Origin of the sequence: Pedobacter sp. ASV12 (genome assembly GCF_016429155.1) — a bacterium.
In the GTDB taxonomy this organism is placed as follows: domain Bacteria; phylum Bacteroidota; class Bacteroidia; order Sphingobacteriales; family Sphingobacteriaceae; genus Pedobacter.
Genome location: NZ_JAELUC010000003.1, coordinates 1 through 55,498 on the forward strand (window position 1 = coordinate 1; position 55,498 = coordinate 55,498).

Sequence of the window (55,498 nt, forward strand, 5' to 3'; positions counted from 1 at the left end):
CCCCCCCCCCCCCCCCCCCCCCCCCCCCCCCCCCCCCCCCCCCCCCCCCCCCCCCCCCCCCCCCCCCCCCCCCCCCCCCCCCCCCCCCCCCCCCCCCCCCCCCCCCCCCCCCCCCCCCCCCCTTTTAGATGTGTATAAGAGACAGGCCGAATTCCTAAAATCTTTCGAACGTAGTTTGTCAATTGACAGGTTGCGGGCAACATTCATCATCCAGGTGAACAAACGTCCTTTTGAGGGATCGTAGCCTTCTGCTGAGTTCCATATTTTAACGAAAGTTTCCTGTAATAAATCTTCGGCCAGTTCAATAGGTTGAACAATGCGCGAAATTACACCAAGCAAGGCTCCAGAATACATGCTGTACAAGGCCTTAATAGCAATTGTATCACGCCTTTTAAGGGCGCTTACCAATTCTTCTTCAGAAAGTGTTATTTTTTTAGTGGTTGCCAATGGTGCTAATATACAGAATACTATAAACAAGATGCTAAGAAAAATGTTTGCACTTGGATATTTTTTTAAAAATCAAACAAGTGCTTTTCTGCATGATAGGAGGAACGTACCAAAGGGCCGCTCTCCACATATTTTAAGCCTTTGGCCAAACCAATTTCCTTGTACTTGGCAAATTGGTCGGGATGGATCCAATCTACTACCGGATGATGTGCTCGGGTTGGCTGCAGGTATTGGCCCAAAGTAAGAATGTGTACGCCGTTTGCTACCAGATCGTCCATGGCTTCTAAAATATCCTCTTCGGTTTCGCCAAGGCCAAGCATGATTCCGGTTTTGGTTCGAAGACCAAATTCAGAAATACGTTTCAGGGCCTCTAAGCTTCTGTCGTACTTGGCTTGGATGCGTACCTGTCTGGTTAGGCGCCTTACGGTTTCCATGTTGTGCGATACAACTTCGGGTCTTTCTTCCAATACCCGGTAAAGGTTATCCCATTGGCCCTTAAAATCGGGAATCAAGGTTTCTAAAGTGGTTTCCGGACTTTCACGTCTGATGGCCTGTAGCGTTTCGGCCCAAATGATCGAACCGCCATCTTTAAGATCATCTCGGTCAACAGAGGTAATTACGCAATGTTTTACCTGCATCAGCTTTACCGAATTGGCTACACGGGCTGGTTCGTCGGTATCAACTGCTAAAGGACGGCCTGTGGCCACCGCACAAAAAGAACAAGAGCGTGTACAAATGTTGCCCAGGATCATAAAAGTTGCCGTGCCGGCACCCCAGCATTCGCCCATGTTGGGGCAATTGCCACTCTCGCAAATGGTATGCAGCTTATGCGTATCGACTAAACTGCGCACTTGTGCATATTCTTTGCCAACGGGTAATTTTACCCTTAACCAGTCGGGTTTGCGGGGGGCTTGGGTTACAGCCGGAACTACAGGAAGTTCAATCATAGTACAAAGTTAAGCAATAGGATTGACAAGTTGGAAAACCGAAATGTTTGAATGTTGTAAATATATAAGGATTGCTGAGAATGGCTATCTTGTTTTAATTGTTGGCCATAGCCTGGTATGCCGAATGGTAGTATTGATGAATTGTTAAGCCGCAAGCTTCAGCCCATGGGCTACAGGCTGTCAACCATCGGCTTCCAATCGAATACCACCTGCCGTTTGTTTTCCTCAAAGCCTAACCGTTTATAAAATTCATGGCTTGCTAATCGTACTACGTTGCACCTTACCCTCATTTTCTCTACTTCAAATGCCTGGCTCCAAATTTTGACTGCCTTGATCAGTTTTTTGCCTATTTGCTGTCCCCTGAAGCCTGCTTCTACCACCAAGCCTAAGATTTCAACAAAAGCCGGGCTTTCTAAGGTAAGTTGGTAAGTGCCATGGATCCAGCCTACGATTTGGTCGTCGGCAATTGCTATAAAAATGCTGTCGGTTTTGCTGCTGATTAAATTTTGCAGGCGCTGGGCAAAGGCCACTGGTTCGTTGGCGTAGCCCAATTGGGCAGTTAATCGGCAAAGCTGTTGGGCTTGGATTTCGTTTATTGCGACTAGCTGTTGGATGCTGATTTTCACTGTATTGGTGTTTTTGGGGTAAAAGATTGAAAAATCGTGATGGTTGCCTCAAAATCTGCTCATTATCGTTCAAATTTAAATTTATAAAGCTTAAATTTGTGCACTAACCAAAGAAAATGTCTGTTTGGCCTTTGTGGCTGATGGAAATCTGTCTATGTTCTAGCGTAGTCATCCTGTTGTTGAACGCAAATTGATTTAATTAGACTAACATGACTGTTAAGTGATTGTTTGGCATCGATTGTGCTAAGTAACTTACAGATTTTATTTGGTTGTAAAATGAGCAGAAAAAGAAAGACGGTTGCTGAAACCGACACAGATGTGATTCTGATTGGTGCTGGCATTATGAGCGCCACACTGGGGATGTTGTTAAAAGAACTGGAACCAAGCCTAAGCATTGAAATTTATGAACGCTTGGATATTGCGGCCGCCGAAAGTTCGGATGCTTGGAACAATGCAGGTACGGGGCACTCGGCGTTTTGCGAGCTGAATTATACACCCCAAAAGCCTGATGGTTCGGTGGATACCAAAAAAGCGGTTCAGATTGCCGAATCTTTTGAGGTTTCCAAACAGTTTTGGACCTACCTGGTTGAGCAGAACATTCTTTCTGATCCGCATACCTTTATTAGAAATATTCCGCACCTGAGCTTTGTTTGGGGCGAAGAAAATATCAAATTCCTGAAAACCCGTTACGAGGAACTGCGCAAATGCAACCTGTTCGAGGAGATGGAATACACCGAAAACCCAGCTACCTTAAAAGAATGGGTACCATTGATTATGGAGGGCCGCGACAGCAACGAAAAAGTAGCGGCTACCAAAATGGATCTGGGTACCGATGTGAACTTTGGGTCATTAACGCGCGAAATGTTCAGCTACTTGGGCAAACAAGAAAAAGTAAGCTTGTTTTTCGATCATGAAATCCGCGAATTGGACAAAACGGCCAGTGGTGCCTGGGAGGTGAAGGTTAAAGACCTTGACAATGGCAAAAAACGTAAACGTCTAGCCAAATTTGTATTTATTGGCGCTGGTGGAGGCTCGTTGCCATTGCTTGAAAAATCCGATATCCCCGAAGGAAAAGGTTTTGGCGGTTTTCCGGTAAGCGGACAATGGCTAAAATGCACCAACGAAGAGGTGATTGCGCGCCATCATGCCAAAGTTTATGGCAAGGCTGCGGTTGGTGCGCCGCCAATGTCGGTGCCGCATTTGGATACCCGCATGATTAATGGCAAACAAGCCCTCCTTTTTGGACCTTATGCAGGTTTCTCGACCAAATTTTTAAAGCATGGGTCGTTTTTGGACTTGCCTTTATCGATCAAGTTCAACAATATCCGCCCGATGATCGCTGCGGGACTGCACAACCTAGACCTGACCAAATACCTCATCGAGCAAGTGCGCCAATCGCCTGAAGACAGGATGGTGGCTTTAAGAGAATATTTGCCCAATGCCGATATGAAGGATTGGGAGCTGGAAACAGCCGGACAGCGTGTACAGGTCATCAAAAAAGATGAAAAAGAAGGCGGTATTTTAGAGTTTGGTACCGAAGTGGTAAGTGCTGCCGATGGTTCGATCGCTGCTTTGCTGGGCGCTTCTCCTGGTGCTTCAACCGCGGTTTCTATCATGCTCGATTTATTGGGGCGCTGTTTCAAAAAAGAAATGCAGAGTGCCAAATGGTTGTCTAAAATCAAACAGATTATTCCGACCTACGGACAGAAACTGGCCGAAAATGAAGCGCTTTGCCACGAAACAAGGCAACATACTGCCGCAACACTGAAGCTTAACAGCTTGGTTGAAGGCTAATAGGGTAGAGGCTTGGAAGGCAAAAGCGTCTTTAAATGGATTTAGCTTGTGAAGTTTTGAAAACTTCGCAAGTGTTAAATCATCGTTTCTACAATTTCTGCAACAGAAATGTCGCTATGCGAAGAATCCAAGATACATTCGCCGTCTTTGATCAGTAAAGCCTGTGGCGATTCGTGGTGAACCTGGAAAGTTTCGGCAATAAGGGCAGAAATATCCCTGTGGCTAATCAGGTCTAAAAAATAAAGCGGGGTGTTTTCGGGTATGGCGTTCCAATCGAATTCAAAATTCCTTTTGGCCATCAAACTGATTGAACAACGGGTACTGTGCTTAAAAATTACACTGTAGCCTTTTGCGAGTTTAATGTCGTTGATTTGTGCTGGATCACTCAGGTTTATCCATTGCATTTTGCTATTATCTCCTTCTTTTTCCTTCTGGATAAGAGCTGTAGGCAGGGCAAAGACGAGAAGAGCAGGATTCTAATATGGCAATTGCGCAGAACAAGAATAATAGAAGAATAGCTACTTTTTTCATCGACTTTTTATTTAAAGAATTTCCTGATTAAAGCTCTAAATTACAAATTTTTGTGAATAACAAGCAAGCGAATTAAATTGTTGCCGCAAAGTGCGCCATTTTTAATGCGGTGATGGCCGCTTCATCGCCTTTATTGCCATGTTTGCCTCCAGCCCTGTCTAGGGCCTGTTGCTCGTCGTTGGTGGTTAATACACCAAAAATAACCGGTTTGCTGTGCTTAATGCCTACATTGGTAATGCCATTGGCAACGGCTTCGCAAATGAAGTCGAAATGTTTCGTGTCGCCCTGAATTACGCAACCCAAACAGATTACCGCGTGAAGTCCAACTTGTTGGGTCAACAGAATTTCTGCTGCTGCGGTGAGTTCAAAACTGCCCGGTACAGGTGCCGAGATAATGTTTTCTTCTTTTACGCCATGTTTAAGCAGCGTATCGTAAGCGCCTTGGTAAAGCGCACCGGTAATTTTAGCATTCCATTCTGCGACTACGATTGCAATTTTAAAACCAGATCCATCTGGGATGGTAGTATGCGAAAAATCCGATAGGTTTTTGAGGTGTGTTGCCATGCTACAAAGATAGGATTATGCTTGCAATGTTGTAAGACCGAAAAGTTGTAATGTTGTAAAGTTTTGCTTTAGCTGCTGCAACTAGCTCTTCAAGCTATTGAGATCCAAATCGGCAAATTGCAACTCAGGCGTCTTAGGCGGCGAAACAACCAAGCCTTTCCTTGCGGTTGTTTTTTTAACCATTAAGATACAATAAGGAGAACAGAAGCTCAGGTGTCTTAGGTGGTGAAAATACCAAAACATATTAGTAATACACATAAAAAAAGAGAATGTCTTTTGAACATTCTCTTTTAAGCCGAATTAACGGAAATTATTTTGCTTGAGCTTCAGCACGAGCGATATATTCATCGATCATGGCTGCTTCTTGGCTGTCGGGGAATTGAGACTTGATTTTGTTGTAAGCTTCTGCAGCGCCTTTAAAGTCTTTCAGCTGCTCGTTTACCAATCCTAATTTTTTAAGGAACATCGGCGAAGTGAATTTGTTTGCCGATTTATCAGCCGCTTTTTTGTAGTAAGTAGCTGCTTGTTTAAAATCCTTCAGTTCGCTGTACGCATCGCCCAAAAGGCCTAATGCCAATGGGTCGGCAACCGGACTTCCAGTAGCTGTGTATTTGCCCAATGCCTCAGTCGCTTTTTTGTATTCGCCTTTACGCAGATAAATACCGCCTAGATAAAGATTAGCCAAATTAGCCGATTTGGTGTTTTCGTATTCTGCAGCGATTTTTTCCAAACCTGGATAACCACCTTCGCCATTAATGGCAATGTTAGCCAACGAATCAACGCCTACATATTGCTCAGCTTTGAACATCTCGCCAGCTGCTTTTTCTGCCCTGTTTTTAAGGTAAACACCTTGATACCAAAAATAAATACCAATTAAAACTACGATAGCTCCGGCAATAAAGGCCAAGCTTTTGGTGTTTTCTTGTATAAAAGAACCCTTTTTCACAGGCTGGTTAGTTTCTTTCTCTGTTGTAGACATTTTATTTTAAAAAATTAAGGATTGCAAAAATACATTTTTCAATGGAAGTATCAACCCCTTTTTTAACTATTTAGTAAAGAGCCTGTTTAAAACTTAGCTGCCAATTTGTTCAGGCTTCCTTTTGGCTGTGGCTTCGTTGCGTTTTTCTGGGTTGGTAACGTTGCTTTCTCCTCAAAAACAAGCTTCATTATGCCCAAAAATAAATGCTGGACATTTTCGTGCCATAAATTTTAAACAGACCCTCAACTTTAGTCAATTAGCACCGCTAAAAAAAGTAACTTTGGCGTTATCATATGTGGCTTAAAAATATTACACTGCTCAATTTTAAAAACTATGCGGCTGCCGAGCTTAGTTTTTCTAAAACCGTAAATGCCTTTGTGGGCAACAACGGGGCCGGAAAAACCAATCTGCTCGATGCGGTGCATTACCTCTGCCTGTGCAAAAGCTATTTTAATCCCATAGACAGCCAGCAGATCAAAACTGATGAAGAACTTTTTTTGGTGCAGGGCGATTTTGACCGCAAAGACAAGAACGAAAAGATTACCTGTGGCCTTAAACGCAACCAGAAAAAGCAGTTTAAGCGCAACAAGAAAGAATACGACAAACTGGCCAACCATATCGGGCTTTTTCCCTTGGTCATGATTTCGCCTTACGATATCAACCTGGTGATGGATGGCAGCGAAGAGCGGAGAAGGTTTATAGACAATGTAATTTCGCAAACCGATGCCGATTACCTCGATGAGCTGATCGTTTACAACAAACACCTGCTCAACCGCAATGCCTTGCTAAAGCAGGTGGCGGCCACCCGCAAGCTCGATATTGCCCTGCTCGAAATATTGAACGAGCAACTGGTGCAGTCGGGTACCAAGATCTTCGAAAAGCGCAAGCAGTTTCTCGCCGATTTTATCCCACTGTTTAACCAGCACTACAGCTACCTTAGCGGCGATGCCGAACAGGTGTCGCTAATTTATCAGTCGCAACTGAACGAGCAGGATTTTGAACAGCTATTGGCTCAGTCAATAGAAAAGGATCGTTTACTTGAGCGAACCACTACCGGTATCCATAAAGACGAGCTTTTGTTTGCCATCAGGGATATGCCGCTGAAGAAATTTGGATCACAAGGACAGCAGAAATCCTTCCTCATTGCCTTAAAACTGGCGCAGTACAGCTACCTGCAAAAATCGAAAGGCTTTAAGCCCTTGTTGCTGCTGGATGATATTTTCGACAAGCTCGACGATTTAAGGGTGCATAAGCTCATGGAAATGGTTTCGCACCACGATTTTGGCCAGCTCTTTATTACCGACACCAGCAAAGAAAGAGTAAATTCTATTTTTAATGCTATTCATGTTAACGTAACTTTGTTCGAAGTAGCCAACGGAACAATCAGCCATGCGTAAACCCAACGATATTACCCTCAAGGAAGCCCTCACCAAGATGCTTTCGGTTTACCGTTTGCGTGGCAAATACGACGAAACCGGCGTGGTGGCGCATTGGCCCGAGCTGATGGGCACTGCGGTAGCCAATAGAACGACCCAGATTTATGTGAGTCAAAGAAAGCTGTTTGTTCGCATCGAATCGTCGGTAATTAAAAACGAACTGCTCCTGGTACGCACCGGAATTATCCAAAAACTGAACGAACGCGCCGGAGCGGAGGTCATTACCGAAATCGTTTTTTTATAGCACAAAAAAATCCCGAAGTCTCCAACGGGATTTAAGGCTTAGTCTTTATTGCCGAATATCTTGGAAATTAACCAGATGATCAAGGCTAATACAACGACGACTACAATGATGCCGGTCCAAACGCCGGCTTTGAATATGCCTTCTACAAGTTCGCAGCTGCTCAATGTTGTGCAGGCGAGTGCAATAAAGGCCAATGGAATGTATTTGTTCATGGTGAGCTGATTTTTTTATACAACAGCACAAGCCAAAAATAGTTTCCTATTGTTCGATTTTAATCAGTTCCACTTCAAAAATCAAGGCACTGAAAGGAGGGATGCCACCCGTTGCCCTTGAGCCATAAGCCAGGTTTTGCGGAATAAAGAAACGGAATTTCGAACCTTCGGGCATCAGTTGCAAGCCTTCGGTCCAGCCAGAAATGACTTGGTTAAGGCCAAATGTAGCAGGCTCTCCACGGTCGTAAGAACTGTCGAATTGTGTTCCGTTGAGCAAGGTGCCTTTGTAGTGAACGGTAACCCGGTCGGTAGCTTTAGGCTTGTTGCCGGTTCCCTGCGTAATTACTTCGTACTGCAGGCCGCTGGCAGTGGTGTGAACACCGGATTTGGCTTTGTTGTTGGCAAAAAAAGCTTTGCCTTCGTTAATGTTAGCGCCGTATTTTTCTTTTCCGGCTTCTTCAAAAAACCTCACTACGGCCTGTTGGCATTGCTCTTGGGTAAGCGATGGATTGGCACTGGCAAAAACATCTTTAAGCCCTTTGCTAAACAACTCATAGTTGAGGCTGCTTACGCCCCCCGACTTGAAGTTGTTGGCTACATTGAGGCCCAGGGCATAACTGGCCGAATCGGTATTGGTTTTAAAAACGGGTTTGGCAATGGGCTTGACAGCAGCCGAAGGCTTTTTGGCCGGTGCAGCTTTCCCTTTGGTTTGGGCATTGGCGCTCAATCCAACTGTTGCGACTAGAGCGGCTATAAATATTTTCTTCATTAATTAGTTTTAAAAGCCGAAAGATACAAAATAAAAATACCTACAAAAAAAATACGTCACCCAGAACTTATGTCCAGGTGACGTATCCCTAAAATTTCCTTTTGCTTAGAAACGCTCTGCAGCGGTGAAGAAGAAATCGCCTTCGATTTGTGCGTTCTCGTCCGAATCAGAACCGTGAACAGCATTAGCATCGATAGATTTGGCATATTTCTGACGGATGGTTCCTTCGGCAGCTTCGGCAGGGTTGGTAGCGCCAATCAGGTTTCTGAAATCTTCAATCGCATTGTCTTTTTCCAGGATCGCCGCAACAATAGGGCCCGACGACATGAAGCTTACCAAGTCGTTGTAGAAAGGACGCGCTTTGTGCACGGCATAAAACTCGCCAGCTGATTCTGGAGTCAATTGGGTGTATTTCAAGGCAATGATCTTAAATCCTGCATTGGTAATATCGTTAATGATTGCGCCGATATGCCCGTTTGCAACTGCATCAGGCTTAATCATTGTAAATGTTCTATTTGTAGCCATTTTTATATTTGTTTCAAATTTTTGCAAAAATACACTTTCTTCGCTTAATATTAAAGGCCGAAAGAATAAAAGCTGTCAATTAAACCTAAAATCATTAGCTTTGCTGGCGAAAAAATTATGATATCCATTTCCGAATTAAAAACGTTGTTGGCTACGCCACAGAAGATTGTCATCACCACGCATCACAAACCCGATGGCGATGCAATGGGCTCGTCTTTGGGGCTGTATGCCTTTTTAATTCAGAAAGGCCATCATGTACAGGTGATTACGCCAACCGATTATCCTGATTTCCTGCACTGGATGCCGAACAATTCTAATGTCATTATCTATACCGAGGCAGTGGAAAAATCGATACAGCTGGTTAACGAGGCCGCCTTGATTTTTTGCCTGGACTTTAATACGCTGAGCAGGATCAACGAGCTGGGCGAACATATCCGTAAGGCGCCGGGGTTAAAGCTGATGATAGACCATCACTTAGATCCAGAAGATTTTGACGATTACCGCCACTGGAATATCAATGCCTGTGCCGCGGCCCAATTGGTTTACGATTTCATCAAGAACGAGCTAGGCGAAGGCGAACTGATCAATAAAGACGTGGCGGCTTGTTTATATACAGGCATCATGACGGATTCTGGTTCTTTCCGTTTTCCTTCGGCTACTTCAACGGTGTATCGCATTGCGGCCGACCTGATCGACCTTGGTGCCGAACATTGGCGCATCCACCAGCTGGTATACGATAATGCCTCAGAAAACCGTTTACGTTTTCTAGGCCATTGCCTGTCTAACAAATTGGAGATTTTAAGAGAGTTCAATACCGCCATCATTACAGTCAATGCCGAAGAGCTGAAAACCTATCAGATTGCTACTGGCGATACCGAGGGCATCGTAAATTATGCGCTTTCTATCAATGGTATTAAACTGGCGGCTTTTATTATTGAAAGAACTGATAAAGTTAAGCTATCTTTACGCTCGACCGGCGATTTTCCGGCGAACGAAATTTGTAAGAAATACTTTGATGGCGGTGGACACCGGAATGCGGCAGGTGGGGCATCAGAACTAAGTTTGCAGCAAACCGTTGAGAAGTTTAAATCCATCCTGCCAGAATATAAAACACAACTATTACAATAATTGAGGAACAAAAAAAACAATAAATAAAAAATGAAAAAAAGTTTAGTAATTCTTTTAGCAGCTACCGTAGGCCTAGCCGCTTGTAACAGAGAGAAAAAAGGTCCGGGAGGTTTGCTATACACCATCCACCATTCTGATAGCAAAGACAAAATCAAAGAAGGCGATATCGTTAAAATGGATTTCGTTCAGAAAAACGATAAAGACTCAGTTTTCTTCAGCACTTATGAAAACGGAATTCCTCAGGTTTTCCCTGTAGGCAAGAAAAGCTATGCCGGCGATATGAACGATGTGCTTTATCTTTTTGGCGAAGGCGATAGCGCTACATTCAAATTGAATTTGGATACCATGGCTTTCTACCAAAAACAACCTAAGCCGGAACCGTTCAAAAACGATAAATACATGACTTTTACTGTTAAAATTCATAAAGTATTCAAGAAAAACGCAAACGAGCCTGATTCGGTATTCCATAAAAGAGCAAATGAGTATTTCCAAAAGGATTACCAAACCACTATGGACAACATGAAAAAAGCCGAGCCAGCAAAAATCAAAGCTTACATTGCTGATAAAGGCCTTAAGACCAAAACTACCCCTAGCGGCATCGAGTATGTTGTGGTAAAAGAGGGTAGCGCAGAAAAAGCAACAACCGGCGATACCTTGATGGTAAACTACACCGGCAACCTGATTAAAAAAGACGCCAAAGGCAAATACAAAATATTCGACACAAGCGATGAGAAAATAGCCAAAGAAGCCAAGCTTCAGGCATCTGGCAGAACTTATGGCCCTACCAAAATGGTTGTAGGCGGTTCTATTCCAGGCTTTAGCGAAGCTTTGACCCTGGTGGGTAAAGGCGGTAAGGTTACCGTTATCCTTCCTTCGAGATTGGCTTATGGCGAGCAACCTATCCCGCAAGCGGGTATCGGTGTAAACTCTCCATTGGCTTTCGATATCGAAATTGTAGATATCATTAAAGGAAAAGCACCTGTTGCGGCACCGCCAGTACCGGTAGCTTCTACACCAAAACAATAAGATTACCCAGGAAATTGAAAGCCCCATCTGATGCAGATGGGGCTTTTTTGTAAAATCAGTTTTTTGTGGTGATAGAAAGCTCAATAAATGCCCTTAACTTTGTATATGTTGTTAACCGATACCCATACCCATCTTTACTACGAAGCCGATCTGGCCAAAAGAACGCAGCTGATGCAACGCTGTTTAGATAACCAAGTGAAGCGCCTTTTTTTGCCGAACGTTGATGTAGCCTCTATTGCTATGATAGACGACCTGGTGCGGCAATATCCCGAAAACTGTTTTGCCATGGCCGGCTTGCACCCCTGCGATGTAAAAGAAGGCTATGAAAGCCAGCTGGAAACCATTTTTAAAAGTATAAACGGTCGACAGATTTATGCCATTGGCGAAATTGGCATTGATTTGTACTGGGACAAAACCACTTTGGCCCTACAACAAGATGCTTTTAGGCAGCAGATCAATTGGGCCAAAGAACTAGGCTTACCTATCGTGATCCATTGCAGAGAGGCTTTCGACGAAGTTTTTGAAGTGCTCGAAGACCTGAAAGACGAGAAGCTCCGTGGTATTTTCCACTGCTTTACGGGTAGTCTGGCACAGGCCGAGCAAGCCATTGCACTGGGTTTTTACCTGGGCATTGGCGGGGTAGTTACCTATAAAAAAGCGGGTTTGGATTTGGTATTGGCTCAAGTTCCGCTTCAACATGTGGTATTAGAGACCGACTCTCCCTATTTGGCCCCTGTTCCATTTAGAGGCAAGCCCAACGAAAGCAGCTACTTGGTGCATATTGCCCAAAAAGTGGCCGATATTTATGGTTTGAGTATAGGGGAAGTAGCCGAAGCAACCACGGCAAATTCGCGAGAAATTTTTGGAGTTTAGGCAGGATCTGCTGGGATTAGCTTTGGTTTTGTAAACAATTGCTTTCTGATAATTTGGCAAATAATCAATGTGATTTCGTTTGCATTTTTTGAAATTTTAAATAGAAGCTATTTTTTATTATAAATTTGTTATTCTTTGTGGCAAAGAAAGGGTTTTGTTGCAAATCGTTAAAAAGGCTTTGGAAAATGAAATAACATTCCAAATTTGCACAAGTAAAATAGTTAATCTGGCCAATGACCAAAATTCTCATCATCTACACCGGCGGTACCATCGGTATGGTAAACGATGCCAAAACAGGTACGCTTATTCCTTTCGATTTTCAGCAAATTCAAGAGAATGTGCCCGAGTTGGCCCGCTTAAATTACCAGCTGTCGGTACACTCTTTCGATCCGATTTTGGATTCATCGAACATGAATCCGGAAATTTGGGCTTCCCTGGCCAAATTGATCCGCGATGAGTATGAGCGCTTCGATGGTTTTGTGATTTTGCATGGTTCAGACACCATGTCTTTTACCGCGTCGGCACTAAGCTTTATGCTGCAGCACTTGGCCAAGCCTGTTGTTTTAACGGGTTCGCAGTTGCCTATTGGCGAAATCAGGACAGATGCCAAAGAAAACCTGATTACGGCCTTAGAAATTGCAGCCACCAAAAAAGATGGCAAGCCCATGGTGCCAGAGGTTTGTATTTATTTTGATTATCAGTTGTTTAGGGGCAATCGTTCCATCAAATATAATTCGGAAAAATTTGAGGCCTTTTTGTCGCCCAATTATCCAATCTTGGCAGAAGCAGGAGTAAACCTGACTTTCTTTCCCAACTACATCCTGCCCGAACCTACTGAGCCTTTTCAGATCCATACAACCTTCAATGCCAATATCGGCGTATTGAAAATGTATCCCGGCATTACCGAAAGAGCGGTCAAAGCCATTACCGAATCGGCGGTTGACGCCATTGTGCTCGAAGCATTCGGTTCGGGCAATACCACTACCGCACCTTGGTTTATCGATTGCCTGCAACAAGCCATTGCCAATGATAAGATTATTGTAGACATCTCGCAATGCAAAGGCGGTTCGGTACAGTTGGGCTTGTACGAAACCAGTCGCAAGTTGCAACAAATGGGCATTGTAAGCGGTTACGATATGACTTTTGAAGCCACGGTAACCAAATTGATGTACCTGATGGGGCAGGGACTTGATAGGGCGGCCATCAAACAACTGCTGGAGATTTCTATTGCCGGCGAGTTGACGGTAGGCAATTAGCTTGCGGTGTCGCTATTCAAAGTATAGCTGAGTGCGCCAGAAGGGCAGTTTTTTACCTGCGCAATGATTTCTTCGGTAGTGGCACCCAAAGGTTCTATCCAAGGTCTTATTGTTGGATTGAAGACCTGGGGCAAGCCCCTAAAACAAATGCCCGAATGTATGCACTTGGCAGGTTGCCAAATAATGGTTACTGCTCCGTTGGTATATTTTTTGGTAATGTCTCTCATGGTAAAGAATGATAATTAAATATAAGATTTTAATTTAAGCAATCAAAGAATTGAAAGTTACTGATAAAATCTATTGGGAAAATCGCTATGCCGAACACCAAACGGGTTGGGATTTGGGCCAGTGCTCACCACCTTTGCAAGCCTATATCGATCAGCTCGAAAACAAAGAACTGTCAATTTTAATACCCGGTTGTGGCCGGGCGTACGAAGCAGGTTATTTGTTGGCCAATGGCTTTACCCAGGTTACGCTCATTGATATTGCCGAAAACCTGGTTGCCCAGTTGCAACAACAATTTAAACATACGCCTGTCAAGATCCTGAAAGCCGATTTCTTTAGTTTGGAAGGCCAATTCGATTTGATTTTGGAGCAGACTTTTTTCTGTGCCATCCGTCCCGAACAGCGTAAAACTTATGTAAACAAAGTGGCCGAATTATTGAAACCTCATGGAAAATTGGTTGGTTTGCTGTTCGATAAGCAGTTCGAAACCGATGGGCCGCCTTTTGGAGGTTCTGTTGCCGAATATGAGGAATTGTTTAGGGAGCAATTTAGGCTTCGAAAACTGGAAAAGGCGTATAATTCTATAAAGCCAAGGCAAAACGCCGAGGTTTTTATTAATTTTATAAAAAAATAGAGATGAAGATTGAGCAAATTTATACGGGATGTTTAGCCGAAGCGGCTTATTATATTGAAAGCAAAGGCGAAGCCGCCATCATTGACCCCCTGCGCGAGGTAGAGCCTTATCTTAAAAAGGCCGCTCAGCATGGCGCTACCATCAAATATATTTTTGAAACTCATTTTCATGCCGATTTTGTTTCTGGTCACGTCGATTTGGCCGAGAAGTCAGGGGCTCAGATCATTTACGGTCCAACAGCAAAAACCGAATTCGAATCGCACATCGCAACCGATGGCGAGCAGTTTAAAATTGGCGATTTGACCATTACCGCATTGCACACCCCAGGACATACGCCAGAATCGACCACTTACTTGCTTACCGATGCCAATGGCAAGGACTATTGCATTTTCACCGGCGATACATTGTTTATCGGTGATGTTGGTCGGCCAGATTTAGCCCAAAAAGGCACATTAACCATGGAAGATATGGCCGCTACGCTCTATGATTCCTTGCACGACAAGATCATGGTGCTGGCCGACGATGTGATCGTTTACCCGGCTCATGGCGCAGGTTCTGCCTGTGGCAAAAACATGAGCAAGGAAACTTTTGATACCCTTGGCCATCAAAAAGAAGTGAACTACGCTCTAAAAGCCGGTTCGAAAGCCCAATTTATCCAAGAAGTAACGGCAGGCATTTTGCCTCCGCCCCAATATTTTGCCAAAAACGCGGCCATGAACAAAGGTGGCTACGAAAGCATTGACGAAGTATTTGAAAAAGGACTGATTGCCTTGGCGCCAGCCGAGTTCGAAGAAATGGCCAACCAAACAGGAGCCCTGATTTTAGATACCAGAGATCCACAGGTTTTTGCACAAGACTTTATACCCAATTCGGTAAACATTGGCTTAAATGGCCAGTTTGCTCCATGGGTTGGCGCATTGATTACGGATTTGAAACAAGAACTGTTGCTGGTTACCGACGAGGGTAAGGCTGAAGAAGCCATTACCCGCTTGGCCAGGGTAGGCTATGACAATACAATTGGTTACTTAGAAGGAGGTATCGAAGCCTGGAAGGCCGCCGGCAAGGAAACCGACCAGATCCAATCGATCAGTGCGGCTGAATTTGAAAGCATCGTTAACGGCAACCCTCATGTAAATGCCCTTGACGTGCGCAAACCTGGCGAGTACGAAGCCGAACACTTGGAAGCCACGTTAACCCGTCCGCTGGATTACATCAACGACTGGACGGCAGAAATCAGTCCCAACGAAACTTATTACATCCATTGTGCTGGTGGTTATCGTTCGATGATTGCCGCATCTATTCTAAAGGCACGCGGGGTAGACAAAGTAATCGATGTGGCTGGAGGCTATGGCGCCATTAAAAACACCAGCCTTAAGCGTACGGATTTTGCCTGCCCAAGCAAGGCCATGAAAGCCTAGTAGAAAACAGTTAATTCGTGTAAGGATTATCGCAAAAGCTCACCCAGTTTCTGGATGAGTTCGGAGCCACGCAGGTTTTTGGCAATAATGGTACCTTGTTTATCGATCAGGAAATTGGTGGGAAAGGAAAAGATATTATAAATCATTATGGCAGCGTTATTTTTGCCATTACTTACATCGGTTACATTCTCCCAAAGTAATCCATCTGCTTTGATGGCTTGTAGCCATTCCTTTTTATCTGTTTCGACGGCTACGCCCAATATGTTGAAACCCTTATCCTTAAAAAGCTGGTAGGCTTTTAGCAGATTTACGTTTTCATGTCTGCAGGGGCCACACCAAGAACCCCAAAAATCCAATAAAATATATTTGCCCTTGATGTTGGAGAGCTTTACCTTTTTATCGTTGACATTTGACAGCTCAAAATCTACATATTTATCACCTACCTTAATCTCTTTGCTTAGTCCAATAAACTGCCTAATTTGTTGTCCGGGTTTGCTCTGTTTCACGGTTGCGCTAAAGCGCTGATAAAGTTCTTCGGCATTTTGCCTGCCCCAGTTGGTGCTGAAAATATTTAAAATAAAAGCCGATACCACAGAGTTGGGGTGCGATTTTACAAAGTTTTTTCCGGCTTCGGTTTCGGCAAGCTGAAGTTTCTCGTATTGGTCCCATTTTTCTTTATCCTTGATGGAATCCTGTTTGGTATCGATTTTTTGCAGGCTGTCTTGCTGTGCACGGATTCTGTTCATGATAGAAGAGAATTCTTGAAATTCTTGGGATGCTACCGATCCTTTTATGGCCAAATTATTGAAGTCTCCCTTTTTAACGGTCACGCTTAGCGCTGCGGGTTCAAGCCAAATCATCGCCTGGTCCTTACTGTCGGCAGTACGAAGAACAGCCATATAGTGTTTTTCTTTTAAGGGGCCTGCAAAAGAAAATTGACCATTTTTGACGACTGCAGAGTCAATCCTTTCAGGTTTTTGATCAGTATGGAAGATTTGTAGGAATAGTCGGCTTCCATCTGGAAGGCCAAAACTTGTGCCTTTTAGGTTAAAATTTTGCGCATCGCTGCTTAGGGCTGTTGTCAACAGCAGGAATAAAAGGCATGTTCTTTGAGCAAACTTCATAGGTTAGATAGGGTAGTTGAAGCGCAATATACAGAAATTTTAAAACAGCGATAAGTGTCAAAATTTTTAAGGCCGGCTAAGCAATTTTAAAATCTCCTTTTCAACTTGTTTTTCGTCCATGCCTTCGCTCACATAGGTGATTTTACCATTTTTATCGGTTAAAACAACTACCGGATAGGCATAAATGCCAAGCGAGTTGGCCAATTTTTCGCCATCGTAAAGCATGGTATAAGCGGGTTGTTCTCTTTTGTAAAAGAAACCAACTTCTTCTTTTTTTTCGTAAGCATTAATGCTCAGGATTTCTACCCGTTTGCCATATTTCTTTTGCAGTTCCTTCATTTTGGGAAAGGCCAGCATGCAGTAGCCACAGTTTTTGATCCAGAACTCCAGCAGCACGGGTTTGCCTTTCAGCTTTGCCGATTGCAGGGTATGGGAGGCGTTGAGGCTATAAACCGGGAGCGACCAATTTAACAACGGACTGCCCGGTTTTACCAATGGGTTCCTGGTTTCTTTCTTTTGAGGCGCATAGCCGGTATAACTCGAAGAATACCATGAATTTTCTGATGGGATTTTAGGGTTGATCTTGATGTCGGTGAAAACGGTTTTGGTGTAATATTGATCTTTCGAAATGCTGTTGCCGTCAAAAATCATATAAGGCAGGAAAGTTTTTTTGTCGATAATCAGCTTGTAGTACTTGGTTACCTCGCTATCAAAGCTCGAAAAACCATTGGGGAATTCCATCGATTTTTTGTGGAGCTCGAATTTAACCAGGTCATAGCTTTTACCGTCTACTACGGTATCGGCCAATGATTTTGGAATGCTGGTATCTTGCAACAGTTGGGGCAAAACCAAACGAATGGCCGTGATAGAATTGTAAAGCAGGGATAAACCATTAAGCTGTTTAACGGTTTTTTTTTCCAAGTCAATGGTTTTGTTTTGCTGATCCAGGTAAAAATATTCTGTTCCGTTGTAAACTTGTAGTGCGCCTGGCGAACTAAGCTGGAAGCGGGCCGTTTTTCCATCTACGGCATTATTGTACTCAAAATAGCTGTCGCCACTGTTCTTGGCAAAATAATCGTCCTTAAAATTGTTGATTTCGCGGTAGCTGTGATACGAAATGGATTTCAACTTGTTCAAGGTTTCATGCGTTTGGCTCAGTACAGCCTCTGCTGTTTGGGGTTTTGGGGCTGAAACACCGTTGCTTAATGCCAAGGCAGTGATGATGAAAGGAATGGAAGTTTTCATGTGTATTGGGTTTTGTTCGTCAAACTTAGACCGAAATGGGTTAAGAATTTTTGAATTTAGACCGGAACCCAAGGTAATTCGACGAATATGTCGTTTTAGGCGTTAGTCTAAAAAAACGGGCAATTAGTCGAAAGGCTGAGCAGGCAAGTTGGGCACTAGAAAATATTATCTACCTTGGCCATATGTTTAAACTGAAGAGCAGAACCGATATCAAATATTTTAAGATAGAGCTGTTCTTTTTCATTTTTATCTGCTATCTCGGTTCTATTATCAGTGATATCGAATATAGCTTCTACGAAGAAAACAACGTTTGGAAATTTACAGAGGCCCTCGAATACAGACTGGTTATAGGCACATATTCTTTTGTATTTTATGGGATTTATTATTGGGCCTTTTTAAAGAGCTATGTCTTCAGAAAAAAAACGTTGCCAATCTTGCTGAGCATTGTTTGCTTTATTCTGCTGAGCCATCTTTATAACAAATACCTGATGAACTGGTCAATCGTGCAGCTGCCTTTTGTTTCCGAAAAACTGAAGCTGGACGCATTAAAGGAGCTCAATCGGCCAACTTTGTATTTCATCGTGAGCTATACGCTCAACCGCATCTTGTTTACCATTATTGGCTTTACTTTTCTGATCAGGTCTTTGCAACAAGACGAGCAACTCAAAGCGATGAAAGAACAACAATTGCTGTCTGAACTTACCTATTTAAAGGCCCAGCTGCAACCCCATTTCTTTTTCAATACGCTTAACAACATTTATGCGCTGGCTCTTAAGCAATCAAAAGATACTGCGCCATTAGTAGCCAAATTATCGGAAATGATGCGTTATATGCTGTATCAGGCCGATCAGGAGCAAGTGCTTTTAAAAGATGAAATCGCTTTCGTGAAGAATTATGTGGAAGTGGAGCAAATCCGTTATCGCGATTCTATTGCTATCCAATTGGTTGTACAAGGCATCCGGGCCCACACCACAATTAGCCCTTTGTTGCTGTTGCCTTTTGTAGAAAACGCCTTTAAACATGGGGTTGCGGAAGAACGGGGCGAAGGGTTTGTGCATCTTGTAATTTGCCAAACCGAAGCCGAGCTGTTAATGGAAATCAGCAACAGTATAGCCACGGGCCATATAAAAACTGGAGGAATAGGACTGGCCAACGTACAAAAAAGATTGGAGCTGCTTTACCCTCATGGCTATAAGTTGGAGCAACAGGCCGACGAAAAAACTTATCAGGTACGCTTAACTTTGCAAATGAAATGATCAATTGCCTCATTGTAGACGACGAACCTTTGGCCCAAGATATTTTGGCTACCTATGTGCAAGATACGAGCTCGCTGTGCCTCGTGAAAACCTGCAATACGGCATTAGAAGCTTTTGAGGTTTTGCATCAGGAAAAAATAGACTTGTTGTTTTTAGACATCAAAATGCCTGGCCTCAGCGGAATAGACCTGGTCAAATCGCTTAAAAACCCGCCAGCGGTTATATTTACAACGGCCTATTCGGAATATGCGGCGGCCAGCTACGATTTGGAAGCAGTAGATTATCTGCTAAAACCCATTACCCAAGCGCGTTTTGACAAGGCGCTGGCCAAATTCTTGAAGCTGCAGCCTGTGGCAGAAGCCACCCCTAATTTTACTTATTTCAAGGTATCTGGCAAATTGGTGAAGGTATTGCACGACGATATTTTATATGCCCAGTCGATAAAGGATTATATTTTGTTGCACACCTTGCTTGGCAACCACATTGTACACATGACCATGAAATACCTTGGCGAGTTGTTGCCCGAAAAGGAATTTGTAAGGGTACACCGGTCTTATTTGGTGAACAGGAATGCCGTACAGGTTATCGGTAAAGCCCATTTGCGCATCAACGAGAAAGAAATCCCTATCGGGGAGAGTTATAAAAGAGCGCTGGTTCAATAGTTCGTCAGCCCATTGGCATATTGATCTCTGGATTGAGCTTGGGCTTTCATCTGAACGAATTATTTTTGCTCTCTTTCAAAATAACTGCCAGTGTATTGGTAGGTAATAAATTTTGGCGTTACTTCACCGTTTGCTTTAACCAGCGGGATCTTGATTTCTTTTTTCGCCTCATCAAAATAGATCAGCTTTACAGGTCTTTCCTTCCGATCTGCCACAGAGAAGAAATCGAACTCGAAACCCAATGAATTGTGAAGGCCGCTTTTGGTTTTAATGAGGTCGATATCTGTTATTTGCCGGTTTTCGATTTTGAATAAACTGACGTTTTGGTAAGCCAGCTTCGTTGATAAAATAGCGTGGAGATAGCCGAGATAAATAGGTCCAGCGTTTGTTCTCATCGTAAATATTTCAGAAAAGAAGCCCTTGGCATCATCCGAAGAACCCATTGCTTTAGCTGATACGGTATTTCCAGTTTGATATTGGTAAACGTTTTCAAAAAAATGCATGGTTCCACCGGTATACGTATCCCATGAGTAAATTCTAAATTTTTTATCGGCCGATGTAGCGATGGTCAAGCCTTCTTTTTGTAGTGCTTTAAAGTCATTACGCAGCGTTAAGGGCTGATTTTTGGTGTATTTAAGTAGTTTTTTCTTTAATAAACTGTTTTCTTTGTTTAGCGAATCTCCAACACTTAGTTTATCTCGATATCCGATCTCCGACCAGTAATGGATTCTCTTTAAGTTTTTTAACAGGTCTTTTTCAATCATGGATAAGCTTTGACCGTACGCTGTTGCCGATATGGCAATTAAAATGATTGTAAACAATTTTTTCATTGGTTTGGCGGATTGTTAAGGCGTTAACAATAAATTAGATACTTCCTGAGCAATTTTCGTCCGATTCTCGAATCACAATGTCTGCAAACGGCCAACTGATTAAGGTATGCGCACCTGTTTGGCCTTTTGCTGAAGCTGTACAATTACTTTGTCGATGTTGTTCTGCATGGTTTCGGCGGTTTTGAGGTAATAGAGGTATTTGAGAATATCCTTTTTTCTGGTGGCGCTAAGCTGGTCGAATTCTTTTTCGAGTTGGTTTGTTTTGAGCGAAGCAGCCAGCATCTCTGGCATGTCGTACATTTTTTCTACCAGTTCGTCGTTTTGCTCGATGGCAAAAACAGCGGTCTCGCCTACAGCTGTTTGACCGCCTTTCATCATGATCAGGTTTACAAATAATCGGTGGGGCGAGTTTTTTACCGGCACCAAGGTCTGCTTAAAATCGAAGCCATTAATTTGGCCTTTGATGCGGATATAGCCCTTCTCTTTGGTAAGCTTTTGCGTAATCTCTAAAGGTGCATCAACTGCCCAATTGATGCCTGTTTTGTAAATCACAGCTTTGAAATGATGTTTCATAATAATGTTAAACTTTCCGATCTTCAATCCATCTCATCCTCAACCCTCTACCGCTCAAGCCTCGCTTTAATAAACCCATCCATGGCTTTTTCAACTCCCGGTATGTCTTTAGAGGTAATCGAAGAGCCGATTACGTGATTGCCGGCATTAGGAATGGCTATTTGCTCTTTTTGCTTGGCTGGTGTGCCCAATTCGTTAAACATTTTGAGCATAGCATCTACGCGCACCACCGGGTCTTGTTCCGTTTCGTTTTTATAATAGTACAGCAGCAATACCGGCTGTTTTACCTTGGCAAATAATTCGGGCACCATGGCGGTTTCGAGCATTTCCTGAAGTGCTACAGTAGACTCTAAACGGTAATGCGTGTACCAGTATTTCCGATAATCAAGCTCTTTGTCGTCCACTTTTCGTTCGTCGCCACCAATTACCTGCCGGGCAATTTGCAAGCCCCAAGGATTGTTCAGCATCCATGCCTTGGAGTCGTTAATGGCAATATTGGGCGATAGCAGTACCAGGCTGTTTACTTCCGGATAAGTAGCCGCCAGTTGCAAAGCCAAGCTTCCGCCAGTAGAAGTACCCATCAAGATTACTTTTTTGCCCAGTTTTTTGCCAATGGCATAAGCCAGTTTACCGCTTTCCCAAAGTTTGTCGGCAGTAAAGTATTGCATGGGCGCTAGGGTGTCGAGCCCATGATCGGCCAAGCGCGAAAGGTAAAGATTGGCGTGCAGGGCCTTGGCTAAATAATAATAAGCGGGATCTCCTTCTTTTTTAGAGGCCGAAAAACCATGAAGGTAAACTACGGCGTATTCGGTTTGCTGATGAGTGCTGTCGGCCCAAACAATTTCGGCTTCGTTACCAGGTTTTATCTGGTATTTGGCTTCTTGCTGCGCTATAAAATCGGGTAATTGGTCGAGTGTCGGCACAGCAGGCAAGTGTTCGCTGTAGACTGGTTTTTTAGGGTGCGGACCAAGCAAATAAACAATGGTAAGTACTACAACCAACACGAGGAGTATGCCGAGAAATATTTTCATGACTTTGGGTTATTTGTTTTAATGGACGATTACTGGATCAGGAACCATGTTTTTCACAATTTTATACAACGTTTTGCACGAATAGTCTGATTAAAAATACGCTTTTAATGGAATTTAACTAAGTTTGCAAACACATTTTTAGCCCGAATGCCCGGAATAGACCAGATACAACAGCCCATTGCTGCAGAGATTAATGCATTTGAAGCAAAATTCAAGGATTCGATGCACAGCGATGCGCCGTTATTGAACCGAATTACCCACTACATTGTGAAAAGGAAGGGCAAGCAGATGCGTCCGATGTTTGTGTTTTTTGCCGCCAAGCTTTGTGGCGAGATTCAGGAATCGACCCACCGTGGCGCCGCCTTGGTAGAGCTTTTGCATACCGCTACGCTGGTACACGACGATGTGGTTGACAATGCCTACGAGCGTCGAGGCTTTTTCTCGATCAATGCCTTATGGAAAAATAAAATCGCAGTTTTGGTGGGCGATTATCTTTTGGCCAAAGGTTTGCTGCTTTCGGTAAACAATAACGAACATGCTTTGTTAAAAATAGTATCGGAAGCGGTACAGCAGATGAGCGAAGGCGAGCTGCTGCAGATTGAAAAAGTGAGGCGCATGGATATCAGCGAGGAACTGTATTTTGAGGTTATCCGCCAGAAAACGGCTTCCCTCATTGCTTCTTGCTGTGCCTGTGGAGCAGCTTCGGTAGGCGCTAGCGCCGAAACTATTGAAAAAATGCGCCTTTTTGGCGAGAAAGTAGGTATTGCCTTTCAAATTAAAGACGATACTTTTGATTTTGGTACCGACGATGTAGGCAAGCCTTTGGGCATCGACATCAAAGAGAAAAAAGTAACATTGCCCCTGATCTACGCCTTAAACAGGGCCGAAAAATCGGAGCGCAAGCGCATCATCAACCTGGTGAAAAACCATCAGGATGATCCGAAAAAGATACAGGAGGTCATCGATTTTGTAAACAGCAAGGAAGGCGTGCATTATGCCAACCAAAAAATGCTCGAATATCAAAAGGAAGCCTTTGATATTTTATACCAGTTTAGCGAAGGCGAAGCCAGAACCGGTCTGGAACAATTGGTAAGATACACTACTGAACGTAAAAAATAAATGTCGAACGAAATATTATTCATTGGCGGATTCCTGCTGTTTATTGTGCTGATCTTGGCCCTCGATTTAGGTCTTTTTAGCAAAACAGAGAAGGTAGTGAGCTTAAAGCAGGCCGGTATCATGAGTTTTGTAATGGTGTTGCTCGCACTCGGCTTTTATTTTCTACTGCTATTGGAAGGGCAGGAGCTGCATGGCATCGACACCTATGCCAAGCTCGAGCATATTGTAAAAGCACATCAGCATCAGATTACGCTCATTCCGGGCAATTTTGAGGAAAGCCTTCGCATTTACAAGCAGAACCTAGGCATAGAATTTTTAACCGGCTACGTTATCGAATACGCCCTTTCGGTAGATAATATTTTTGTCATCGTATTGATTTTTTCGGCCTTTGCCGTGCCCGAAAAATATTACCACAGGGTATTGTTTTGGGGTATTTTGGGCGCCATCATCATGCGCTTTATTTTCATCTTTGCCGGCGCAGCGCTAATCGGCAAGTTTGCGTGGATTTTATATGTATTTGGTGCCTTTCTCGTTTTTACAGGCATCCGCATGTTTTTTAGCAAGGAAGAAGACGATAAGATTGACCCCGAGAACCATAAGGTGGTAAAATTTGCCTCCAGGTTTTTTGCCATCCACCCTAAGTACGAAGGCAAGAAATTCTTTTTCAAGGTAAATGGCAAGACCTTGCTTACGCCTTTATTCCTGGTGCTGCTGATCGTAGAGTTTACCGACCTCATCTTTGCCGTCGATTCTATTCCGGCCATTTTTGCGGTAACCAAGGACGCCTACATTGTTTTCTTCTCGAACATCTTCGCCATTATGGGCCTCAGGTCTATGTTCTTCCTGCTGGTTAATATTATCCACAAATTCCATTACCTGAAAACAGGCTTGGCCGTATTGCTCACTTTTATTGGCATTAAAATGCTGGCACACGATTACCTTAAGTTCTGGGGCTTTACCACAGAACATTCGTTGCTGATTATTTTGTTTATCCTCACGGCCAGTATCGTTGCTTCTCTGGTATTTCCTAAAAAGAAAGCGTAGCATCATAAGGCCTGATTGTAAAAATTTTACAGCGTTGGGCTCAAGCTGTCCGAAAAAACTTATTTTCATCAAAAAATAACATTAAATGAAGAGTTTCTTTTTATTGGCTTTAGCCGGTTTGTCTTTTACGGCTGGCGCACAAGATCATTTCGGTCCGGTTTTTAAGCAAATCAATACCGAAGTACAGGCCCATTCCAATGCTTATGGCAATTTGAAGGATGCATCGACAACCATTGGTCACCGTTTAACCGGATCGGTAAATGGGGCAAAGGCCGAAGCCTATGTTTATAACCTGCTCAAATCGTATGGCTGCGACGTTAGATACCAGCCTTTCGAAGTAGAAAGCTGGGACAGAAAGACGCTTGCCGTAAAAATAGGCGATGATGCCAATCATCTTGCCGAGATGAAAGCCGTAACCTTGGCTCATTCGCCTGTATCGGCTCAAGTAACTGCCGAACTTGTTGACGTAGGCAACGGCCTTGAGGCAGATTATGCAGGTATTGCCGATAAAGTAAAAGGAAAAATTGCCTTGATTTATTTGGGCGTATTGCCTGGTTCGGCCAAGGGCACACCTGCTTTGCATCGCTCTGAAAAAACCGCCATTGCCACCAAATACGGTGCTGCCGGCGTAATGATTATCAATACTGTAAAAAATGGCGTACTCTTAACCGGAACGGCCTCTGTAACCGGAAAGCTTATTCCGATACCTGCTGTTTGCATTGGCTTGGAAAATGGCATGGCGCTTAAAGAAAAATTAAAGACAACCCCGCAAACAGCCAGTATTGCCATGACCAACTTTTCGGGCATGATCAAAGCGCGCAATGTGATTGCTACATTTAAGGGAACCGAATTTCCGAAGGAAAAAGTAGTAGTAGGCGGCCACTTGGATAGCTGGGATTTGGCTACTGGCGCCATCGATAATGGAATTGGCTCTTTTGCCGTGGTTGATATGGCCCGTACCTTTAAAAAGTTGAATCTCAAAACCAAACGTACGGTAGAATTTGTGCTTTTTATGGGCGAGGAGCAAGGCTTGCTGGGTTCAAAAGCTTATGTTGAGCAGGCCAAGAAAAACGGTACCTTAAACCAGGTGAGTTTCATGCTCAACTACGATATGACCAACGATCCGAAAGGATTCTCGACCAGCAGAAAAGAAATGGAAACCTTGTTTAAAGGCTGGGGCGAAGAAGTAGTAAAAATCGATACCGGCTTTAAAAATCTTTTTCAGGCGGGTGCAGGCTTGCATAGCGACCATCAGCCGTTTATGCTGGAAGGCATTCCTACCGGCGGAGGCGCTGGCGGACGTTTGCCTAACAACTCAGGTCCTTACTACCACTCTGATGGTGATTTGTTTAAACTGGTTGATGAGCAAGGCCTTAAAAATACGGTGCGTTATTCGGCCATGCTTACTTATGCCTTGGCTAACACGCCAAAAATCCCGGTTGGTAAAATGAACGACGCCGACCTGAAAGCTTTTCTCGAAAAAAACAACCTCAAACTGCCTTTGCAGGTAGCAGGCGAGTGGCGTTGGGGGGACTAACAGCTCATTAGTTCATTGGTTCATTAGGCATTTGGCATTGGGCATTGGGCATTGGCTGATTGTTCATAAGCGTAACAAGATATTTTTTAAGCTTTTGCTTAGGGCTTGGCCTAACTATTAATATAGCTTTCCAGTTGCGAAATGGTCTGTTTTTGATCGGCAATGATAAACTTTACCACATCGCCGATAGAAACCATACCTGCCACTTTGGTACCATCCATTACGGGCAAATGCCTGATGTGCTTGTCGGTCATCAGTTCCATGCACAGTTCAATACTGTCGGCAGGGTTTACCGTGATTGGGTTCTTGGTCATGGCCTCGCTCAGGGGCGTGGTGTTGGAAGACTTGCCATGCAACACGATTTTGCGCGCATAATCGCGCTCGGTAAAAATGCCTAGCAGGTCGTCGTTGTCCATAATCAGTAAGGCACTGATGTTTTTTTCGGTCATTACTTTGAGTGCATCGAGCACCGAATCGGTAGAAGCAGCCGCATAAACCTGAACGGGTTTGGTGCTGAGGATTTGTTGGACGCTTTTCATAATGCTTTGAGATTTAGCTAATTAAATTTAACTAAAATAAATTAGAAATGCCATAGGCTAAAAGCATAAAGAACAAAGCTGGACCAACATGGGGCCAGCTTTGTTGCTATCTTATTGTTCCAGGTACTCAGTGGCGTAAGCTATCCAGTCTTTTACCGATGAATCGAGGTAAATATCCGGCTGTAAGCCAATATTGTCTATGGGGTAATCGGGTAGCCTTAAGGAGCGATAAGTGGGCATAACGAGCTTGTAATTGCTGCAACCTACATCGAACATATAAGCATTGGCATAATCCAGTACGCCAAAAGTTGGAGTTCCGAGTATTTTTGTCTTTTTGCTTTGCTTGGCAACCAGGATGAAGTTCTCGGCAGCACTGCCTACCTTTTTGTTGGCCAGCACAGCGATCTGTTTCGGACTTTTGGGTGCCCTGACCAGGTCGCTTACCGTGATGGTATCTCCGCTTGGGATAATGTATTTTCCGAAATTTGCCTTGTAACGCGCTAGCGTTGTGTTTAAAGTTGCTATTTCTGCTGTTTTTTGGTCTTTGTCCTTGAGGTTGTCGCGATAGTTCTCTACCCCCTTGATGAGCGTGCCGGAAGCCAAATACTCGGCGCCTACATGCCTAACCGGATTGGTGGCAAGGTAAGGCAACAGGGTTTGGTAAGCCGCATCGGTTCCGCCTCCATTGCCCCGAATATCGATAATTAGGTTTTCGCTGTTCTCCAATATGGATTTGTTGTCGGCAATTAGCTTTTTGATCCGGTCAACATAAGGATAATCGAAACTCGAAAGTTTGATAATAGCGGTTTTGGACGTGAGTTGTTTCACGAAGAAACCTTCTATTTCATTGATTTTATCGGCGAGCTGTACGGCATTAAGCGCAGGGGTTGGCATTTCCTTAATAAACATAGAGCGCAGCTCCTTAAACTGCAAAATGCAATCGTCATAGCTTTTAAAGGTGCCTCGTTGTACAGAGTGGTCTTGCATCAGGTATTCGAAGCTGCCGTTTGCAAAGAGTTTGAACTTGATTTCTTTGGGTTGCCAATAAGTTGGATTGGCGGCTATAATAAAGCCTGTGTATTCGTTTTGGCCTGTTTTTATAACTCCTACTTTATATTGCTCGTCTCGCCAAATGCCTTCCAACTGATCGTTTGTTTTTTGGATGTGATTCTTGAATTTTTCGAGATCTACTTTAACCAGCTGTTTGCCTGTTTTGGTTTCGGTTTGTGGAGGGGTTGTTTCGTTGCCCATAACCCAAATATGGCTATCCCTAAAATAGGCGGTATATTGTTTGAGCAGCGCCAGACAGGCATTATCTGGTGTTTTTCGCGCTTGAATGGCCAAGTTTGCCTTAAAATTGAGGTAAGTTGATTTATCCTTGGTTTTTGTTTCAAATCCAGGATATTCGCTTTCTATTTTTTTGATTACCGAGTTTAACGCCGCTTCGCAGTTGCAATTCTTTTGCGCATAACCCATTTTCACTACAAATAGCAATAGAACCAATAGTGATACAGTTCTTGTTTTCATAAAAATTAACTTTAAGATATGCGCAAAGGAAAAGAAAGCCTTCGATGGAGAATTGTAAAAATCGTGCAGTTATGCTTCGCTATATAGCCAAACCAGATTTCGTTCTTTAACAGAAACATGCTCGGTTAGCTCTTTTGGGGTACAGCCGGTAAAGGTTTTAAAATCCTTGATAAAATGGGCCTGATCAAAATAATGATTGGAATAAGCTACTTGGGTAAGCGGCTTGGGTTTAGACATCAATTCGTTTAGGGTATGCCTAAACCGGAGCGTTTTGAGATAAGCTTTCGGATTTTGCCCCAAATGAGTCGAAAATAACCTGTACAAAGTCGATTCATTCAGGTGTAATGCCTTGGCTAGCTCTGCTACGGGCAGCAATGCCTTGTTTTGGGCAACAGCCGAAATCAGCTGCAAAGCCTCGTTCATTGTGGAAGGAATGTTTTCGATGTTTAGGTTTTTCAGCAATAGGGTTTCTAACAAGGCTGCCCGCTCAACAAAATCTTCCGTGCCGAACAGCACCGCTAAAAAATTAGGGCTCTTTTGAAAAATGGCGTTAAAAACATCGTCGGTACTGAGCAGGTCTTTGTAGGTTTCTTTAGTAAACAATCGTAAGGCAGCCGGATTAAACAGGATACAAACCTGGTCTAGGGCCGATTGTACCTGTACCTTAAAGGGCAGGTTGTGGAAGCCATAGAGCCTGCTGGTAAAAGAATTTTGTCCGTTCGATACATTGCAGTTGTTTAGGCCATTTTTTGATTGGTATTCAACACGGTTGCTTTTGTAAATGGCTAAGCAGAGGTTATTGTTCGGAAACGTTACATAGCTACTAGCAACTTTGGTATCCTGCCTAAAAAAGAGAAAATACTGGATATGCTTTTTGAGCAAGGGATGCTTGGGCGCTATGATATGGGTATTCATTTGGGAATGGCCAGCAGCGATTGAAGCTGCTGGTCCCAAAATTAAGGATTATCTGCCAAACGTATCGTAATTATCGGTGGCGTATTTTTCAAAGCGCATCAATAATTTGATGTTGGCTTTTTCGGTGGCGCTCAGTTGGCCGCCTACATTGTCGGTTACCGGCACGTGCCACTCAACCGGATCAAAGAACTGGCGATAGCCGATTTTTTTGAAGGTGTAGCTGTGGCTGAACAAAAGGCAGTTTTAGGCTTACCGATAAGGTAGAATCCTAGGCCATCCCTGTCCCACAAGGGTATCGTTAACCAGTTCAAATTCAAATCGGCCATCATATTTATTGTCGGCGGGTTCGGCCAGGTTAAATCTGATTTTTCCGTTGCATTCGGTCAGAAATAGCCGGATTGTTTTTTCATGGCTATAAAAGCTCCAAAATCTCGTCAACATACTTGCGGTCGTTGGCCAGGCGAGGCACTTTGTGCTGGCCACCCAGTTTGCCACGAACCTTTAGCCATTTGTAAAAGGTATCGGCTGGTGCATTATGTACCTTCGGACGGCGCAGGGCCATGTCTTTAAAACGCTTGGCATCGTAGTCTGAATTGACCTCGCGCAGGGTTTGGTCAAGCACATCAACAAACTGTTCAAAATCCTGTGGCTGCGTTTCAAATTCGATGATCCATTCGTGGCCTCCTGCTTCTTCACCCTTAAAGTAGATAGGGCAGGCAGTATAGTCTTTTATTTTGGCGTCCGTAAGCGAGCAGGCCTTAGTCAGTGCGTTTTCGGCATTGTCAATAATCAGCTCTTCGCCAAAGGCATTGATAAAATGCTTGGTCCGGCCGGTTATCTTGATGCGGAAAGGAGAGAGCGAGGTAAATTGAATGGTGTCGCCAATCAGGTAGCGCCAAAGTCCGGCATTGGTACTGATAATAATGGCGTAGTTTTTATGCAGTTCTACCTGCTCTAGCGATAATGTTTTAGGGTTTTCGTCTTCCAGGTTTTCTAAAGGCAGGAATTCGTAGAAGATGCCATAGTCGAGCATCAAAAGCAATTCTTCCGAATTATCCTGGTCTTGTATGCCGAAAAAGCCCTCAGAGGCGTTGTAAGTCTCGAGGTAATACATGTCTGGCGAAGGAATCAATTCCTTAAACTGTTCGCGATAGGGGGTAAAATTAACGGCGCCGTGAAAATAGAGTTCCAAATTGGGCCAAACCTCCAGCAGGTTGCTTTTGCCGGTAAGTTCGAGTACTTTCTTGGCCAAAACAATGGTCCAGGTAGGCACGCCCGAAATGTTGGTTACGTTTTCCTTAATGGTAGCTTCGGCCATTTTATCCATTTTCTCTTCGTAATTGTCCATCAGGGCGATAGAAATATCAGGCGTGCGGTAATATTCGGCCCACATGGGCAGGTTTTTGATCAGCACGGCCGAAAGATCGCCGTAATGGATATCGTCGCAAAGCTGATTGATCTGATGGCTGCCACCGAGCACCAAACCTTTACCCGTAAACATCTGTGTGTTGGGGCGATTGTTGCAATAGATGGAAATCATGTCTTTTCCACCTTTAAAATGACATTCTTCCAGAGCTTCTTCAGACACCGGAATAAACTTGCTGCGGTCGCTGGTGGTACCCGACGATTTGGCGAACCACTTGATTTCTGATGGCCAAAGCACATTCTGTTCGCCTTTGAGCATGCGCTCGATATAAGGCTTTAAAGTATCGTAGTTCTGAATGGGGACACGCTCCTTGAATTGCGAGGCGGTTAAAATCGATTTATAATCGTATTTTTTGCCCCATTCGGTATTTTCGGCACTCGAAATCAAGGTGTGTAGCCATTCTTCCTGAACATCGTGAGGATATTTGATGAAAAGCTCAATCTGGTGGATGCGCTTTTTCATGTACCAGGTAAAAATCGAATTTACAATCGCCATCAGCTTCCGAAATTATAATTTTTTTCTACGCAGCACAAAGTTCGAGCCTAAATAAACCTTTCGTACCATTTCATTGGCCGCCAATACCTCCGGCGTACCCGATTCGAGTATTTTTCCTTCAAAAAGCAGATAGGCCCTATCGGTAATAGACAAAGTTTCCTGTACGTTGTGGTCGGTAATGAGGATTCCGATGTTCTTTTGTTTCAATTTGGCTACAATGGTCTGTATTTCTTCTACAGCAATCGGGTCTACGCCGGCAAAAGGTTCGTCCAATAGGATAAAATTCGGATTGGCCGCCAGTGCGCGCGCAATTTCGGTACGTCTGCGTTCGCCTCCCGACAGCAAATCGCCCCGGTTTTTTCTTACTTTGTGCAAGCTGAACTCATTGATCAGTTCTTCCAGTTTTTCGTGGCGCTGCTCCCTGTTGAGCTTGGTCATTTCTAAAATGGCCATGATATTGTCTTCAACGGTCAGTTTCCTGAACACGCTAGCTTCTTGGGCCAGATAGCCAATGCCCTTTTGTGCCCTGCGATACATGGGGTCTTTGGTAATGTCTTCGCCTTCCAGGTAAATATTGCCTTCATTGGGCTTGATCAGTCCTACAATCATGTAGAAAGAGGTTGTTTTTCCAGCCCCGTTCGGTCCCAGTAGCCCTACAATTTCGCCCTGACTTACATCAAACGAAACATGGTTGACCACGGTACGCTGCTTATATTTTTTAACCAGATTTTCGGCTCTTAAGATCATCTAGATTTACGATTTTAGAATTATGATTTACGATTGGTTTTTTGAAACCTAATCAATTTTAATGCCTTTTATGTTCAATTGCAAACGCTTCTTGTCTTTCCATACATTTTCTTCAATGGTATAGCAGATATCGAAGGGGCGATCGGCTTTTAACAATTGCTCAAATTCTCCCTGTCCGAAAGCAATGCCATCAAAAATAGCTGAATTTTGTTGCTTTACAGCCAACTTGAGGTGATTTGTGCCAACAATTTGCGGATAGCCTACCAAGCTTACTCCGGTACTCTTGAATACCGGTGCCATGTTTTGCGGTCCGAAAGGAGCCATTTGAGCTAAAATACGATAGAATTTAGCATCAATCTGTGTCAGGCTTATCTCGCTGTCTATCAGGATTTCCGGTATCAATAAGTTCGGACTAATTGTAGTGGCCACCACTTTTTCGAACTTTTCGGTAAAAGTGTCGAGGTTTTCAGGCTTAAGGGTTAGTCCGGCTGCATATTTGTGTCCGCCAAATTGTTCCAGCAGTTCTTCGCAGGCCAATAAGGCTTCGTAAAGATCGTAACCCACTACCGAACGAGCTGAACCGGTATATTTTCCATTCGATTCGGTGAGTACGATGGTAGGGCGATAATAAGTTTCGGTTAAGCGGGAAGCTACAATGCCAATAACGCCCTTGTTCCAGTGCTGCTGAAAAAGCACTGTGGTTTTGCGGTTAACCAGTTCTTCGCTGGCTTCGATCATGGCTAAGGCTTCCGCTGTAATGTTCTGGTCAAACGATTTGCGATCTGTATTCTGCAGGTTGATTAAAGCGCTTTGTTCCTCGGCCAATTCGGCCACTTCGCTCAGCAGCATTTTTACGGCATCGCGCGCATGGCCCATCCGGCCGGCAGCATTAATGCGTGGCGCCAATTGAAACACCACATCGGCGATGGTATAGTTTTCGGTTCTGCCCGATATCTGCATCAGGGCCTTGAGGCCAGTGCAGGGGTTTTCGTTCAGTTTGAGGAGGCCAAAATGCGCCATTACCCTGTTTTCGTCAATAATGGGTACGATATCGGCAGCAATGCTTACCATGCAAAGGTCGAGGTATTGCTGGTAAAGCTCGTCGGGCAGGTTATGCAGCTGACAGTAGGCCTGTGCTATCTTAAAACCGATGCCACAACCCGATAATTCTTTGAAAGGATATTCGCAATCAACTCTTTTGGGGTCGAGTACGGCAACCGCTTCGGGAATTTGCTCGGCAGGCAAGTGGTGGTCGGCAATAATAAAGTCGATACCCAATTGGTTCGCATAAGCAATTTTATCAACTGATCTGATGCCGCAGTCTAGGGCAATGATCAGTGTAAAGCCGTTGGCCTTGGCAAAATCAATTCCTTGGGTAGAAATGCCATAACCTTCCTGGTGCCTATCGGGAATGTAATAGTCGATTTGTTGGGTAAATTGGCTTAAAAAGCTGTAGGTAAGAGCTACTGCCGTCGTGCCGTCTACATCGTAATCGCCGTAAACCAGTATTTTTTCATGTTGGCCAATCGCCAGGCTAATCCGATCAACAGCCTGCTCCATGTCCTTCATTAAAAAAGGATCATGCAAATGTCCTGGCTGGGGTCTGAAAAAATAGCGGGCCTCTTCAAAATCAGCTATGCCACGTTGTACCAGTATTTGCGCTAAACTGTGGTCTATGTTCAATTGCTGGGCAAGTTTTTCACTTGTTTCTGTCGCGCCTTGCCCTACCTGCACCCATCTTTTTTTCATTGTAGCGTTATTCTTAGATCAGTATCGTGAGGCCTGCCAAACTCGTTGCTTGTCGCAAAGTTCAGACAGGTTGCCTATATTTGTGGTGTCGTAAATATATCATTTAATTTCTGTTCAAAAAATAGCCATGTCTTTACAAGTTTTTACTTTAACCGAAGGATCTTATTCTGTTGATGTTACCAAGAAGTTTATTCCTTTTGATCCGACGAAAGACAACCCGAAAGACAGGCCGGCCTCGCTGTTCATCCATGTGCAGCCGTTTTTGGTGAAGATTAATGAGATGTTGGTTTTACTCGATACTGGCCTAGGCTATAGCAACGAACAAGGCCAGCTGCATTTGCACGAGAACATCAGAAAGGCCGGATTTAAACCTGAAGACGTCCAGCTGGTGTTGATGTCGCACCTGCATTTCGACCATTCTGGAGGCATGGTGCATCACCACAAGGGCAAAATGGAACTGAGTTTTCCCGATGCCACTTACGTGATGCAAAGGGGAGAGTGGGAGACCGCTTTTTCGAGCAGCTCGTCTTCTTACCATACGGATATTTTTGAGTTTCTGCAGGTTAATGCCGATATCCAGTTGATCGAAGGCTCTGGCCAGCTTAACGAGTTTATCAGCTACGAGCTTACCGGTGCGCATTGCCCATACCATCAGGTATTTTTGATAGACGATGGCATAGACAAGGCATTTTTTGGTGGCGATGTGCTGCCTGAACCCGAAGAGCTGCTGCGCAAGTTTATTGCCAAGTACGATTACGACGGCCGGAAAGCGATGGAACTGCGCGAAGAATTTGGGCAAAAGGCTGCTGCCGAGCATTGGAAATGCCTATTCTATCATTCTAAATCAAAAACACAGGCTTATATAGCGCTAGACGGCGATCGCTTTAAGATTGTTTAGTTTCGAGCGCCTTGATCAGTTCGGTTAGTCTTTCAATAGACAAAGGCTTAGAGATAAAGCCTCTCACAGCGCTGTAGCTTTTTGTTTTTTCGATATCGTTTTCGTAAACCGATGAAGATAGGATGTAAAGGTCTACCGGTTTTGCAATGCCAAGTCGTTGGTAAGCCTCTACAAATTCCCAGCCGTTCATTACCGGCATGTTGATGTCTATTAGAATGAGATGGGGAAGTGATGCGCCTCTGGAAATGGCGTCTTTAAGGTAATCTATTGCCAGCTGACCGTTGCTTTTCGACACCATTTCTATGTCAAATCCAGTCTTCTCCACAATCTTTTTGATGATAAAAATATTGATATCATCATCATCTATCACTAATAGATTAATCTTTGTATCTAACATTGAGGTCCTTATGTAAAGCAAGAAAGCTTTTTCTTAACTCTTTAAAGGTATAGATTGCTGCGCTAAATAACAATACGTTTTATACACAAAAAGGCCTTCTGCAAATGCAAAAGGCCTTTTTATCGGAATTGGATCCGTTTATTTCTTAGCTACCAATTTTACGGCAATGGTAAAATCGTCGTAGATGAAATTATCGCCAATGTTAGAGAAAACCGATTTTGATTTGAACTGGATGCCAAATTTGGTTCTGTCGATGGTGATTTTATCGGCAGTAGCTGTTACGGTTTTGTCTGCGTTCCAGGTAATCGTAGCCGGGAAAGTGATCGACTGCGTAATGCCCTTGATGGTCAAATCGCCTGTAACATTTACGTTAGCTCCGTTGCCTTCTACTTTTTTGATAACGAAATTGGCTGCTGGAAACTTAGCGGCACCAAAGAAATCGTCGGCTTTCAAGTGGTTTTCCAAACCGCCGTTTTTGTCGGCATCTTTAATAGTGGTCATATTGGCAATAAAGCCACCTTCTGCTAATTTTTTGCCATTAAAGCCCAAAGTGCCAGAAGTAAGGTCAACAGTTCCTTTGTGAGAACCTGCAAATTTTTTGCCTTCCCAAGTAATTGTCGATTTAGTTACGTCAACAGTGTAGATATCGGCCTTTGGAGTAAAAGCCAGGAAAGCGAAACTAGCTGCAAAAGCTAGCAATAACATTGATGTGATTTTCAATTTCATCTGATTTTTTTTAAGTTTTTTGTAAAGGTATTTAAATTGTCGAAGCTAAAAAATACCATAGGTTAAGATTTCGTTTTCCAAAATTCTTAACTATAGCCTTTCCGGTTCGTTGGTGGGGTTAGATTAAAAAATAAACGAAAGGTTTAATTGCTTCTTGACAATTGGGTTATAAAATAATACGTGACTGTGGTTATAGAAGCTTATTTAAAATCGATAAAGTTTTTCTCTTCAAGCATCTTTAGATCGAACGGACGTTTGGTATAGGATTTGGACGTAAGGTCTGAGAGTTGTTTCGGCTTAGTATTCGCGAAACTAAACTTATACCCTATGCTTTCTGCTGTTGTAAGATAAACATTGTCGTATTCATTGTCGCTTTCTGGGATGTAAACAATAGCATCCATAGCCTGAGCATCTTTATTGTCATTATTAAAGGCCGTCCATCCAGTTACATTAAAAGTGCGTTTAAATTCGGTAGGATAAGCCATATAATTGATGAAAAAGCAATAAATGGTAAAATCTATATCGTAAGGAAAAGTTATAGCAAAACGATTGTTCCCTAGATCTGTTGCTCTTGGAAGAGCTTTATATTCTTCTCCGTTGTAGCGATTACAAAAACCCTTTATTGATTTTTGGAGTTCTTCCGTACTTATGTTTTCGATAATGACCAATTTGTCGTTGTTCTTTAATTGTTGCGGGAGATAATTGTTAGGTGGTCTTTTAGTGGTAGATGTGCTTTGAAATCCTGACTTTTTGATCAGAAAATATATTCTCACAATAATAACGAGTATGATTGCGACAACGGCAATAAAGAGTTCCATAATTGTTTATCTGTTTGGTTTAAGTCAAAGATATCAATTGGGAAATAAAAAAGCCCAGACAATTTGCCTGGGCTTTTTTTATGAGTTGCACTGCAAAGTTTAACAAGCTTTGCAGCGTTGTTATTATGCCATTGCTTCTTCCATATAACTTTCTAGCGGAGGGCAGGCACAAATCAGCGATCTGTCGCCGTGGCTATCGTTTACCCTGCCTACCGATGGCCAGAATTTATAAGCTGCCACATAAGGAAGCGGGAAGCCAGCAGTTTGTCTGCTGTAACCGTGGTTCCATTCGTTAGCCGTAATTACAGCTGCGGTGTGTGGCGCATTTTTTAACGGATTGTCTGTTTTGTCGAGTTTGCCGCTCTCCACTTCGCTGATTTCATTTCTAATGGCAATCAGCGCGTCGCAGAAACGGTCTAACTCATGTTTAGGCTCGCTTTCGGTTGGCTCAACCATCAAAGTACCCGCAACCGGGAACGATACGGTTGGTGCATGGAAGCCATAATCCATTAAACGTTTGGCAATATCAACCACCTCGATGCCGAAGTTTTTAAAGCTGCGGCAATCTAAGATCATTTCGTGTGCGCAACGGCCCTGGCTGCCTGAATACAACACAGGGTAGTGGGCCTCTAAGCGGGCTTTCATGTAGTTGGCATTCAGAATGGCATATTTGGTAGCGTTGGTCAATCCATCGGCACCCATCATGGCAATGTAGGCATGAGAGATGATCAGGATCGAAGCCGAACCCCAAGGGGCTGCAGAAACCGCGTGGATAGATTTTTCCTTATTGATGTCGACTACTGCGTGGCCTGGCAAATACTTAACCAAGTGTGCCGCTACGCCGATTGGACCCATACCCGGACCGCCACCGCCGTGTGGAATACAGAAGGTTTTGTGCAGGTTCAGGTGGCAAACATCGGCACCGATATTGGCCGGACTGGTTAGGCCTACCTGAGCGTTCATGTTGGCGCCGTCCATGTAAACCTGGCCGCCGTTTTGGTGGATGATGTTGCAGATATCGATAATGCTTTCTTCAAATACGCCGTGTGTAGAAGGGTAAGTTACCATTAAACACGATAGGTTGGCCGCATGTTCTTCTGCTTTGGCTTTCAAATCGTCAACATCGATGTTGCCGTTTTCCAACGATTTTACCACGACGATTTTCATGCCGGCCATCGCAGCAGAAGCAGGGTTGGTTCCATGTGCCGAAGCTGGAATTAAGGCAATGTTGCGGTGGTGGTCGCCACGGTCTTGGTGGTAAGCTCTAATCACCATCAAACCGGCATACTCACCTTGTGCGCCCGCATTAGGTTGCAAGCTCATGGCCGCAAAGCCAGTGATTTCGCTCAGCCATTTGTCTAGTTCGTCAAATACGGTGTAGTAGCCTAATACTTGGTCGTTTGGTGCAAACGGGTGAATTTTGCCAAATTCTGGCCAGGTAACCGGAATCATTTCGGTCGTGGCATTCAGTTTCATGGTACATGAACCCAAGGCAATCATCGAGTGGCAAAGCGAAAGATCTTTGGTCTCTAAAGATTTGATATAGCGCAACATTTCATGTTCCGAATGGTGCGAATTGAATACCGGATGGGTTAAATAAGCCGATTGGCGTTGCAAGCCGGCAGGAATAGTGGTGCTTACTTGGTCAACCACGTTGATGCTGTCTGAAGCAATGCCCTTAACTTTCGAGAAAATGCGAACCAAAAGGGTTACATCTTCAAAAGTGGTGGTTTCATCTAAAGCGATGCTTACCAGGTTGCCTTTATAGTTAAGGTTGATGTTGTTGTCCAGACATTCTTTGTGGATCGAATCGGTTAAATCGCCCAAATCCAATTGGATGGTATCGAAATAAGCTTTGCTCAATACCTTGTAGCCGATTTTTGAAAGTGACTGGGCCAGGCTTACGGTTAAGCCATGGGTGCGCTCTGCAATGAGTTTCAAGCCTTTTGGACCATGGTAGGTCGCATAAAAGCCGGCCATGATAGCCAATAAAGCCTGAGCGGTACAGATGTTAGAAGTTGCTTTGTCTCTGCGGATATGCTGTTCGCGGGTTTGCAAAGCCATACGCAGTGCATAATTGTTGTTGCTATCGATGGTTACGCCAATAATACGGCCAGGGATAGAACGCTTGTATTCGTCTTTGGTAGCAAAATAGGCTGCATGCGGACCGCCAAAGCCCATTGGTACGCCAAAGCGTTGCGTAGTACCTACCACCACGTCGGCGCCCCACTCTCCCGGAGGAGTGAGCAAGGTTAAGCTCAAGAGGTCGGCCACTACGGTTAGTTTGATGTTTTGATTGTGCAGGGCGTTGGCAAAGTTGGTATAGTCGTAAACTTCGCCATTGGCCGCAGGATATTGTACAATGGCGCCAAAGAAGTCTTCGCTAGGTGTAAACTCTTCGTGGTTGCCAATTACGAGCTCAATGCCGAAAGGGTTGGCTCTGGTTTTTAGGATGTCGATGGTTTGGGCAAACAGCTGTTCTGATACAAAGTATTTTACGGCAGCCTGGTTTTTGCGCAAGCTGTACTGCATAAACATGGCTTCGGCAGCGGCGGTACCTTCGTCCAACAACGAAGCATTGGCTATTTCCATGCCGGTTAAATCAATAACCATGGTTTGGAAATTAAGCAACGCCTGCAAACGGCCTTGGGCAATTTCTGCCTGGTAAGGCGTGTACTGCGTATACCATCCCGGATTTTCCATTACGTTGCGCAGAATTACACCCGGCGTAATCGTGTCATAGTAACCCTGACCAAGGTATGATTTAAAAACTTTGTTTAGCGAAGCCGTTTGTTTGAGGCTTGCCAAATACTCGGTTTCAGATTTCGCCTTAGGTAGGTTTAAAGGCTGTTTTAACCTGATTTGCTGAGGAACCGTTTGTTCAATCAGTTCGTCAATTGAGGCAACGCCAACGGTTTGCAGCATGGCCGCTGTATCTTCAGCATTTGGCGCAATGTGGCGTTCTTTAAATTCTTCTTGGTAGTGGATGTTTAAGCTCATGAAGTATAGCAATAATTGATGCCGCAAAGGTAAGAAAACTATCCCTATTTTTTGCCATCAAAATGGATGGGCAAACGTCATATTTTAGTCTCAAATACAACCTGTTAAATCTATGTTTTTAGTAGGGTTTGCGGATTTGGCATTTTGGGTTTTGCTCTATTTTTTGACATTTGGCCGATTTGCGGTCAGTTTGAGCATCCAAACAATAACTTAAAGTTAATAATTTATACTTTAGCGAAAACTTACCGGAGATACATTGAGCAATTGATTGAGGTGTAAGACATTTCAATCCATCTGTAAGTTTAACTGAGCAGCTTACATTTGGTTTACTATTCTAGAATAGCTAGACCAAATGTTCGCATCATATCGCTCGCGAAGTCAATTCCAGCTTTTTTGATTTGCTTGTCGGTGGAAAATGCCAATGAGTGCTCAAAATGGATTGCAAATCCGTAATTCGGTCGAGTAGGGAAAATATTTCCCAGCCAACTTTTGCAAGAAAGGCGCGATTATTTGAGCACCTTCCAGCCTTCTTCCTTGTCGAATTTGAGGCGATAGGTTTTGGTGATGAAATTGCTGTTCTCGCTTGCGTTTTTTTGGAATGGTGCAAAAGGGGTGTTTATCTTTTTGAGCGATACCGTAACCTTGGCATTGTTGTCGTTTATCCGGTTAAAATCGACTGGTTTTTCGCTGGCCAACTCGTATTGTACCACCTTCACGGTAGCCCTGTCGTCGTCTTGTTTAAGCACCAGCTCGCTCGCTTTGTCGGTTAGCCTGATCTGAAAAACATAGCTGCTGTCTTTGGAAAGGAATTTCTTTTTAGCACTTTGCAAGCTGAGCGAAACATAGCCCTCATCGGCCAATTGACGGTATTTTTCCAGTTCCTTCATGTCCTTTTCGCTGTTGAACTTCATTTCGCCAAAGCTGAAGCGGGCAGTTTTGTATTCCGGATTGGCTTTGAGGTAATCGGTAATCTTTTCTCCAGCTTCTTTTTCGTTGATGGTGGCTACGTTTTTACAGCCAACGGCTATAACGAACAGGCTAAGTATGATCAGAAAACGGTTTTTCATGTGGTTTTTCTTTTAAAGATATTCCCCTTTTTTATATTTTCCAAATTTGGCAACAGCATGGCGCCCAAAATAACGAATACGCCCAGCCAGCGCATAGGACCTACCGGCTCGTGCAGTACCAAGGCCGACATGCTCACTGCCACAGGCAATTCGGCCGAGCTTAAAATAGAGCTGAGCGTAAAGCCTGCACGTGGAATGCCCGATGCGAAACAGAGTGGCGGAATTACGGTGCCAAAAATGGCCAATATCATTCCCCATTTGAGCAGGCTTCCACCTAAAGCCCCGTTAAACAGGAAGTGAGGCGGCAACACGACAAAAATAAGCAGGCAAGCGCCCGTAATCATTAATGCGCTTTTTTGAAGGGGCGGATATTCGTTGCCCAGCTTGCCGTTCAGCATGAGGAAAATGGCATAGCACAAGGCGGCCAGCAAGCCAAAAGCCACGCCAACCAGGTTAATGTCGGCCAGTTTGGTATCGGTAAAGCCACTGGCCAATACCGTGCCTGCCAGGATAAAAATAATGGCGAATATTTGGGCTTTGTTAGGCTTCTTTTTATAGATGAACAGCTCTAACAGTACGCTGATCCATACAAACTGCATCAGCAGGATGATGGCCAGGGAAGCCGGAACAAATTTTACGCATTGGTAATAGGTAAGGCTAACCAAACCGGTAAAAAAACCGGCGCCAACCAGTTTAAGCCAATGGGTGGTTAATTTCGGTTTTGGTTTTTTGCTGAGATTGCTTTGAATGAGGTGCAGTGTCCAGAGCATGAGGGCCCCAAACAGCGCCTGTGTGCCGGTAACATCGCCTAAAGTATAGCCTTCGGCATAGGCCAGTTTTACAAAAGTAGAGAGAATACCAAAGCTGCATGCACCAAAAAGTACAAGGAATATGCCTTTTAACATAGGTTTTGAAAAATTAGGAGAGTTGATTTAAATAAAGCTGGACGGTGTTTTCCAATCCGTAATACAGGGCATCGCTAATTAAGGCATGACCGATGGAGACTTCCAGCAGGTTGGGAATATTTTGGGCAAAGTATTTCAGGTTATGCAGATCGAGGTCATGGCCCGCATTGATGCCCAAGCCCAGTTCGTTAGCTTTCAGCGCAGCCTGCACATAAGGTGCAATGGCTTGTGCTTTATTTTGATGGAAATGGCTGGCATAAGCTTCGGTATACAGCTCAATGCGGTCGGTACCGGTTGCCAAAGCGCCTTCTACCAGCGCTACCACCGGGTCTACAAAAATGGAAACGCGGATGCCGGCATTTTTAAACACGGCTACCATTTCTTTCAGGTAATCGGCATGTTTTAGGGTATCCCAGCCGTGGTTGGAGGTAAGTTGTCCTTCGGCATCGGGTACCAAGGTAACTTGTGCAGGCTTGTTGGCCAATACCAGGTCTACAAATTTTTGCTCCCTGCAATTGCCCTCAATATTGAATTCTGTTGCGATGACGGCTTTCAGGTCGAACACATCCTGGTAACGAATATGGCGCTCGTCTGGACGCGGGTGAACGGTAATGCCTTGAGCACCAAAACGTTCGCAATCTAGCGCCACTTTAACCAAGTCGGGGTTATTGCCACCCCTGCTGTTGCGCAAAGTGGCAATTTTGTTAATGTTAACCGAAAGTTTTGTCATGCGGCAAAGATAGCAATAGCCTGGCGTTTTTTTGTAAAGCCTTGGTCATTAGTGTTTCGTCTTGGCCCCATCGTTCGTAGACCGCTCGTTGATGATTCGTTGCCTCTTCCAGTTTTCAACAACATGGAATGAACTTCCTGATTATATTTGTAACATGAAACTGAAACTGCTCTTGTTGTTTTCATGGATTGCCTCGGCTGCTTTTGCCCAGAACTTTGACTCGATTAAACGGTATAAGGTCAGTTATGCCGTAGCTACGGCCAATAATGGCAAATGGATAGCCCTGCGAAGCTTTGTTAATGGCAGCCAGAAATACCTGCTGTTGGCCGATCCGCAAAGCCTGCTGACTTTTGTAAAGCCCGCCGATGGTTTTGCGCTCGATAAACTTGATATCGGCAATGTAAGAGCTATTTTTAAAAACTCGCCGTATGTAAAAGCACTGGATGCTGCCCTTTTTAATAGCAAAAGCCTGCAGAATTCGGGGATAGATCACGCCATTCCGCAAGAAAAAGGCATTGCGCTCACCATTGATTTGTGTCCATCGCATAGGAACCTCGACCGTGTTATTTTTCAGCGCCTGCTGGATGAATTTAAGAAAATACAAAAACCTGTGCCTTTGGCCATTTCGGTGTCGGGCAAATGGATATTGAAACATCAGGTAGATCTCGATTGGCTAAAAAGCCTGGTTGCCCAAAATGAATTGACCATTACCTGGATCAACCATTCATACAACCATGAAGTGAACAGTTTGCCATTGGCCCAAAACTTTTTGCTGGCTCCAGGTACCAATATGGATGTGGAAGTACTGGAAAACGAAAAACTGCTGTTGAAAAACGGGTTGACACCTTCGGTATTTTTTCGCTTTCCGGGCTTGGTTTCGAGTCCGCAATTGGTAGCTAAAATTGTAGATTATGGCTTAATTCCGGTAGGCAGCGATGCCTGGCTGGCCAAAGGCCAGCTGGCGCAAGCAGGAAGCATTGTGCTGATCCATGGAAACGGTAACGAAGAAATCGGCGTCAAGGATTTTATTCGGTTGCTTCAAAACAGGCAGGTTGATGTCAAAAACAAACAATGGCTGCTTTTTGATCTCCGTGAGGGCTTAGGGCGAGAATTCGAATAGTTATTTGTATTTTGGTATAAAATACCTCCAGCAATGAAACTCTTCAAGCTACTTTTCCTGTTGTTGCTTTTGCCATCGGTTGTAATAGCCAATGCCCCTGCCGATACCGCAAAGGCAAGAAAAGGTATTCCGATTGTGCTCAATAGCGATACGCTGTTTCATGTTCAAAACCGTTTGGGCTCGCTTTCGGCCGCTGAAAGGGCTACGCGGACCAGCGCTATATTGGCGAGGTTGGAAGGCAATATGCTGCTTATTGCCGACTCGATAAAAGTTAGGGAGGAGGAGGCTACCTCGGATATTATCTACGGCAAGGAAATTATTTTTAGCGTGGCAAATATCGACGCCGATAGTGCCAAGATCAACCGGCAGGCACTGGCCAAAATTTACCGTTTCAGAATGGTGGATTCGATTAAAAATTATAAAGCGCAGACCGATATAACCGAACTTTTGCTCAGAACAGGGCAGGGCCTGCTCATTTTACTGGTGTTGGCGATAGCCATTTTTTTTCTCAACAAATATTCTAACCGCATATTGAATGCGGCCACCTTAAGGCTGTCTAAGCACTTAAAAGGGGTCAGGGTCAGGAATTATGAATTGCTTACCAAGGCCGGAGAAATCGTGCTTTTTCGTAAGGCTTTTCACATTTTCAAGTATGTTTTCATTGCTTTTTTGGTCTACATTACCCTGCCGTTCATTTTCAGGCTATTCCCCTGGACAAAAAGCTGGAGCGATACGCTGATCGATTTTGTGCTTAGTCCGTTGCGCAACATGTTCAGCTCGGTGGTGCAGTTTATCCCCAACCTGATTACCATTGTTATTGTGGTGGTGGTTTTTAAGTATATCAATAGGCTTATCAAATTTCTGGCCAGCGAGATAGAAGCGGGCAAACTTAAAATCAGCGGTTTTTATGCCGATTGGGCTAAGCCCACTTATAACATCATCAGGTTTATCCTTTACGCTTTTATGCTGGTGGTTATTTGGCCATACCTGCCGGGCTCTGATTTGGCAATTTTTAAAGGTGTATCTGTTTTCTTAGGTTTACTGATTTCTCTTGGTTCATCAACAGCTATCGGCAATATTGTAGCAGGATTGGTAATTACTTACATGCGCCCATTTAGAATTGGCGACCGTGTTAAAATAGGCGATACTACTGGCGATGTAATTGAAAAGGCATTTTTAGTTACACGTATAAAGACTATAAAGAATGAGATTATTACCATACCAAACTCGGCAATTTTAAATGGAAATACAATTAATTACAGCCTCATGGCCCATGATGATGGATTGATTGTACATACTACTGTAACCATTGGCTATGAAACACCATGGACACAGATCCATCAGCTATTGATAGAGGCTGCATTACGTTGCGAAGGTATCTTGAAATACAGACAACCTTTTGTGCTGCAAACCAGCCTAGACGATTGGTACGTTTCTTATCAGGTAAATGCCTATACCAATGAGCCGAATAGCATGGCCCAGGTGTACTCAAATCTACATCAGGAAATACAAAATGTGTTTTTTGAAAACGGTGTCGAAATCATGTCGCCTCACTACCAGGCCATGAGAGACGGTAACGAAACATCTATCCCGTCAGCATACCGGGCCAAGGATTATAAAATCCCAGATTTTAATATTAAATATAAGTCTAAATAATGAATAGTAGAGATTTCTACTTTCATGAAACCTCTTTATAAAATATTAAGAAAATGGATAAGTTCTTGTATTTGGTAAGCATTTTATTTACTTTTAATCAAATCAGAGTGATTTAACTATTTCTAAACTAAACTTAAACCAATGAAGAAACCAAATCTAAGAAAAGTCCTATCTTTAAAAGGTGAACCACTAACTAGAAATGAATTAAAAAGTGTGCTAGGAGGGGTGGTAGATCCTGGAGAAGGAGGAGGAGGAACCTGTACTGTCAGTGTAAAATGTCTAAAGGGTGCTGAAATTTCATGCAGTGGCTCTGGAGGCGCATGTAAATATGAAAATGTCTCTCCTTTTGGAACTGGTGGTTGGGTTCAGTGTGATAAAGATCCGAAAGTAAATTGTGCTTAATTGAGAATTGTTATAAATGGAAAAGAGCTACCTATTCAGTTTTATTGAAGGTGGCTCTTTTAATAAAAATTGTATTAGCATTTTTCATATTATTGTTTTGCACTAATAGAAATACAAAATGTGTTTTTTGAAAACGGTGTCGAAATCATGTCGCCTCACTACATGGCCATGAGAGACGGTAACGAAACATCTATCCCGCCAAGCTACCGTGCCCAAGATTATGAAGCCCCAAGCTTTAACATTAAAAGCAAGTAGGCCGCAATAAAGGTTAGTTTTTAGGCAATAATTTAATTTCTTCAGCCTTGAAGCGGTTATTTACGATTTTGCCGCTTACTTCGGCTTTGCTAATGGCATTGCAAAAACCGTGGGTACCATGGGCATCGCCAAAGTCGTCAATGCCTTTGCCGTCTACAAAATAAGGCTTGCCGTCAATCCTGATTGCCAGCTCGCAGTCTTTGCCTTTCATTTTGAACTGGCACTCGCCACAGGCAATTTCTACGGTTTGCTTGGTAAGGGTTTGAACGGGTAGAGCTTTTTTAGGTTTGGTTTGGGCATGGGCACTTAAGCCTGCCATAGCAGCCAAAATTGCGATGATGAACTTTTTCATGTGGGAAAAATTGATGTTTCAAAGCTAAGTATTTATCTGCAAATGAAATACTGCCTCTTGTTGGCTAAACCCGATGGGAGCGGGCACCTCGTCAAGCGGACAGCGGGGCTACAGGTAGCGAAGCGTTACCGAATGGGCTTTTCAAAAATCGCTTCAAGATGTTCGCCATGGTGGCAGCTGGCATTAACTAAAAAAGGGACATGCAAATTTGCACATCCCTCTATTTTGTAGTCCGAAATTAGGGACTAGTACCTGTAAGTATCTGGTTTGAAAGGACCTTCAACCGGAACGCCGATATAATCTGCTTGGTGCTGGTCTAAAACATCTAATTCTACACCGATTTTTTCCAAGTGCAAACGGGCAACTTTTTCGTCCAAATGCTTAGGCAATACATAAACTTTGTTTTCGTATTTGCCTGGATTGGTCCAAAGCTCCAGTTGCGCCAAAGTTTGGTTGGTAAACGAGTTGCTCATTACAAAGCTCGGGTGGCCAGTGGCACAGCCCAGGTTTACCAAACGGCCTTCGGCCAAAATGATTACATCTTTGCCATCGATAGTGTATTTGTCTACCTGAGGTTTGATCTCAACCTTGGTATGGCCATAGTTTGAATTTAACCAAGCCATATCGATTTCGTTGTCGAAGTGGCCGATGTTACAAACGATAGCCTTGTCTTTTAAAGCTTTGAAGTGTTCGGCACGAACGATGTCGCAGTTACCGGTGGTGGTTACTACAATATCGGCTTCTTTAATGGCTGTAGCTAGTTTTTTAACTTCGTAACCTTCCATAGCGGCTTGGAGGGCACAAATTGGGTCGATTTCGGTTACGATGACACGTACGCCTTGCGAGCTCAAAGATTCGGCCGAACCTTTACCTACGTCGCCATAACCGCAAACTACGGCTACTTTGCCGGCCATCATTACGTCGGTAGCGCGACGGATCGCATCAACCAACGACTCGCGACAGCCGTATTTATTGTCGAACTTAGACTTGGTTACCGAATCGTTAACGTTGATGGCAGGCAAGTGCAAAGTTCCGTTTTTCATTCTTTCGTACAAGCGGTGTACGCCGGTAGTGGTTTCTTCTGATAAGCCCTTGATGTTGGCAATCAGTTCAGGGTATTTATCGAAAACCATATTGGTCAAATCGCCACCATCATCCAAAATCATGTTTAACGGCTGACGGTCTTCGCCAAAGTGTAAAGTTTGCTCAATACACCAGTCGAACTCTTGTTCGTTGAGGCCTTTCCAGGCGTAAACCTGAATGCCTGCAGCAGCAATGGCGGCGGCGGCGTGGTCTTGGGTGGAGAAAATGTTGCACGACGACCAGGTTACTTCTGCGCCTAGTTCAACCAGGGTTTCGATCAAAACCGCAGTTTGGATGGTCATGTGCAGGCAGCCGGCAATGCGGGCGCCTTTGAGGGGTTTAGATGGTCCGAATTCTTTGCGCAATGACATTAAGCCCGGCATTTCTGCCTCTGCCAATGTAATTTCTTTACGGCCCCATTCTGCCAGTGAAATGTCCTTAACTTTGTAAGGAACGTAAGTTGTCTCTACTGATGACATGTTGTTTTTATTAAGTGATTAATAATTAATTGCTTATTGCGGGTGGATGTTAGTTTTTCGAACTTTTGTCCAGCTTAAATAAGCAGGGCAAAATTACGCAATAGTTTAACCAATTCAAATTGCAATTGCCAGCTTTAAGGCGTTGGATTGGAAGTTCGCCCCTTCACGCGATTTAAATCGTATCTTTGGATAGCAAGATGCCAAAAAATATTACATACTGCAGAGAAATGCCATGCGATGGTGGCTTGCGTATACCCCTTGCTGCAGTGCCTGCCCATCGGCATATCATGTGAAATTACTATTTTTAGCCTGCATGAAAAACGTTGTCGGATTGGGTCTATTGTTGCTGTTAACAGAAACCGGAGGATTTATTCATTGGCTGGAAAGGCATTTGCTGGCTTGTCCGTTTAGGCAGACCTTTGGCATCGATTGTCCGGGCTGTGGCCTGCAACGATCGGTTTTGGCTTTGATGAAGGGCGATATCGTCGCTTCGTTTAAATTTTACCCACCTACTTTGCCGATTCTTTTTTTGGTAGCTTTTACCATCATCCACCTGAAATTTGATTTTAAGAACGGGGCTTTTTTAATAAAAATCCTTTATATTGGTATCGCATTAATTGTCGTAGCCAATTACATTTATAAAATATTAAACCATCAATTAATTTAAAGTCATGTCTGAAGAACAACTAGCGCCACAAGAAAATCCGGTGCCACAACAGCCTACGCCACCTCCACCCCCGCCACCACAAACGCCTTTTCCGCCAAACAATGGAGGTTTTGGTGGTAACTTTGGAGGCAATTTTGGAGGCATGCAACAATCATTGCCCAATGCCACGGCCGTATTGGTGCTAGGTATCTTGTCTATTGTAACCTGCTGCTGCTACGGCATACCTGGTGTTATTTTGGCTGTTATTGCCTTGGTATTGAGTAAAAAAGACAGGCAATTGTACGCCATGAACGTAGGTGCCTATACAGAAAGCTCCTATAAAAACCTGAATGCCGGCAGGGTTTGTGCCATTATTGGTTTGATTTTGAGTATTTTAGATTTGCTGATGTATGTTGCCCTATTTGCCATGTTTGGTTTTGGCGTCGTGAAAAATCCAGAAGCGCTGCAAGAAGCCATTAGAAGCCTGCAATAAAAACAAACTATTCCATAAACGAGCCGGGCTTTAAAGTCCGGCTTTTTTTATGAGTCAACGTCAATGAATTGTTATTTTATGGCGAGGTAATCATTAGCGCACAATGTTTGCTATCTTTGTAAATTATTTCAATAAAAAGAGAAAAAGATGTATCCTGAATATTTAGTAGAACCTATGCGTGCAGAATTGACTAACGTAGGTTTTGAAGAATTAAAAACTGTAGAAGCGGTTGACGAAGCGATCAAAAGCGAAGGAACCGTATTTGTAGTGGTAAACTCGGTATGCGGTTGCGCGGCAGCCAATGCCCGTCCGGCAGCCAAACTTGCAGCAGCCAATGCCAAACATCCCCAAAAATTGGTCACTGTTTTTGCTGGTATGGAAAAAGATGCAGTGGATAGAGCTAGATCGTATATGATGCCTTTCCCTCCATCATCGCCATCGATGGCTTTGTTTAAAGACGGCAAGCTGGTACACATGATCGAACGTCACCAAATTGAAGGCAGGCCGGCACAAATGATTGCCGAAAACCTGATTGGTGCCTTTGAACAATACTGCTAACCAGCTAAAAAATAATAGAATAAGGAGTAAGGATGATGAATCTTTGCTCCTTTTTTGTTTGGCCTTGAGCGGAAACGGGAGATAGGTCTCATAACTGGCAACTGCTAGCCCGCAACCTTAAAAATCCTTGTTCAGTAGTTTTTCCAGTTCTCCAAAAGAAACATTCATGCGTACGCGGCCCTGCTTGGCATAGGCAATCTCGCCGGTTTCCTCAGAAACGATTACCGCAACGGCATCGGCGGTTTCCGAAATACCAATGCCGGCCCTGTGGCGAAGGCCAAACTGCGGTGGCAATTTATCGTTGTCGGTGAGAGGCAGGATGCAACTGGCGCTTTTGATCTTGTTTTCTGCAATCACCACGGCACCATCGTGCAGAGGGCTGTGTTTTTGGAAGATGCTTTCGAGCAGTCGCTTCGAGATTTTCGAGTCGATGATTTCGCAACTATTGGTAAAAAGCTCGTCATCGTAAAACTTTACAAAGACAATCAAGGCTCCGGTTCTCGATTTTTTCATGCTTTTGCAGGCATCGATAATGGGTTTGATGCGTAGCAGGTTGTCTCTTTCCCTGTCTTTGCTGCCAAACAAATAGCCCCACCAGGCCTTGTTCTTCTGCAAAAACGTGCTTTTGCCAATGTGTAGCAAAAACCGTCTGATTTCTGGCTGGAAGATGATGATCAAAGCCATGATGCCCACGCTGATGAACTTGTCTATAATTTTAGAGAGCAGGTCCATGTGGAGCCCCTTTACCACTTGGTAAAAAATGAGGATGATGAACATGCCCAGCAGGAGGTTTACGGCCAGCGTATTCCTGATCAGGCTGTAAACGTAATAGATCAGGATGGCTACCAGGATGATATCTATGGCGCTGGCCCAGCTAAATTTTAGGAAATCAAAGTCGAAGCTCTTCATCGTTAGCAATATAAGAAAATATGGTCAATTGTTCATGGCCGCTCAATAGCTAACCGGTAAATGTGTGGGTTAGGTGGTAGCCAGGTTCACCAGTTTAATGCATTCGAGTGCCTCTTTTACATCGTGCACCCTTAAAATGGCAGCGCCTTTGAGCAAAGCAATGGTGTTGAGTACAGTGGTGCCGTTCAGGGCATCGGCGGCTTTGTTGTGCAGTACTTTGGTAATCATCGATTTTCTGGAGAAGCCAGCCAAAACAGGCAACCCAAAACTGTTGAGCACCTGCAGTTGCTGCAACAGTTCGTAATTGTGTGCAGTGGTTTTGGCAAATCCAAAGCCTGGATCTATGATAATATCCTTGGCGCCCAGCTGTTTTAACTCGGCTATCTTTTTATCGAAATATTGAAAAACTTCCAGCACAACATTTTCATAGCTTGGGTTTTGCTGCATGTTTTGAGGCGTGCCTTTCATGTGCATCATGATGTAGGGTACCTGCAGTTCGGCAACCGTAGCAAACATCGTTTCGTCTAAGCTGCCACCCGAAATGTCGTTAATCAGATGTGCGCCAGCCAAAATGGCTTCTTTGGCTACCCTTGCCCTAAAAGTATCGATAGAAAGCAAAGCCTCCGGAAATGTTTTGGCTAAAGCTTCAACTACCGGAATAAGGCGCTGCAGCTCTTCGTCGGGACTGATGTCGGCCGCACCGGGCCTCGACGAATAGGCGCCGATATCGATAAATTTTGCACCTTCGTTTAAAAAGGTTTCGGTTTTGTGCAAGGCTTCCTCCAGGCCTGCCGCACGGCTTTTGCCATAAAAAGAGTCGGGCGTTAAATTGAGGATTGCCATCACCGCCTGACCATTCAGTTCAATCGGTTTGCCTTTGCTATTTAGTGTTGCTTTTCGGTTTAAAAACGTATCTTTAGCCATCATTTAATGCAAAAATAGGCATTAACCCAGCTTTAAACTAAATATTTTATTGTTTTGGCCCATAACACAGCAAAAGAGTACGAAGAGGTAATAGCGGTATGCAAATCGCTTTTTTTAAAGAAGACAAAAGATTATGGTACGGCCTGGCGTATTTTGAGGCCGGCCTCTATAACCGACCAGATTTTTATCAAGGCGCAACGCATCCGTACGCTTGAAGAAAAGAAGGTTTCGAAGGTGGGCGAGGATGTGACTTCGGAGTATATCGGCATTGTAAACTATTGCGTAATTGCCATGATGCAGCTCGATCTTACCGAGCAAGATCCCCTCGAACTGGGGGTAGAAGCGGTGGAAAAACTTTTCGACGAACGCGTTAATGGTACCAAAGAACTCATGTTTGCCAAAAACCACGATTACGGCGAGGCCTGGAGGGATATGCGCATCAGTTCTTTAACAGATCTGATCTTAATGAAAATTTTTAGGGTGAAACAAATTGAAGATAATTTGGGACAAACCGTAGCTTCGGAAGGCATCAATGCCAACTACCAAGACATGCTGAACTATGCCGTATTTGCCCTGATCAAATTAGGCGTTAAATAAATGAATGAATTCGTTGTGCCCCCAGGCCAGCGAAAACGGTTAAAATTACTGATTATGCAAAAAATAGCTTTAAACTTTTCGAGATGGTTTGTAGGGGTTTTGTTCATTTTCTCAGGTCTGATCAAACTGAACGACCCACTGGGTTTTGGCTATAAGCTTCAGGAATATTTTGAGGTTTTCCATATTACTTTTCTGAGCAACTGGGCAACAGGTATCGCCATCATCTTATGTGTGCTTGAAGTTTACCTTGGCGCTTTGCTGCTCTTTGGCTTTTGGCGAAACCAGGTCACCAAGGGCTTATTGGGACTGATTATCTTTTTTACCTTTCTTACCTTTGTGTCGGCAGCCTTTAAGGTGGTTACTTCTTGTGGTTGCTTTGGCGATGCCATTCCGCTTACGCCTTGGCAGTCATTCGGCAAAGACCTTATCTTATTGGTTTTAATCGTTTATCTTTTCGTCAAGCGTGAAAAAATACAACCGCTCACCCAGCATTCGGGTTGGCAAAGTGGCTTGTCTACGGCGGTTTTGGTGGCTTCGGTTACATTCGGCATGTTCACTTATAATTACCTGCCTATCATCGACTTTTTGCCTTATAAAGTGGGCTCTAATATTCCAGAGTCGATGAAGATTCCTCCAGGTGCACCACAAGACGAGTTCCTGATCATGTACCAGCTTAAAAACAAGGCAACCGGCGAAGCCAAAACCATGAGCGATAAAGACTACATGAAGCAGGAGGTGTGGAAAGACGACAATTGGGAAGTGGTGGGCACGCCCGAGAAGAAACTGATTAAAAAAGGCTACGACGTCAAAATAAAGGATTTGGTGATTACCGATGCTTCGGGAACCGACTATACCAAGGAACTGATCGAAAATCCCTATTACAATTTGGTGGTCGTAGCTTATGATTTGAAGCATACCGACGAAAAGGCCATTGCCGAAATCAATGCCCTGGCACTCAATGCCACCGAACAATTCAATGTGCGTACGGTTTTGCTCACGTCCAATTCGGCGCAGGAGGCACAAGCCTTTAGCAAGCGGATGAAGCTTTTTATGGAAGTATTTTATGCCGATGCCGTGCCCCTGAAAAGCATGGTAAGAGCAAACCCAGGGGTCATGCTCTTGAAAAATGGCACCATTGTCAACAAATGGCATTACCATACTGTGCCTTCATTCGAAAAATTGTCGGCCCAATACCTCAGTAAATAGCCATGGGACGTTACGCCATCAGAAAATTTTTATATGGTTTGGCCGTGATGGCCGGCGTTATTTCGGTGGTGTTTGTGCTGTTCAATATCCTGCCGGGAGATCCCGCTCGTATGACCATGGGGCAGCGTTCGGATGTGCAGTCGCTGGAAGCCGTGCGCAAAGAGTTTGGTTTGGATCGCTCCAAGCCCGTTCAGTTTCTCCTGTATTTGAACGATTTAATGCCGGTTAGCATCCATTCCAATACGCGCGAAAATCAGGAGAAGTACCATTACCAAAAACTTTTTACAACCGGTACTGATGTTGTCGTGCTCAAAGTGCCTTACCTGCGCCGGTCCTATCAAACCAAGAGAGACGTAACTACCATTCTTTCGGAAACCGTACCCAATACTTTTGTGTTGGCTTTAACCGCCATGATATTCGCCACATTAATTGGGGTGTTGCTAGGGGTGGTTTCGGCGGTACATCAAGGTACATGGATTGATAAATTGGCTAATTCTTTTGCCATTTTGGGCATTTCGGCGCCCTCTTTCTTTGCCGGTATCATCATTGCCTGGCTGTTTGGTTTTGTACTGGCCGATTATACGGGTTTGAACATGAGTGGCAGCCTGTACAGCTATGATCCTTTTAAAGGCCAGGTGATTACTTGGCGAAACCTCTGGTTGCCCATGATTACCCTCGGCTTGCGCCCATTGGCCATTATTGTACAGCTTACCCGCAGCGCCATGCTCGACGTGCTGGCGCAAGACTACATCAGAACGGCCAAGGCCAAAGGTTTGGGCCGCTATGCCATCATTTATAAGCACGCCTTAAAAAATGCCTTAAATCCGGTAATTACCGCAGTTTCGGGCTGGTTTGCCTCTTTGTTGGCCGGATCTTTCTTTGTAGAATATATTTTTGGCTATAACGGCTTGGGTCGCACCACGGTTACCGCTTTAGAAATGTCTGATTTTCCGGTCGTGATGGGCTCCATCCTGTTTATCGCCTTTGTATTTGTGGTGGTTAATATTTTGGTCGATTTGTTGTATGCCTGGATAGACCCAAGGGTTAAACTTGCCTGATATGCTTGCAGAACTTTTAAACTATACCACTAAAGCTGATGCCATCGTTATGGCCGCGTTGCGTGAGGCAGATTTGCCCGAAGCCGATAAGCTGTTTAGCCATGTGCTCACGGCGCAACATATTTGGGCCAAACGGATTTTGGGAGAGCAACCCGAAAAAGGGGTGTGGGAAGAACAACCCAAAGCCGTTTTTGAAGCGCTAAGCGCCGAAAATGCCAAACTGTTTGCTAAGATTTTGTCTACACGGCAATTCGATGAACTGATCCACTATACAAATTCCCATGGAAAATTTGAAAACAGCCTGCAGGATATCCTGTTTCATGTGGTGAACCATTCTACCTACCATCGGGCGCAAATTGCAACGATGCTCAAAAAAGCTGGAAAAATACCACCAGTAACCGATTTTGTAATATTAAAAAGAACAAACCAATTATGATAGTTTTTTTGGTGGGCTTTATGGGCTGCGGCAAAAGTACCAAAGCCAAGCAATTGGCACATCGGCTCGATTGCCCGGTAATCGATTTAGATGCCGTTATGGTAGCGCGTGAGGGACAAAGCATTGCTGATTATTTTGCGTCGCATGGCGAAGCCGCTTTTCGCGAACTCGAAAGCCAAGCACTAAAAACCTACGCTTATCCCGAAACCTGTATCGTGGCTACCGGTGGTGGCTTGCCTTGTTTTTTCGACAATATGGATTGGATGAATGCGCATGGCATTACGGTTTACCTGCAAATGACCCCACCACAGTTGGTTTCGCGCTTGCATAACCGCGAGAAAAGACCCTTGCTTAAAGGCATGGATGATGAGCAGCTGCTCGAGTTTATTATCAAGAAACTGGACGAAAGAAATGCTTTTTATAACCAAGCCAAAGTAATCGTCAATGCTTTCGATTTGGATGCAGAAAAACTGGAGGAAGCCATCCGTTTGCAGGATCTTTAATACTTCGTTGAGAGACTGCTAATTGTTTGGCAGTTCCCATGCTCAAGGGTCGGCCAATTAGCTGCCCAGGTCTTCGAACTGTTCGTCTATATATTTGATTTTTGTTTTGCCATGTGGCGTTGGATCGCCGTAATCGTTAATGTTAACGAAAACGATCTTGTCGATGGTCAGGATGCTCTTTCGGGTAATTTTGTTCCGAACTTCACAGCACATGGTAATAGAGGTGGTGCCAAAAGCAGTAGCCGTAATGCCCAATTCAATGATATCACCCTGTTTGGCCGAACTTACAAAATTGATTTCAGACATGTATTTGGTAACCACTTTGGGGTTCTCCAGTTGGACGATGGCATAAATGGCGGCTTCTTCATCAATCCATCTTAGCAGGCTTCCACCAAACAGCGAACCATTCGGATTGAGGTCTTCGGGCTTTACCCATTTGCGCGTGTGAAAATTCATAGACTATCGGTTTTTCACGAATATAACAAAATCGGCGCAAGGCAGTTTCAGTGCCATGTAAAGAAAAAGGGAGCTTGTTCAACTCCCTTTCCTTATGCTAAGCAACTTATTTAAGCTCGCCGATATAGGCCTGTGTTTGTTTTTCTAATTCCAGCGTGGCTACTTTAATAGCCGAACCTACTTTGGTGGTTTGTGGCTTAACGGCCATGTTGCCAATGGTGGCAAGGGCATCGGTGTACCATTTGCCCCAAACTTGCAGAATGTGCTGCTCATCAGCAGTGGCTTTGCCTTCGGCAATGGCTTTTTTGCTCAACTCAAACTCGGTTTTAAGACGCACCAAGGCATCCGATTTTACCTGGGCTACAGTTTTC

At 44.0% G+C, this 55,498-nt stretch carries 62 protein-coding genes (1 of these 62 cut by a window edge); 27 read left to right on the forward strand and 35 right to left on the reverse strand.

Translation table 11 applies throughout. The features are described 5' to 3' along the window. From JHD69_RS01700 to JHD69_RS01710, 3 genes are all read right to left on the reverse strand, one after another. Positions 1-477 (reverse strand): RNA polymerase sigma factor (locus tag JHD69_RS01700; protein WP_370583444.1); only part of this gene is annotated, 477 nt, incomplete at its 3' end. A gap of 35 nt (positions 478-512) precedes the next feature. After that, positions 513-1,394: a lipoyl synthase gene (lipA, locus tag JHD69_RS01705; RefSeq protein ID WP_199136699.1), complete on the reverse strand. Its 882-nt coding sequence runs from the start codon at positions 1,392-1,394 to the stop codon at positions 513-515. A gap of 170 nt (positions 1,395-1,564) precedes the next feature. Further along, the gene (locus tag JHD69_RS01710) at positions 1,565-2,020 is read right to left on the reverse strand and encodes a GNAT family N-acetyltransferase (protein WP_199136701.1); all 456 of its coding nucleotides are present in this window, start codon (positions 2,018-2,020) and stop codon (positions 1,565-1,567) included. Between the two features lie 276 nt (positions 2,021-2,296). On the opposite strand from JHD69_RS01710, the gene JHD69_RS01715 reads away from it, so the two are divergent. Beyond that, positions 2,297-3,814 carry a malate:quinone oxidoreductase gene (locus JHD69_RS01715; RefSeq protein WP_199136703.1) on the forward strand — a complete coding sequence of 506 codons (1,518 nt, stop codon included), beginning with the start codon at positions 2,297-2,299 and terminating at the stop codon, positions 3,812-3,814. A 74-nt stretch (positions 3,815-3,888) separates the two neighbouring features. Here the strand turns inward: JHD69_RS01715 and ytxJ are convergent, their stop codons facing one another. From ytxJ to JHD69_RS01730, 3 genes are all read right to left on the reverse strand, one after another. Further along, on the reverse strand, positions 3,889-4,218 hold the full coding sequence (gene ytxJ, locus JHD69_RS01720; protein WP_199136705.1) for a bacillithiol system redox-active protein YtxJ: 330 nt from the start codon (positions 4,216-4,218) through the stop codon (positions 3,889-3,891). A 199-nt stretch (positions 4,219-4,417) separates the two neighbouring features. Continuing rightward, positions 4,418-4,909 carry a 6,7-dimethyl-8-ribityllumazine synthase gene (ribH, locus tag JHD69_RS01725; protein WP_199136707.1) on the reverse strand — a complete coding sequence of 164 codons (492 nt, stop codon included), beginning with the start codon at positions 4,907-4,909 and terminating at the stop codon, positions 4,418-4,420. Between the two features lie 310 nt (positions 4,910-5,219). After that, positions 5,220-5,888: a tetratricopeptide repeat protein gene (locus JHD69_RS01730; protein ID WP_199136709.1), complete on the reverse strand. Its 669-nt coding sequence runs from the start codon at positions 5,886-5,888 to the stop codon at positions 5,220-5,222. Positions 5,889-6,181: 293 nt separating this feature from the next. Here JHD69_RS01730 and recF point away from each other — a divergent pair, with 293 nt between their 5' ends. Beyond that, on the forward strand, positions 6,182-7,285 hold the full coding sequence (gene recF, locus JHD69_RS01735; RefSeq protein ID WP_199136711.1) for a DNA replication/repair protein RecF: 1,104 nt from the start codon (positions 6,182-6,184) through the stop codon (positions 7,283-7,285). Then, positions 7,278-7,568, forward strand: a complete 291-nt coding sequence (locus JHD69_RS01740) for a DUF721 domain-containing protein (RefSeq protein ID WP_199136713.1) — start codon at positions 7,278-7,280, stop codon at positions 7,566-7,568. Before recF ends, JHD69_RS01740 begins: the two co-directional genes overlap by 8 nt. Positions 7,569-7,606: 38 nt before the next feature. On the opposite strand, the gene JHD69_RS01745 is transcribed toward JHD69_RS01740, so the two are convergent. The 3 genes from JHD69_RS01745 to JHD69_RS01755 all read right to left on the reverse strand — a co-directional run bounded on the left by JHD69_RS01745 (position 7,607) and on the right by JHD69_RS01755 (position 9,074). Further along, the gene (locus JHD69_RS01745; RefSeq protein ID WP_199136715.1) at positions 7,607-7,780 is read right to left on the reverse strand and encodes a hypothetical protein; all 174 of its coding nucleotides are present in this window, start codon (positions 7,778-7,780) and stop codon (positions 7,607-7,609) included. A 46-nt stretch (positions 7,781-7,826) separates the two neighbouring features. After that, the gene (locus JHD69_RS01750) at positions 7,827-8,549 is read right to left on the reverse strand and encodes an FKBP-type peptidyl-prolyl cis-trans isomerase (protein WP_199136717.1); all 723 of its coding nucleotides are present in this window, start codon (positions 8,547-8,549) and stop codon (positions 7,827-7,829) included. 105 nt (positions 8,550-8,654) lie between these two features. Next, on the reverse strand, positions 8,655-9,074 hold the full coding sequence (locus tag JHD69_RS01755; protein WP_199136719.1) for a nucleoside-diphosphate kinase: 420 nt from the start codon (positions 9,072-9,074) through the stop codon (positions 8,655-8,657). Positions 9,075-9,191: 117 nt separating this feature from the next. On the opposite strand from JHD69_RS01755, the gene JHD69_RS01760 reads away from it, so the two are divergent. From JHD69_RS01760 to JHD69_RS01775, 4 genes are all read left to right on the forward strand, one after another. Further along, the gene (locus JHD69_RS01760) at positions 9,192-10,202 is read left to right on the forward strand and encodes a DHH family phosphoesterase (protein ID WP_199136721.1); all 1,011 of its coding nucleotides are present in this window, start codon (positions 9,192-9,194) and stop codon (positions 10,200-10,202) included. A gap of 30 nt (positions 10,203-10,232) precedes the next feature. Next, positions 10,233-11,228, forward strand: a complete 996-nt coding sequence (locus tag JHD69_RS01765; RefSeq protein ID WP_199136723.1) for an FKBP-type peptidyl-prolyl cis-trans isomerase — start codon at positions 10,233-10,235, stop codon at positions 11,226-11,228. A gap of 105 nt (positions 11,229-11,333) precedes the next feature. Beyond that, complete coding sequence (locus tag JHD69_RS01770; protein WP_199136725.1) at positions 11,334-12,101, forward strand: TatD family hydrolase; 768 nt, start codon at positions 11,334-11,336, stop codon at positions 12,099-12,101. Positions 12,102-12,334: 233 nt separating this feature from the next. Continuing rightward, the gene (locus JHD69_RS01775) at positions 12,335-13,357 is read left to right on the forward strand and encodes an asparaginase (protein WP_199136727.1); all 1,023 of its coding nucleotides are present in this window, start codon (positions 12,335-12,337) and stop codon (positions 13,355-13,357) included. On the opposite strand, the gene JHD69_RS01780 is transcribed toward JHD69_RS01775, so the two are convergent. Beyond that, positions 13,354-13,584 carry a (4Fe-4S)-binding protein gene (locus JHD69_RS01780; protein ID WP_199136729.1) on the reverse strand — a complete coding sequence of 77 codons (231 nt, stop codon included), beginning with the start codon at positions 13,582-13,584 and terminating at the stop codon, positions 13,354-13,356. The genes JHD69_RS01775 and JHD69_RS01780 overlap by 4 nt on opposite strands. 50 nt (positions 13,585-13,634) lie before the next feature. Here JHD69_RS01780 and JHD69_RS01785 point away from each other — a divergent pair, with 50 nt between their 5' ends. Both JHD69_RS01785 and JHD69_RS01790 read left to right on the forward strand, forming a co-directional pair. Beyond that, positions 13,635-14,216 carry a methyltransferase domain-containing protein gene (locus tag JHD69_RS01785; protein ID WP_233165625.1) on the forward strand — a complete coding sequence of 194 codons (582 nt, stop codon included), beginning with the start codon at positions 13,635-13,637 and terminating at the stop codon, positions 14,214-14,216. A 2-nt stretch (positions 14,217-14,218) separates the two neighbouring features. Then, complete coding sequence (locus tag JHD69_RS01790; RefSeq protein WP_199136731.1) at positions 14,219-15,634, forward strand: MBL fold metallo-hydrolase; 1,416 nt, start codon at positions 14,219-14,221, stop codon at positions 15,632-15,634. A 26-nt stretch (positions 15,635-15,660) separates the two neighbouring features. On the opposite strand, the gene JHD69_RS01795 is transcribed toward JHD69_RS01790, so the two are convergent. After that, a complete protein-coding gene (locus JHD69_RS01795) occupies positions 15,661-16,758 on the reverse strand; it encodes an AhpC/TSA family protein (RefSeq protein WP_233165626.1) in 1,098 nt (365 codons plus the stop codon). 66 nt (positions 16,759-16,824) lie between these two features. After that, positions 16,825-18,003, reverse strand: coding sequence for a TlpA disulfide reductase family protein (locus tag JHD69_RS01800; RefSeq protein ID WP_199136735.1), 1,179 nt, complete (start codon positions 18,001-18,003; stop codon positions 16,825-16,827). 182 nt (positions 18,004-18,185) lie between these two features. Between JHD69_RS01800 and JHD69_RS01805 the strand changes: the two genes are divergently transcribed. Beyond that, positions 18,186-19,259 (forward strand): sensor histidine kinase, encoded by a 1,074-nt coding sequence (locus tag JHD69_RS01805; protein ID WP_199136737.1) that lies wholly within the window; start codon positions 18,186-18,188, stop codon positions 19,257-19,259. Next, positions 19,256-19,921: a LytR/AlgR family response regulator transcription factor gene (locus tag JHD69_RS01810; protein ID WP_199136739.1), complete on the forward strand. Its 666-nt coding sequence runs from the start codon at positions 19,256-19,258 to the stop codon at positions 19,919-19,921. Before JHD69_RS01805 ends, JHD69_RS01810 begins: the two co-directional genes overlap by 4 nt. A 59-nt stretch (positions 19,922-19,980) precedes the next feature. On the opposite strand, the gene JHD69_RS01815 is transcribed toward JHD69_RS01810, so the two are convergent. From JHD69_RS01815 to JHD69_RS01825, 3 genes are all read right to left on the reverse strand, one after another. Continuing rightward, complete coding sequence (locus tag JHD69_RS01815) at positions 19,981-20,751, reverse strand: hypothetical protein (RefSeq protein ID WP_199136741.1); 771 nt, start codon at positions 20,749-20,751, stop codon at positions 19,981-19,983. A 99-nt stretch (positions 20,752-20,850) separates the two neighbouring features. Then, positions 20,851-21,324, reverse strand: coding sequence for a YdeI/OmpD-associated family protein (locus JHD69_RS01820; RefSeq protein WP_199136743.1), 474 nt, complete (start codon positions 21,322-21,324; stop codon positions 20,851-20,853). A 47-nt stretch (positions 21,325-21,371) separates the two neighbouring features. Further along, the gene (locus JHD69_RS01825) at positions 21,372-22,355 is read right to left on the reverse strand and encodes an alpha/beta hydrolase (protein ID WP_199136745.1); all 984 of its coding nucleotides are present in this window, start codon (positions 22,353-22,355) and stop codon (positions 21,372-21,374) included. Positions 22,356-22,502: 147 nt separating this feature from the next. Here JHD69_RS01825 and JHD69_RS01830 point away from each other — a divergent pair, with 147 nt between their 5' ends. The 3 genes from JHD69_RS01830 (at position 22,503) to JHD69_RS01840 (ending at position 26,055) form a co-directional block, all read left to right on the forward strand. Then, positions 22,503-23,474, forward strand: coding sequence for a polyprenyl synthetase family protein (locus JHD69_RS01830; protein ID WP_199136747.1), 972 nt, complete (start codon positions 22,503-22,505; stop codon positions 23,472-23,474). After that, entirely contained in the window at positions 23,475-24,518 is a 1,044-nt protein-coding gene (locus tag JHD69_RS01835) for a TerC/Alx family metal homeostasis membrane protein (RefSeq protein WP_199136755.1), read from the forward strand. It abuts the gene before it with no gap. Positions 24,519-24,603: 85 nt separating this feature from the next. Then, positions 24,604-26,055: a M20/M25/M40 family metallo-hydrolase gene (locus tag JHD69_RS01840; RefSeq protein WP_199136757.1), complete on the forward strand. Its 1,452-nt coding sequence runs from the start codon at positions 24,604-24,606 to the stop codon at positions 26,053-26,055. A gap of 110 nt (positions 26,056-26,165) precedes the next feature. Here the strand turns inward: JHD69_RS01840 and JHD69_RS01845 are convergent, their stop codons facing one another. The 7 genes from JHD69_RS01845 to recJ form a co-directional block, all read right to left on the reverse strand. Further along, positions 26,166-26,594, reverse strand: a complete 429-nt coding sequence (locus tag JHD69_RS01845; RefSeq protein WP_199136759.1) for a CBS domain-containing protein — start codon at positions 26,592-26,594, stop codon at positions 26,166-26,168. Positions 26,595-26,705: 111 nt separating this feature from the next. Then, entirely contained in the window at positions 26,706-28,121 is a 1,416-nt protein-coding gene (locus JHD69_RS01850) for a S41 family peptidase (protein WP_199136761.1), read from the reverse strand. 69 nt (positions 28,122-28,190) lie between these two features. Then, positions 28,191-29,036: a helix-turn-helix domain-containing protein gene (locus tag JHD69_RS01855; RefSeq protein WP_199136763.1), complete on the reverse strand. Its 846-nt coding sequence runs from the start codon at positions 29,034-29,036 to the stop codon at positions 28,191-28,193. 48 nt (positions 29,037-29,084) lie between these two features. Further along, positions 29,085-29,270, reverse strand: coding sequence for a hypothetical protein (locus tag JHD69_RS01860; RefSeq protein WP_199136765.1), 186 nt, complete (start codon positions 29,268-29,270; stop codon positions 29,085-29,087). Between the two features lie 178 nt (positions 29,271-29,448). Further along, the gene (locus JHD69_RS01865) at positions 29,449-30,957 is read right to left on the reverse strand and encodes a GH3 auxin-responsive promoter family protein (RefSeq protein WP_199136767.1); all 1,509 of its coding nucleotides are present in this window, start codon (positions 30,955-30,957) and stop codon (positions 29,449-29,451) included. A gap of 12 nt (positions 30,958-30,969) precedes the next feature. Then, positions 30,970-31,704 (reverse strand): LPS export ABC transporter ATP-binding protein, encoded by a 735-nt coding sequence (lptB, locus tag JHD69_RS01870; RefSeq protein WP_199136769.1) that lies wholly within the window; start codon positions 31,702-31,704, stop codon positions 30,970-30,972. A gap of 48 nt (positions 31,705-31,752) precedes the next feature. Beyond that, on the reverse strand, positions 31,753-33,453 hold the full coding sequence (recJ, locus tag JHD69_RS01875) for a single-stranded-DNA-specific exonuclease RecJ (RefSeq protein WP_199136771.1): 1,701 nt from the start codon (positions 33,451-33,453) through the stop codon (positions 31,753-31,755). Positions 33,454-33,580: 127 nt separating this feature from the next. Between recJ and JHD69_RS01880 the strand changes: the two genes are divergently transcribed. Next, complete coding sequence (locus tag JHD69_RS01880; protein ID WP_199136773.1) at positions 33,581-34,351, forward strand: MBL fold metallo-hydrolase; 771 nt, start codon at positions 33,581-33,583, stop codon at positions 34,349-34,351. Here the strand turns inward: JHD69_RS01880 and JHD69_RS01885 are convergent. From JHD69_RS01885 to JHD69_RS01915, 7 genes are all read right to left on the reverse strand, one after another. Continuing rightward, positions 34,338-34,748 (reverse strand): response regulator, encoded by a 411-nt coding sequence (locus JHD69_RS01885; RefSeq protein ID WP_199136775.1) that lies wholly within the window; start codon positions 34,746-34,748, stop codon positions 34,338-34,340. The two genes, JHD69_RS01880 and JHD69_RS01885, sit on opposite strands and share 14 nt — an antisense overlap. A 138-nt stretch (positions 34,749-34,886) precedes the next feature. Beyond that, positions 34,887-35,474, reverse strand: coding sequence for a YceI family protein (locus JHD69_RS01890; protein WP_199136776.1), 588 nt, complete (start codon positions 35,472-35,474; stop codon positions 34,887-34,889). Positions 35,475-35,674: 200 nt separating this feature from the next. Beyond that, positions 35,675-36,292: a hypothetical protein gene (locus tag JHD69_RS01895; RefSeq protein WP_199136778.1), complete on the reverse strand. Its 618-nt coding sequence runs from the start codon at positions 36,290-36,292 to the stop codon at positions 35,675-35,677. 123 nt (positions 36,293-36,415) lie between these two features. Beyond that, positions 36,416-39,292 (reverse strand): aminomethyl-transferring glycine dehydrogenase, encoded by a 2,877-nt coding sequence (gene gcvP, locus JHD69_RS01900; RefSeq protein ID WP_199136780.1) that lies wholly within the window; start codon positions 39,290-39,292, stop codon positions 36,416-36,418. A 506-nt stretch (positions 39,293-39,798) separates the two neighbouring features. After that, positions 39,799-40,359: a hypothetical protein gene (locus tag JHD69_RS01905; protein WP_199136782.1), complete on the reverse strand. Its 561-nt coding sequence runs from the start codon at positions 40,357-40,359 to the stop codon at positions 39,799-39,801. After that, positions 40,356-41,264, reverse strand: a complete 909-nt coding sequence (locus JHD69_RS01910) for an EamA family transporter (protein WP_199136784.1) — start codon at positions 41,262-41,264, stop codon at positions 40,356-40,358. The genes JHD69_RS01905 and JHD69_RS01910 overlap by 4 nt, the downstream gene beginning before the upstream one ends. Before the next feature lie 13 nt (positions 41,265-41,277). Then, positions 41,278-41,994 (reverse strand): pyridoxine 5'-phosphate synthase, encoded by a 717-nt coding sequence (locus JHD69_RS01915; RefSeq protein ID WP_199136786.1) that lies wholly within the window; start codon positions 41,992-41,994, stop codon positions 41,278-41,280. Positions 41,995-42,148: 154 nt separating this feature from the next. On the opposite strand from JHD69_RS01915, the gene JHD69_RS01920 reads away from it, so the two are divergent. The 4 genes from JHD69_RS01920 (at position 42,149) to JHD69_RS21280 (ending at position 45,427) form a co-directional block, all read left to right on the forward strand. Next, complete coding sequence (locus tag JHD69_RS01920; protein WP_199136788.1) at positions 42,149-43,114, forward strand: polysaccharide deacetylase family protein; 966 nt, start codon at positions 42,149-42,151, stop codon at positions 43,112-43,114. A 33-nt stretch (positions 43,115-43,147) separates the two neighbouring features. After that, a complete protein-coding gene (locus tag JHD69_RS01925) occupies positions 43,148-44,770 on the forward strand; it encodes a mechanosensitive ion channel family protein (protein WP_199136790.1) in 1,623 nt (540 codons plus the stop codon). 141 nt (positions 44,771-44,911) lie between these two features. Continuing rightward, positions 44,912-45,172: a hypothetical protein gene (locus JHD69_RS01930; RefSeq protein WP_199136792.1), complete on the forward strand. Its 261-nt coding sequence runs from the start codon at positions 44,912-44,914 to the stop codon at positions 45,170-45,172. A gap of 120 nt (positions 45,173-45,292) precedes the next feature. Continuing rightward, positions 45,293-45,427: a hypothetical protein gene (locus tag JHD69_RS21280; protein ID WP_255530371.1), complete on the forward strand. Its 135-nt coding sequence runs from the start codon at positions 45,293-45,295 to the stop codon at positions 45,425-45,427. A 13-nt stretch (positions 45,428-45,440) separates the two neighbouring features. Here the strand turns inward: JHD69_RS21280 and JHD69_RS01935 are convergent, their stop codons facing one another. After that, positions 45,441-45,779: a DUF6370 family protein gene (locus tag JHD69_RS01935; protein ID WP_199136794.1), complete on the reverse strand. Its 339-nt coding sequence runs from the start codon at positions 45,777-45,779 to the stop codon at positions 45,441-45,443. 245 nt (positions 45,780-46,024) lie between these two features. Beyond that, entirely contained in the window at positions 46,025-47,341 is a 1,317-nt protein-coding gene (ahcY, locus tag JHD69_RS01940; protein ID WP_199136795.1) for an adenosylhomocysteinase, read from the reverse strand. Between the two features lie 313 nt (positions 47,342-47,654). Between ahcY and JHD69_RS01945 the strand changes: the two genes are divergently transcribed. The 3 genes from JHD69_RS01945 to JHD69_RS01955 all read left to right on the forward strand — a co-directional run bounded on the left by JHD69_RS01945 (position 47,655) and on the right by JHD69_RS01955 (position 49,038). Next, positions 47,655-48,008 (forward strand): DUF2752 domain-containing protein, encoded by a 354-nt coding sequence (locus JHD69_RS01945; RefSeq protein WP_199136797.1) that lies wholly within the window; start codon positions 47,655-47,657, stop codon positions 48,006-48,008. A gap of 4 nt (positions 48,009-48,012) precedes the next feature. Continuing rightward, complete coding sequence (locus JHD69_RS01950; protein ID WP_199136799.1) at positions 48,013-48,480, forward strand: CCC motif membrane protein; 468 nt, start codon at positions 48,013-48,015, stop codon at positions 48,478-48,480. A 147-nt stretch (positions 48,481-48,627) separates the two neighbouring features. Further along, a complete protein-coding gene (locus tag JHD69_RS01955) occupies positions 48,628-49,038 on the forward strand; it encodes a BrxA/BrxB family bacilliredoxin (RefSeq protein WP_199136801.1) in 411 nt (136 codons plus the stop codon). A 117-nt stretch (positions 49,039-49,155) separates the two neighbouring features. On the opposite strand, the gene cdaA is transcribed toward JHD69_RS01955, so the two are convergent. Further along, complete coding sequence (cdaA, locus tag JHD69_RS01960) at positions 49,156-49,947, reverse strand: diadenylate cyclase CdaA (RefSeq protein WP_199136803.1); 792 nt, start codon at positions 49,945-49,947, stop codon at positions 49,156-49,158. Positions 49,948-50,016: 69 nt separating this feature from the next. Beyond that, positions 50,017-50,871, reverse strand: a complete 855-nt coding sequence (gene folP / locus JHD69_RS01965; RefSeq protein WP_199136805.1) for a dihydropteroate synthase — start codon at positions 50,869-50,871, stop codon at positions 50,017-50,019. A gap of 54 nt (positions 50,872-50,925) precedes the next feature. Between folP and JHD69_RS01970 the strand changes: the two genes are divergently transcribed. Genes JHD69_RS01970 through JHD69_RS01990 form a run of 5 tightly spaced genes read left to right on the forward strand, consistent with a single transcriptional unit; the run spans position 50,926 to position 54,671 of the window. Next, the gene (locus JHD69_RS01970; protein WP_199136807.1) at positions 50,926-51,468 is read left to right on the forward strand and encodes a DUF1599 domain-containing protein; all 543 of its coding nucleotides are present in this window, start codon (positions 50,926-50,928) and stop codon (positions 51,466-51,468) included. A gap of 54 nt (positions 51,469-51,522) precedes the next feature. Further along, positions 51,523-52,674 (forward strand): BT_3928 family protein, encoded by a 1,152-nt coding sequence (locus JHD69_RS01975; protein ID WP_199136809.1) that lies wholly within the window; start codon positions 51,523-51,525, stop codon positions 52,672-52,674. Positions 52,675-52,676: 2 nt separating this feature from the next. Then, positions 52,677-53,732, forward strand: coding sequence for an ABC transporter permease (locus JHD69_RS01980; protein ID WP_199136811.1), 1,056 nt, complete (start codon positions 52,677-52,679; stop codon positions 53,730-53,732). A gap of 1 nt (position 53,733) precedes the next feature. After that, on the forward strand, positions 53,734-54,168 hold the full coding sequence (locus JHD69_RS01985) for a DinB family protein (RefSeq protein WP_199136813.1): 435 nt from the start codon (positions 53,734-53,736) through the stop codon (positions 54,166-54,168). Continuing rightward, positions 54,165-54,671, forward strand: coding sequence for a shikimate kinase (locus JHD69_RS01990; RefSeq protein WP_199136815.1), 507 nt, complete (start codon positions 54,165-54,167; stop codon positions 54,669-54,671). The genes JHD69_RS01985 and JHD69_RS01990 overlap by 4 nt, the downstream gene beginning before the upstream one ends. A 57-nt stretch (positions 54,672-54,728) precedes the next feature. On the opposite strand, the gene JHD69_RS01995 is transcribed toward JHD69_RS01990, so the two are convergent. Next, positions 54,729-55,127, reverse strand: coding sequence for an acyl-CoA thioesterase (locus JHD69_RS01995; RefSeq protein ID WP_199136817.1), 399 nt, complete (start codon positions 55,125-55,127; stop codon positions 54,729-54,731). 106 nt (positions 55,128-55,233) lie between these two features. Next, on the reverse strand, positions 55,234-55,498 hold the final stretch of the coding sequence (locus JHD69_RS02000; RefSeq protein ID WP_199136819.1) for a M28 family peptidase. 1,439 nt of this gene lie beyond the right edge of the window; 265 of the gene's 1,704 nt are visible here — the last part of the coding sequence; its start codon lies off the right edge, out of view; the stop codon is at positions 55,234-55,236.

Excerpts from the sequence above, each read along its gene's own strand:
- lipA (WP_199136699.1), bottom strand. The coding sequence starts at position 1,394 with ATGATTGAACTTCCTGTAGTTCCGGCTGTAACCCAAGCCCCCCGCAAA.
- JHD69_RS01715 (WP_199136703.1), top strand. The coding sequence starts at position 2,297 with ATGAGCAGAAAAAGAAAGACGGTTGCTGAAACCGACACAGATGTGATT.
- ytxJ (WP_199136705.1), bottom strand. The coding sequence starts at position 4,218 with ATGCAATGGATAAACCTGAGTGATCCAGCACAAATCAACGACATTAAA.
- ribH (WP_199136707.1), bottom strand. The coding sequence starts at position 4,909 with ATGGCAACACACCTCAAAAACCTATCGGATTTTTCGCATACTACCATC.
- JHD69_RS01730 (WP_199136709.1), bottom strand. The coding sequence starts at position 5,888 with ATGTCTACAACAGAGAAAGAAACTAACCAGCCTGTGAAAAAGGGTTCT.
- recF (WP_199136711.1), top strand. The coding sequence starts at position 6,182 with ATGTGGCTTAAAAATATTACACTGCTCAATTTTAAAAACTATGCGGCT.
- JHD69_RS01740 (WP_199136713.1), top strand. The coding sequence starts at position 7,278 with ATGCGTAAACCCAACGATATTACCCTCAAGGAAGCCCTCACCAAGATG.
- JHD69_RS01745 (WP_199136715.1), bottom strand. The coding sequence starts at position 7,780 with ATGAACAAATACATTCCATTGGCCTTTATTGCACTCGCCTGCACAACA.
- JHD69_RS01750 (WP_199136717.1), bottom strand. The coding sequence starts at position 8,549 with ATGAAGAAAATATTTATAGCCGCTCTAGTCGCAACAGTTGGATTGAGC.
- JHD69_RS01755 (WP_199136719.1), bottom strand. The coding sequence starts at position 9,074 with ATGGCTACAAATAGAACATTTACAATGATTAAGCCTGATGCAGTTGCA.
- JHD69_RS01760 (WP_199136721.1), top strand. The coding sequence starts at position 9,192 with ATGATATCCATTTCCGAATTAAAAACGTTGTTGGCTACGCCACAGAAG.
- JHD69_RS01765 (WP_199136723.1), top strand. The coding sequence starts at position 10,233 with ATGAAAAAAAGTTTAGTAATTCTTTTAGCAGCTACCGTAGGCCTAGCC.
- JHD69_RS01770 (WP_199136725.1), top strand. The coding sequence starts at position 11,334 with ATGTTGTTAACCGATACCCATACCCATCTTTACTACGAAGCCGATCTG.
- JHD69_RS01775 (WP_199136727.1), top strand. The coding sequence starts at position 12,335 with ATGACCAAAATTCTCATCATCTACACCGGCGGTACCATCGGTATGGTA.
- JHD69_RS01780 (WP_199136729.1), bottom strand. The coding sequence starts at position 13,584 with ATGAGAGACATTACCAAAAAATATACCAACGGAGCAGTAACCATTATT.
- JHD69_RS01790 (WP_199136731.1), top strand. The coding sequence starts at position 14,219 with ATGAAGATTGAGCAAATTTATACGGGATGTTTAGCCGAAGCGGCTTAT.
- JHD69_RS01795 (WP_233165626.1), bottom strand. The coding sequence starts at position 16,758 with ATGAAGTTTGCTCAAAGAACATGCCTTTTATTCCTGCTGTTGACAACA.
- JHD69_RS01800 (WP_199136735.1), bottom strand. The coding sequence starts at position 18,003 with ATGAAAACTTCCATTCCTTTCATCATCACTGCCTTGGCATTAAGCAAC.
- JHD69_RS01805 (WP_199136737.1), top strand. The coding sequence starts at position 18,186 with ATGTTTAAACTGAAGAGCAGAACCGATATCAAATATTTTAAGATAGAG.
- JHD69_RS01810 (WP_199136739.1), top strand. The coding sequence starts at position 19,256 with ATGATCAATTGCCTCATTGTAGACGACGAACCTTTGGCCCAAGATATT.
- JHD69_RS01815 (WP_199136741.1), bottom strand. The coding sequence starts at position 20,751 with ATGAAAAAATTGTTTACAATCATTTTAATTGCCATATCGGCAACAGCG.
- JHD69_RS01820 (WP_199136743.1), bottom strand. The coding sequence starts at position 21,324 with ATGAAACATCATTTCAAAGCTGTGATTTACAAAACAGGCATCAATTGG.
- JHD69_RS01825 (WP_199136745.1), bottom strand. The coding sequence starts at position 22,355 with ATGAAAATATTTCTCGGCATACTCCTCGTGTTGGTTGTAGTACTTACC.
- JHD69_RS01830 (WP_199136747.1), top strand. The coding sequence starts at position 22,503 with ATGCCCGGAATAGACCAGATACAACAGCCCATTGCTGCAGAGATTAAT.
- JHD69_RS01835 (WP_199136755.1), top strand. The coding sequence starts at position 23,475 with ATGTCGAACGAAATATTATTCATTGGCGGATTCCTGCTGTTTATTGTG.
- JHD69_RS01840 (WP_199136757.1), top strand. The coding sequence starts at position 24,604 with ATGAAGAGTTTCTTTTTATTGGCTTTAGCCGGTTTGTCTTTTACGGCT.
- JHD69_RS01845 (WP_199136759.1), bottom strand. The coding sequence starts at position 26,594 with ATGAAAAGCGTCCAACAAATCCTCAGCACCAAACCCGTTCAGGTTTAT.
- JHD69_RS01850 (WP_199136761.1), bottom strand. The coding sequence starts at position 28,121 with ATGAAAACAAGAACTGTATCACTATTGGTTCTATTGCTATTTGTAGTG.
- JHD69_RS01855 (WP_199136763.1), bottom strand. The coding sequence starts at position 29,036 with ATGAATACCCATATCATAGCGCCCAAGCATCCCTTGCTCAAAAAGCAT.
- JHD69_RS01865 (WP_199136767.1), bottom strand. The coding sequence starts at position 30,957 with ATGGCGATTGTAAATTCGATTTTTACCTGGTACATGAAAAAGCGCATC.
- lptB (WP_199136769.1), bottom strand. The coding sequence starts at position 31,704 with ATGATCTTAAGAGCCGAAAATCTGGTTAAAAAATATAAGCAGCGTACC.
- recJ (WP_199136771.1), bottom strand. The coding sequence starts at position 33,453 with ATGAAAAAAAGATGGGTGCAGGTAGGGCAAGGCGCGACAGAAACAAGT.
- JHD69_RS01880 (WP_199136773.1), top strand. The coding sequence starts at position 33,581 with ATGTCTTTACAAGTTTTTACTTTAACCGAAGGATCTTATTCTGTTGAT.
- JHD69_RS01885 (WP_199136775.1), bottom strand. The coding sequence starts at position 34,748 with ATGTTAGATACAAAGATTAATCTATTAGTGATAGATGATGATGATATC.
- JHD69_RS01890 (WP_199136776.1), bottom strand. The coding sequence starts at position 35,474 with ATGAAATTGAAAATCACATCAATGTTATTGCTAGCTTTTGCAGCTAGT.
- JHD69_RS01895 (WP_199136778.1), bottom strand. The coding sequence starts at position 36,292 with ATGGAACTCTTTATTGCCGTTGTCGCAATCATACTCGTTATTATTGTG.
- gcvP (WP_199136780.1), bottom strand. The coding sequence starts at position 39,292 with ATGAGCTTAAACATCCACTACCAAGAAGAATTTAAAGAACGCCACATT.
- JHD69_RS01905 (WP_199136782.1), bottom strand. The coding sequence starts at position 40,359 with ATGAAAAACCGTTTTCTGATCATACTTAGCCTGTTCGTTATAGCCGTT.
- JHD69_RS01910 (WP_199136784.1), bottom strand. The coding sequence starts at position 41,264 with ATGTTAAAAGGCATATTCCTTGTACTTTTTGGTGCATGCAGCTTTGGT.
- JHD69_RS01915 (WP_199136786.1), bottom strand. The coding sequence starts at position 41,994 with ATGACAAAACTTTCGGTTAACATTAACAAAATTGCCACTTTGCGCAAC.
- JHD69_RS01920 (WP_199136788.1), top strand. The coding sequence starts at position 42,149 with ATGAAACTGAAACTGCTCTTGTTGTTTTCATGGATTGCCTCGGCTGCT.
- JHD69_RS01925 (WP_199136790.1), top strand. The coding sequence starts at position 43,148 with ATGAAACTCTTCAAGCTACTTTTCCTGTTGTTGCTTTTGCCATCGGTT.
- JHD69_RS01930 (WP_199136792.1), top strand. The coding sequence starts at position 44,912 with ATGAAGAAACCAAATCTAAGAAAAGTCCTATCTTTAAAAGGTGAACCA.
- JHD69_RS01935 (WP_199136794.1), bottom strand. The coding sequence starts at position 45,779 with ATGAAAAAGTTCATCATCGCAATTTTGGCTGCTATGGCAGGCTTAAGT.
- ahcY (WP_199136795.1), bottom strand. The coding sequence starts at position 47,341 with ATGTCATCAGTAGAGACAACTTACGTTCCTTACAAAGTTAAGGACATT.
- JHD69_RS01945 (WP_199136797.1), top strand. The coding sequence starts at position 47,655 with ATGAAAAACGTTGTCGGATTGGGTCTATTGTTGCTGTTAACAGAAACC.
- JHD69_RS01950 (WP_199136799.1), top strand. The coding sequence starts at position 48,013 with ATGTCTGAAGAACAACTAGCGCCACAAGAAAATCCGGTGCCACAACAG.
- JHD69_RS01955 (WP_199136801.1), top strand. The coding sequence starts at position 48,628 with ATGTATCCTGAATATTTAGTAGAACCTATGCGTGCAGAATTGACTAAC.
- cdaA (WP_199136803.1), bottom strand. The coding sequence starts at position 49,947 with ATGAAGAGCTTCGACTTTGATTTCCTAAAATTTAGCTGGGCCAGCGCC.
- folP (WP_199136805.1), bottom strand. The coding sequence starts at position 50,871 with ATGGCTAAAGATACGTTTTTAAACCGAAAAGCAACACTAAATAGCAAA.
- JHD69_RS01975 (WP_199136809.1), top strand. The coding sequence starts at position 51,523 with ATGCAAAAAATAGCTTTAAACTTTTCGAGATGGTTTGTAGGGGTTTTG.
- JHD69_RS01980 (WP_199136811.1), top strand. The coding sequence starts at position 52,677 with ATGGGACGTTACGCCATCAGAAAATTTTTATATGGTTTGGCCGTGATG.
- JHD69_RS01985 (WP_199136813.1), top strand. The coding sequence starts at position 53,734 with ATGCTTGCAGAACTTTTAAACTATACCACTAAAGCTGATGCCATCGTT.
- JHD69_RS01990 (WP_199136815.1), top strand. The coding sequence starts at position 54,165 with ATGATAGTTTTTTTGGTGGGCTTTATGGGCTGCGGCAAAAGTACCAAA.
- JHD69_RS01995 (WP_199136817.1), bottom strand. The coding sequence starts at position 55,127 with ATGAATTTTCACACGCGCAAATGGGTAAAGCCCGAAGACCTCAATCCG.